Source organism: Nocardioides sp. Root1257 (genome assembly GCF_001425175.1).
Taxonomy (GTDB): Bacteria; Actinomycetota; Actinomycetes; order Propionibacteriales; family Nocardioidaceae; genus Nocardioides.
On sequence record NZ_LMDV01000008.1, the window covers coordinates 788471 to 843335 of the forward strand.

Annotated in this window: 58 protein-coding genes (2 of these 58 cut by a window edge); 35 read left to right on the forward strand and 23 right to left on the reverse strand. The window is 72.4% G+C overall.

Annotated features, from left to right (window positions below):
- A protein-coding gene (locus ASC77_RS11810; protein ID WP_056152588.1) for an alpha/beta fold hydrolase crosses the window boundary here: on the reverse strand, positions 1-366 show its beginning. Its footprint begins 372 nt before the window's first position; 366 of the gene's 738 nt are visible here — the first part of the coding sequence; it begins with the start codon at positions 364-366; its stop codon lies beyond the left edge, outside the window.
- Positions 367-404: 38 nt separating this feature from the next.
- Between ASC77_RS11810 and ASC77_RS11815 the strand changes: the two genes are divergently transcribed.
- From ASC77_RS11815 to ASC77_RS11830, 4 genes are all read left to right on the forward strand, one after another.
- The gene (locus ASC77_RS11815) at positions 405-659 is read left to right on the forward strand and encodes a hypothetical protein (RefSeq protein WP_056152594.1); all 255 of its coding nucleotides are present in this window, start codon (positions 405-407) and stop codon (positions 657-659) included.
- An 85-nt stretch (positions 660-744) separates the two neighbouring features.
- Positions 745-2073 (forward strand): MFS transporter, encoded by a 1329-nt coding sequence (locus ASC77_RS11820; protein ID WP_056152597.1) that lies wholly within the window; start codon positions 745-747, stop codon positions 2071-2073.
- Positions 2074-2088: 15 nt separating this feature from the next.
- Positions 2089-2790 carry a hypothetical protein gene (locus ASC77_RS11825; protein WP_156391043.1) on the forward strand — a complete coding sequence of 234 codons (702 nt, stop codon included), beginning with the start codon at positions 2089-2091 and terminating at the stop codon, positions 2788-2790.
- Between the two features lie 80 nt (positions 2791-2870).
- The gene (locus tag ASC77_RS11830) at positions 2871-4325 is read left to right on the forward strand and encodes a PepSY-associated TM helix domain-containing protein (protein WP_056152603.1); all 1455 of its coding nucleotides are present in this window, start codon (positions 2871-2873) and stop codon (positions 4323-4325) included.
- A 6-nt stretch (positions 4326-4331) separates the two neighbouring features.
- Here ASC77_RS11830 and ASC77_RS11835 read toward each other — a convergent pair whose 3' ends face one another.
- Both ASC77_RS11835 and ASC77_RS11840 read right to left on the reverse strand, forming a co-directional pair.
- Positions 4332-4595, reverse strand: a complete 264-nt coding sequence (locus ASC77_RS11835) for a DUF3263 domain-containing protein (RefSeq protein ID WP_056152608.1) — start codon at positions 4593-4595, stop codon at positions 4332-4334.
- Positions 4596-4606: 11 nt separating this feature from the next.
- Positions 4607-5014, reverse strand: a complete 408-nt coding sequence (locus tag ASC77_RS11840; protein ID WP_056154056.1) for a pyridoxamine 5'-phosphate oxidase family protein — start codon at positions 5012-5014, stop codon at positions 4607-4609.
- A gap of 39 nt (positions 5015-5053) precedes the next feature.
- Here ASC77_RS11840 and ASC77_RS11845 point away from each other — a divergent pair, with 39 nt between their 5' ends.
- The gene (locus tag ASC77_RS11845) at positions 5054-5998 is read left to right on the forward strand and encodes an SDR family NAD(P)-dependent oxidoreductase (protein ID WP_056152611.1); all 945 of its coding nucleotides are present in this window, start codon (positions 5054-5056) and stop codon (positions 5996-5998) included.
- Between the two features lie 54 nt (positions 5999-6052).
- On the opposite strand, the gene ASC77_RS11850 is transcribed toward ASC77_RS11845, so the two are convergent.
- Positions 6053-7732 (reverse strand): dolichyl-phosphate-mannose--protein mannosyltransferase, encoded by a 1680-nt coding sequence (locus ASC77_RS11850; RefSeq protein ID WP_235547604.1) that lies wholly within the window; start codon positions 7730-7732, stop codon positions 6053-6055.
- Positions 7733-7750: 18 nt separating this feature from the next.
- Here ASC77_RS11850 and rsmI point away from each other — a divergent pair, with 18 nt between their 5' ends.
- Genes rsmI through ASC77_RS11865 form a run of 3 tightly spaced genes read left to right on the forward strand, consistent with a single transcriptional unit; the run spans position 7751 to position 10298 of the window.
- Complete coding sequence (gene rsmI / locus ASC77_RS11855; protein WP_056152613.1) at positions 7751-8617, forward strand: 16S rRNA (cytidine(1402)-2'-O)-methyltransferase; 867 nt, start codon at positions 7751-7753, stop codon at positions 8615-8617.
- Positions 8614-9477 (forward strand): alpha/beta fold hydrolase, encoded by an 864-nt coding sequence (locus tag ASC77_RS11860; RefSeq protein WP_056152616.1) that lies wholly within the window; start codon positions 8614-8616, stop codon positions 9475-9477. The genes rsmI and ASC77_RS11860 overlap by 4 nt, the downstream gene beginning before the upstream one ends.
- Positions 9474-10298 (forward strand): TatD family hydrolase, encoded by an 825-nt coding sequence (locus ASC77_RS11865; RefSeq protein ID WP_056152620.1) that lies wholly within the window; start codon positions 9474-9476, stop codon positions 10296-10298. Before ASC77_RS11860 ends, ASC77_RS11865 begins: the two co-directional genes overlap by 4 nt.
- Positions 10299-10366: 68 nt before the next feature.
- On the opposite strand, the gene ASC77_RS11870 is transcribed toward ASC77_RS11865, so the two are convergent.
- The gene (locus ASC77_RS11870) at positions 10367-11668 is read right to left on the reverse strand and encodes an alpha/beta hydrolase domain-containing protein (protein ID WP_414813177.1); all 1302 of its coding nucleotides are present in this window, start codon (positions 11666-11668) and stop codon (positions 10367-10369) included.
- Positions 11669-11859: 191 nt separating this feature from the next.
- On the opposite strand from ASC77_RS11870, the gene ASC77_RS11875 reads away from it, so the two are divergent.
- Positions 11860-13002 carry a resuscitation-promoting factor gene (locus ASC77_RS11875; RefSeq protein WP_056152626.1) on the forward strand — a complete coding sequence of 381 codons (1143 nt, stop codon included), beginning with the start codon at positions 11860-11862 and terminating at the stop codon, positions 13000-13002.
- Positions 13003-13058: 56 nt separating this feature from the next.
- On the opposite strand, the gene ASC77_RS27205 is transcribed toward ASC77_RS11875, so the two are convergent.
- Positions 13059-16793 carry an immune inhibitor A domain-containing protein gene (locus tag ASC77_RS27205; RefSeq protein WP_200944965.1) on the reverse strand — a complete coding sequence of 1245 codons (3735 nt, stop codon included), beginning with the start codon at positions 16791-16793 and terminating at the stop codon, positions 13059-13061.
- Positions 16794-16910: 117 nt separating this feature from the next.
- Here ASC77_RS27205 and rsmA point away from each other — a divergent pair, with 117 nt between their 5' ends.
- From rsmA to ASC77_RS11895, 3 genes are read left to right on the forward strand one after another with little or no spacing between them, the layout of a single operon-like run.
- Positions 16911-17771, forward strand: a complete 861-nt coding sequence (gene rsmA, locus ASC77_RS11885) for a 16S rRNA (adenine(1518)-N(6)/adenine(1519)-N(6))-dimethyltransferase RsmA (RefSeq protein ID WP_056152629.1) — start codon at positions 16911-16913, stop codon at positions 17769-17771.
- Positions 17768-18670 carry a 4-(cytidine 5'-diphospho)-2-C-methyl-D-erythritol kinase gene (locus tag ASC77_RS11890; protein ID WP_056152632.1) on the forward strand — a complete coding sequence of 301 codons (903 nt, stop codon included), beginning with the start codon at positions 17768-17770 and terminating at the stop codon, positions 18668-18670. Before rsmA ends, ASC77_RS11890 begins: the two co-directional genes overlap by 4 nt.
- Positions 18663-20462 carry an ABC-F family ATP-binding cassette domain-containing protein gene (locus ASC77_RS11895; protein ID WP_056152633.1) on the forward strand — a complete coding sequence of 600 codons (1800 nt, stop codon included), beginning with the start codon at positions 18663-18665 and terminating at the stop codon, positions 20460-20462. The genes ASC77_RS11890 and ASC77_RS11895 overlap by 8 nt, the downstream gene beginning before the upstream one ends.
- Positions 20463-20630: 168 nt before the next feature.
- Here ASC77_RS11895 and ASC77_RS11900 read toward each other — a convergent pair whose 3' ends face one another.
- A complete protein-coding gene (locus ASC77_RS11900; protein ID WP_056152637.1) occupies positions 20631-21119 on the reverse strand; it encodes a MarR family winged helix-turn-helix transcriptional regulator in 489 nt (162 codons plus the stop codon).
- A gap of 102 nt (positions 21120-21221) precedes the next feature.
- Here ASC77_RS11900 and ASC77_RS11905 point away from each other — a divergent pair, with 102 nt between their 5' ends.
- Together ASC77_RS11905 and ASC77_RS11910 are read left to right on the forward strand one after the other, a co-directional pair.
- Entirely contained in the window at positions 21222-21989 is a 768-nt protein-coding gene (locus tag ASC77_RS11905; RefSeq protein ID WP_056152641.1) for a trans-aconitate 2-methyltransferase, read from the forward strand.
- On the forward strand, positions 21986-22348 hold the full coding sequence (locus ASC77_RS11910; protein ID WP_056152644.1) for a VOC family protein: 363 nt from the start codon (positions 21986-21988) through the stop codon (positions 22346-22348). The genes ASC77_RS11905 and ASC77_RS11910 overlap by 4 nt, the downstream gene beginning before the upstream one ends.
- A gap of 2 nt (positions 22349-22350) precedes the next feature.
- On the opposite strand, the gene ASC77_RS11915 is transcribed toward ASC77_RS11910, so the two are convergent.
- The 5 genes from ASC77_RS11915 to ASC77_RS11935 are packed head-to-tail and all read right to left on the reverse strand — an operon-like array spanning position 22351 to position 26259.
- Entirely contained in the window at positions 22351-22530 is a 180-nt protein-coding gene (locus tag ASC77_RS11915) for a hypothetical protein (RefSeq protein WP_056152647.1), read from the reverse strand.
- On the reverse strand, positions 22527-23369 hold the full coding sequence (locus tag ASC77_RS11920) for a patatin-like phospholipase family protein (protein ID WP_056152651.1): 843 nt from the start codon (positions 23367-23369) through the stop codon (positions 22527-22529). The genes ASC77_RS11915 and ASC77_RS11920 overlap by 4 nt, the downstream gene beginning before the upstream one ends.
- Positions 23370-23379: 10 nt before the next feature.
- Positions 23380-24399 (reverse strand): phosphotransferase, encoded by a 1020-nt coding sequence (locus tag ASC77_RS11925; RefSeq protein ID WP_056152654.1) that lies wholly within the window; start codon positions 24397-24399, stop codon positions 23380-23382.
- The gene (locus tag ASC77_RS11930; protein ID WP_200944966.1) at positions 24396-25508 is read right to left on the reverse strand and encodes a TIGR03857 family LLM class F420-dependent oxidoreductase; all 1113 of its coding nucleotides are present in this window, start codon (positions 25506-25508) and stop codon (positions 24396-24398) included. Before ASC77_RS11930 ends, ASC77_RS11925 begins: the two co-directional genes overlap by 4 nt.
- Positions 25509-25542: 34 nt before the next feature.
- Positions 25543-26259, reverse strand: a complete 717-nt coding sequence (locus ASC77_RS11935) for a hypothetical protein (RefSeq protein ID WP_056152657.1) — start codon at positions 26257-26259, stop codon at positions 25543-25545.
- Between the two features lie 112 nt (positions 26260-26371).
- On the opposite strand from ASC77_RS11935, the gene ASC77_RS11940 reads away from it, so the two are divergent.
- Complete coding sequence (locus tag ASC77_RS11940) at positions 26372-27451, forward strand: sensor histidine kinase (protein ID WP_056152661.1); 1080 nt, start codon at positions 26372-26374, stop codon at positions 27449-27451.
- A complete protein-coding gene (locus ASC77_RS11945; protein ID WP_200944967.1) occupies positions 27448-28086 on the forward strand; it encodes a response regulator in 639 nt (212 codons plus the stop codon). Before ASC77_RS11940 ends, ASC77_RS11945 begins: the two co-directional genes overlap by 4 nt.
- On the opposite strand, the gene ASC77_RS11950 is transcribed toward ASC77_RS11945, so the two are convergent.
- Positions 28079-29554, reverse strand: coding sequence for a CehA/McbA family metallohydrolase (locus ASC77_RS11950; RefSeq protein WP_082574650.1), 1476 nt, complete (start codon positions 29552-29554; stop codon positions 28079-28081). The genes ASC77_RS11945 and ASC77_RS11950 overlap by 8 nt on opposite strands.
- Before the next feature lie 99 nt (positions 29555-29653).
- Here ASC77_RS11950 and miaB point away from each other — a divergent pair, with 99 nt between their 5' ends.
- The 3 genes from miaB (at position 29654) to ASC77_RS11965 (ending at position 32702) form a co-directional block, all read left to right on the forward strand.
- Positions 29654-31156, forward strand: coding sequence for a tRNA (N6-isopentenyl adenosine(37)-C2)-methylthiotransferase MiaB (miaB, locus tag ASC77_RS11955; RefSeq protein ID WP_056152664.1), 1503 nt, complete (start codon positions 29654-29656; stop codon positions 31154-31156).
- Positions 31146-31877 carry a peptidase E gene (locus ASC77_RS11960; RefSeq protein WP_056152667.1) on the forward strand — a complete coding sequence of 244 codons (732 nt, stop codon included), beginning with the start codon at positions 31146-31148 and terminating at the stop codon, positions 31875-31877. The genes miaB and ASC77_RS11960 overlap by 11 nt, the downstream gene beginning before the upstream one ends.
- Positions 31878-31976: 99 nt before the next feature.
- A complete protein-coding gene (locus tag ASC77_RS11965) occupies positions 31977-32702 on the forward strand; it encodes a hypothetical protein (RefSeq protein WP_056152670.1) in 726 nt (241 codons plus the stop codon).
- On the opposite strand, the gene ASC77_RS11970 is transcribed toward ASC77_RS11965, so the two are convergent.
- Genes ASC77_RS11970 through ASC77_RS26625 form a run of 6 tightly spaced genes read right to left on the reverse strand, consistent with a single transcriptional unit; the run spans position 32689 to position 34191 of the window.
- Positions 32689-32928, reverse strand: coding sequence for a hypothetical protein (locus ASC77_RS11970; protein ID WP_056152673.1), 240 nt, complete (start codon positions 32926-32928; stop codon positions 32689-32691). The two genes, ASC77_RS11965 and ASC77_RS11970, sit on opposite strands and share 14 nt — an antisense overlap.
- On the reverse strand, positions 32925-33197 hold the full coding sequence (locus ASC77_RS11975) for a hypothetical protein (protein ID WP_056152678.1): 273 nt from the start codon (positions 33195-33197) through the stop codon (positions 32925-32927). Before ASC77_RS11975 ends, ASC77_RS11970 begins: the two co-directional genes overlap by 4 nt.
- A 10-nt stretch (positions 33198-33207) precedes the next feature.
- A complete protein-coding gene (locus ASC77_RS11980) occupies positions 33208-33681 on the reverse strand; it encodes an NUDIX hydrolase (RefSeq protein ID WP_056152681.1) in 474 nt (157 codons plus the stop codon).
- Positions 33678-33833 carry a hypothetical protein gene (locus tag ASC77_RS26620; protein ID WP_156391044.1) on the reverse strand — a complete coding sequence of 52 codons (156 nt, stop codon included), beginning with the start codon at positions 33831-33833 and terminating at the stop codon, positions 33678-33680. The genes ASC77_RS11980 and ASC77_RS26620 overlap by 4 nt, the downstream gene beginning before the upstream one ends.
- 12 nt (positions 33834-33845) lie before the next feature.
- Entirely contained in the window at positions 33846-34049 is a 204-nt protein-coding gene (locus ASC77_RS11985) for an antitoxin (protein ID WP_056152683.1), read from the reverse strand.
- 1 nt (position 34050) lies between these two features.
- Positions 34051-34191 carry a hypothetical protein gene (locus tag ASC77_RS26625; RefSeq protein ID WP_156391045.1) on the reverse strand — a complete coding sequence of 47 codons (141 nt, stop codon included), beginning with the start codon at positions 34189-34191 and terminating at the stop codon, positions 34051-34053.
- A gap of 179 nt (positions 34192-34370) precedes the next feature.
- Between ASC77_RS26625 and miaA the strand changes: the two genes are divergently transcribed.
- The 7 genes from miaA to ASC77_RS12020 are packed head-to-tail and all read left to right on the forward strand — an operon-like array spanning position 34371 to position 40922.
- The gene (gene miaA, locus ASC77_RS11990) at positions 34371-35315 is read left to right on the forward strand and encodes a tRNA (adenosine(37)-N6)-dimethylallyltransferase MiaA (protein ID WP_235547606.1); all 945 of its coding nucleotides are present in this window, start codon (positions 34371-34373) and stop codon (positions 35313-35315) included.
- Between the two features lie 4 nt (positions 35316-35319).
- Positions 35320-36228, forward strand: coding sequence for a helix-turn-helix domain-containing protein (locus ASC77_RS11995; protein WP_056152687.1), 909 nt, complete (start codon positions 35320-35322; stop codon positions 36226-36228).
- Positions 36225-36749 (forward strand): dihydrofolate reductase family protein, encoded by a 525-nt coding sequence (locus ASC77_RS12000; RefSeq protein WP_056152690.1) that lies wholly within the window; start codon positions 36225-36227, stop codon positions 36747-36749. Before ASC77_RS11995 ends, ASC77_RS12000 begins: the two co-directional genes overlap by 4 nt.
- Positions 36750-36784: 35 nt before the next feature.
- On the forward strand, positions 36785-38632 hold the full coding sequence (gene ggt / locus ASC77_RS12005; protein WP_056152694.1) for a gamma-glutamyltransferase: 1848 nt from the start codon (positions 36785-36787) through the stop codon (positions 38630-38632).
- A gap of 37 nt (positions 38633-38669) precedes the next feature.
- Positions 38670-39311, forward strand: coding sequence for a pyridoxamine 5'-phosphate oxidase family protein (locus ASC77_RS12010; RefSeq protein WP_056152697.1), 642 nt, complete (start codon positions 38670-38672; stop codon positions 39309-39311).
- Positions 39304-40125, forward strand: coding sequence for a diaminopimelate epimerase (dapF, locus tag ASC77_RS12015; protein ID WP_056152701.1), 822 nt, complete (start codon positions 39304-39306; stop codon positions 40123-40125). Before ASC77_RS12010 ends, dapF begins: the two co-directional genes overlap by 8 nt.
- A gap of 20 nt (positions 40126-40145) precedes the next feature.
- Positions 40146-40922, forward strand: coding sequence for an SDR family NAD(P)-dependent oxidoreductase (locus tag ASC77_RS12020; RefSeq protein WP_056152703.1), 777 nt, complete (start codon positions 40146-40148; stop codon positions 40920-40922).
- Between the two features lie 7 nt (positions 40923-40929).
- Here ASC77_RS12020 and ASC77_RS12025 read toward each other — a convergent pair whose 3' ends face one another.
- Positions 40930-41451 carry a maleylpyruvate isomerase family mycothiol-dependent enzyme gene (locus tag ASC77_RS12025; RefSeq protein ID WP_056152706.1) on the reverse strand — a complete coding sequence of 174 codons (522 nt, stop codon included), beginning with the start codon at positions 41449-41451 and terminating at the stop codon, positions 40930-40932.
- Between the two features lie 50 nt (positions 41452-41501).
- On the opposite strand from ASC77_RS12025, the gene ASC77_RS12030 reads away from it, so the two are divergent.
- Together ASC77_RS12030 and ASC77_RS12035 are read left to right on the forward strand one after the other, a co-directional pair.
- Positions 41502-42326 (forward strand): helix-turn-helix domain-containing protein, encoded by an 825-nt coding sequence (locus ASC77_RS12030; protein WP_056152709.1) that lies wholly within the window; start codon positions 41502-41504, stop codon positions 42324-42326.
- Between the two features lie 84 nt (positions 42327-42410).
- Positions 42411-43985 (forward strand): alkaline phosphatase D family protein, encoded by a 1575-nt coding sequence (locus ASC77_RS12035; RefSeq protein ID WP_082574652.1) that lies wholly within the window; start codon positions 42411-42413, stop codon positions 43983-43985.
- On the opposite strand, the gene ASC77_RS12040 is transcribed toward ASC77_RS12035, so the two are convergent.
- Positions 43975-44550 (reverse strand): nucleoside/nucleotide kinase family protein, encoded by a 576-nt coding sequence (locus tag ASC77_RS12040; RefSeq protein ID WP_056152713.1) that lies wholly within the window; start codon positions 44548-44550, stop codon positions 43975-43977. The genes ASC77_RS12035 and ASC77_RS12040 overlap by 11 nt on opposite strands.
- A gap of 57 nt (positions 44551-44607) precedes the next feature.
- On the opposite strand from ASC77_RS12040, the gene hflX reads away from it, so the two are divergent.
- Entirely contained in the window at positions 44608-46092 is a 1485-nt protein-coding gene (gene hflX / locus ASC77_RS12045) for a GTPase HflX (RefSeq protein ID WP_056152717.1), read from the forward strand.
- Here the strand turns inward: hflX and ASC77_RS12050 are convergent.
- Entirely contained in the window at positions 46080-46943 is an 864-nt protein-coding gene (locus tag ASC77_RS12050; RefSeq protein WP_056152719.1) for a LysR family transcriptional regulator, read from the reverse strand. The two genes, hflX and ASC77_RS12050, sit on opposite strands and share 13 nt — an antisense overlap.
- Before the next feature lie 71 nt (positions 46944-47014).
- Between ASC77_RS12050 and ASC77_RS12055 the strand changes: the two genes are divergently transcribed.
- Complete coding sequence (locus ASC77_RS12055) at positions 47015-48241, forward strand: MFS transporter (protein ID WP_235547608.1); 1227 nt, start codon at positions 47015-47017, stop codon at positions 48239-48241.
- Here ASC77_RS12055 and ASC77_RS12060 read toward each other — a convergent pair.
- Positions 48219-49103, reverse strand: a complete 885-nt coding sequence (locus ASC77_RS12060) for an alpha/beta fold hydrolase (protein WP_056154079.1) — start codon at positions 49101-49103, stop codon at positions 48219-48221. The two genes, ASC77_RS12055 and ASC77_RS12060, sit on opposite strands and share 23 nt — an antisense overlap.
- An 88-nt stretch (positions 49104-49191) precedes the next feature.
- Here ASC77_RS12060 and ASC77_RS12065 point away from each other — a divergent pair, with 88 nt between their 5' ends.
- The 5 genes from ASC77_RS12065 to ASC77_RS12085 all read left to right on the forward strand — a co-directional run.
- Positions 49192-49908: an SGNH/GDSL hydrolase family protein gene (locus ASC77_RS12065; protein ID WP_156391046.1), complete on the forward strand. Its 717-nt coding sequence runs from the start codon at positions 49192-49194 to the stop codon at positions 49906-49908.
- Between the two features lie 45 nt (positions 49909-49953).
- A complete protein-coding gene (locus tag ASC77_RS12070; RefSeq protein ID WP_235547610.1) occupies positions 49954-51144 on the forward strand; it encodes an ROK family transcriptional regulator in 1191 nt (396 codons plus the stop codon).
- Between the two features lie 181 nt (positions 51145-51325).
- On the forward strand, positions 51326-52537 hold the full coding sequence (locus tag ASC77_RS12075; RefSeq protein WP_235547612.1) for an ROK family transcriptional regulator: 1212 nt from the start codon (positions 51326-51328) through the stop codon (positions 52535-52537).
- Positions 52534-54060, forward strand: coding sequence for a sugar ABC transporter ATP-binding protein (locus ASC77_RS12080; RefSeq protein ID WP_056152734.1), 1527 nt, complete (start codon positions 52534-52536; stop codon positions 54058-54060). The genes ASC77_RS12075 and ASC77_RS12080 overlap by 4 nt, the downstream gene beginning before the upstream one ends.
- Before the next feature lie 138 nt (positions 54061-54198).
- Positions 54199-54865, forward strand: the 5' portion of a protein-coding gene (locus tag ASC77_RS12085) for an ABC transporter permease (RefSeq protein ID WP_056152736.1). 374 nt of this gene lie beyond the right edge of the window; only the first 667 of its 1041 coding nucleotides appear in the window; the start codon lies at positions 54199-54201; its stop codon lies beyond the right edge, outside the window.

Genomic DNA, 54865 nt, shown 5'->3' on the forward strand with positions numbered 1-54865 from the left:
CGGGTCGATGTTGGCGCTGATCGACACCAGCGAGCGGACCCGCGCCGGGTGCTCGAGCGCCAGCATCAGGCCCAGGATCGCGCCGTCGCTGAACCCGATCACGTGGACCGACGCGAGCCCGACGGCATCGAGGTAGGCGACCGTCTCCGTCAGTGCGGCGGCGTAGCTGAGCGGTCCGTCCCGGTCGGCGGTGCGCCCGTGCGCCACCCGCTCGGGCGCGTGCACGGCGTACTCCGTCGCCAGGAAGTCGCCCAGGTGGCGGAGGTTCTCGAGCGTGGCGTAGCCACCGTGCAGGAGCAGCAGCGGCTCCCCGGCCCCCTGGATCTCGTGGTACGTCGGGTGGCCGAGGAGGTCGAGGTAGGGCACGGCCTGAACCCTAGATGCCTCCGGGGCATGATCGACGGGTGCTCGAGCGACCCGTCGTCCCGGACCGTCCGCCGCCCGGCCCCGTCCCGGGAGCGGTGCTGGGCGTGCCGGCCGGCCTGCTGCTGACGGCCGTCTGGCGGTACGGCGCCGCCGACCTGGCCCTGGCCGTGAGCGCGGTGTTCGCCGGTCTGGTCGCCGTCCTGCTCGCCGGCGCGCCGGGCTGGCGACCGTTCGGTACGGCGCTGCTGGCCGCCGCCGGCGTCGTGGTCGGCGTGCTGGTGGTGCTGGGCTGACGGGTTTGGCGTGACCTCTGCAGGGTAGTGCCGTTGGTGTACTGAACTAGTCCACTTAAGCAGCTCCATCTCCTCGGGAGGACCCATGCCCGCCCCCACGCCCCGCAAGGTGGCGCTCGCCTCGGCGGTCGGAGCCACCATCGAGTGGTACGACTTCTTCCTCTACGGCACGGCCGCCGGCCTGGTCTTCGACAAGCTCTACTTCAACGGGCTCGACGGACCCGCCGCTCAGTTCGCGGCCTTCGGCACCTTCGCCGTCGGCTTCCTGGCCCGGCCGGTCGGTGGTCTGATCTTCGGGCACTTCGGGGACCGGATCGGGCGCAAGCAGATGCTGCTGCTGACGCTCCTGATCATGGGGCTAGGCACGGCGCTGATCGGCCTGCTCCCGTCGTACGACTCCATCGGCCTCTGGGCCCCGGTCCTGCTCGTCGTGCTGCGCATCCTGCAGGGCATCGGCGTCGGCGGTGAGTACGGCGGCGCCGTGCTGCTCGCGGTCGAGTACGCCCCGGCGGAGCGACGCGGCTTCTTCGGCAGCTTCGCCCACATCGGCGTGCCGGGCGGCCTCTTCCTCGCCGCCGGTGCGTTCACGATCGCGAGCCAGCTGCCCGACGACCAGTTCCTGGCGTGGGGCTGGCGGGCCTGCTTCCTGCTGAGCATCGTGCTGCTCGCCATCGGCGCCTACATCCGGCTGAGCGTCATGGAGACGCCGGCGTTCCGCGAGGTGCAGGAGCGCAAGGAGATCGCCGCGGTGCCGGTCAAGGAGCTGATCGCGGCCCAGCCGCGGACGCTGCTGCTCGGCATGGGCACGCGGTTCGTCGAGGGCTTCACGTTCAACCTGTTCTCGGTCTACTTCCTGGCCTACGTGGTCACCAACCTCGAGCTCCCGAAGTCGTGGGCGCTCGACGGCATCATGGTCGGCGCGCTGCTCGGCGTCGGGCTGGTGATCCTGTCGGGCGCCGTCTCCGACCGGGTCGGCCGCAAGCCCGTCTACCGCCTCGGCGCCTGGCTGGCCCTGCTGTTCGCGTTCCCGGCCGCCGCCCTGCTCCACTCGGAGAACCGGTGGGCGATCTTCGCCGTCTTCGTCGGTGGTCTCGGCGTCCTCTACGGCACCGTCTACGGTCCGCTGGCCGCGTGGTGGTCGGAGCTCTTCGACACCCGCTACCGCTACTCGGCCCTGAGCACGCTCTACCAGGTCTCCGGCGTCGTCGCCTCGGGCTTCACCCCGCTGATCGCCGCGTGGCTCGTCTCGCGGGGCGACGGCAGCCTGTGGCTGGTCGCGACGTACGCGACCGCGGTGGCGGCGCTGAGCCTCGTCTGCGCGCAGCTGCTGCCGGAGACCCGCGGCCGCGACCTGGACGAGTCGTGGGTCGAGGAGCCGGCCGCCGAGCGTCCGTACGCCGAAGCAGGCGTCTGACGCCCGCGTGGGAAGATGAGCGCCGTGGAGGCCCGGATCGACGCGTGCGTGCTCTGGCTGCGCGCGCTGCTGATGGGCTCCCTGGCGTTCTTCCTCGGCGTCGTCGGTCACGTGAGCGCCGACGGTCTCCTGCCCGGCCCGCTCCTGCTGGCGGTCATGCTGGCGATGTCGGTGCTGCTCAGCGCCCCGATGCTGAGCAGGCCGGCCTCGACCACGCGGATCGTGGCGATGCTCGTCGGCGGCCAGACCCTGCTCCACCTGGTGCTCTCGGTGACGGCCGGCCACGCCGGTGATCGCACCGCCGCAGCGGTGGCCACCCGGACGAGCGCGATGAGCAGCCTCCCGGTCGTCGACGGCCGCCGCCTCGGGTCGCTCCAGGACGCCTACACCGGCGCGAGCGACCAGCCGGGCGGTCTCGCCCCGACGCTGCCGGTCGGGCACCTCATCGGCGACCTGTCGGCACACGCGCCGATGATGGTCGCCCACCTCGTCGTCGCCGCCCTCGTCGGCCTCTGGCTCGGGTACGGCGAGCGCTGCCTCTGGACGGTCCTCGCCCTGACCGGCCGCCGCATCCTCGCCGCGACCTGGGCGCTCCGACCCGTCGTCCGCGCTCCCCGGCTGACTTTCCTGGACGCCGTGCTCGCCCCCGCCGGACCGCGCTCGGTCTGGCTGGTCCGCCCCGACTCCCGTCGCGGGCCTCCTCTGCTGGCTGCCTGACACCAGCACCCCACGCCGGACCGCCTGTGGTCGCGGCGTACTCGCGCGTTCCCGCGCGCCCACATCTTCCGAGGAGACCCATGACCGACGTCCTCGCGCCCCGGCGCGACCCCGACGACCCATCCCGACCACCACGACCGGACCGTCCGGCGCGCAAGCCCGGCTCCGGAGGCTGGTTCCGTGCCGTGTGGCGGTGGCACTTCTTCGCCAGCTTCCTGGTCGTCCCGGTGCTGCTGCTCCTGGCGACCACCGGCCTGATCTACCTCTTCCGCTTCCAGCTCGAGCCCCTGCTGCACCCCGACCTGATGAAGGTCGACCCGCCGGCCAACGCGGTCGCCCAGCCCTACCTCCAGCAGCTCGCGGTGGTGGACTCGGCGTACCCCGGCTCGACCGTGGTGTCCCTGACGGAGCCGAAGAACGACGAGAGCCCGACCGTCGTGTCGGTCGTGACCGCCGACGGCGCCAGCCGCGACGTCTACGTGAGTCCCTACGGGCCGAAGGTGCTCGGGTCGCTGAACCCGGACACCACGGTGTCCGGCACCGCGATCCGCCTGCACGCCGACCTGATGACCGGCAGCAGGTGGGGCGGCTACGTCCTCGAGCTCGGCGCCTGCTGGGCGATCGTGATGGCGCTGACCGGCTACTACCTCTTCGTGCGGGGCTTCCGGGCCCGGCGGCGCGCCCGCAAGGTCGGCCGGACGGGCGCGCGGCTGCGCTGGCGGCACGGCGCGGTCGGTGCGGTCGCCGGCGTCGGGCTGCTGACGCTCCTGGTCAGCGGCCTGCCGTGGACCGACTTCTGGGGCGCCAAGGTGCAGACCCTCGCGACCGAGCGCGGCACCTCGATGTGGAGCCTCGACCACGGCGCGGTCAGCAACCCGAGCTCGACGCTCGACGAGTCGCTGCCGCACTCCCACGCGAAGGACATCCCGTGGGCGCAGCAGGAGTCCGAGGTCCCGTCGTCGACGCCGCCCACGGACGGCGAGCGCAGCGTGGCCAACGTCGACACCGCGATCGCGGTCGCCGACCGGGCCGGGCTGCGGCACCCGATGACGGTCGCGGTCCCGGCCGCCGACGACGCCTCCGGCGTCTACTCGGTGATCGGCTACGCGTTCGACGCACCGTCGGACGAGCGGACCGTGCACGTGGACCGGTACGGCGGCGAGGTGGTCTCGACGTACGGCTTCGACGACTACCCGGCGCTGGCCAAGGTGGTCTCGCAGGGCATCGGCCTCCACGAGGGCCGCAGCCTCGGGCTGTGGTCGTTCTGGGGGAGCGCGCTGATGTGCCTGGCGATCATCTTCATGTGCCTCAGCGGCCCGCTGATGTGGTGGCGGCGCCGGCCGAGGGGAGGCGCGACGCTGGGCGCACCCCGTGGCCGGATGCCGCTCAAGGCGACGCCGCTGCTGGTGGTCGGCCTGGTCGCGCTCGGCGTCTTCCTGCCGTTCTTCGGCCTGTCGCTGCTCGTCGTGCTGCTGCTCGACCAGCTGGTGCTGCGCCGGGTGCCGGCGCTGAGCCGGTGGTTCGCGACGACCTAGGACGACTCAGCTGGTGGCGGACCGTCGGGCGCTGCGCTCCTCGTGGCGAGCGGTCCGCCGCCGGCGAAGTCGGCGGACGAGCCGCGGGGCGTGCGCCTCGGCGGCAGGCAGGTCGATCAGCCGGTTGAGCAGCTGGTGGTAGCCGGTGGGGGTCAGGTCGAACCGCGCGCGGACGGCCTCGTCCTTCGTCCCGGCGTGGGACACCCAGTCCTCCTCGAACGCCAGGATCTCCCGGTCGAGGTCGCTGAGCTGGTCTTCTGGGCCGTGCATGGGGGAGATCCTCACACGAGCCCGCTCGAGACCAGGAATCGGTCCACCTCGATCCGCAGCGCCACCCGCTGGGGGTTCGGCCTCGGGGTGCGGTAGCGCGCGGCGTACCGCTCCACTGCCCGCGCGACCGACTCCTCGTCGGACCGGACCTCGACGGTGCCCTCGATCGTCGACCAGCGGGCGCCGTCGACCTGGCACGCCGCGATGCGCCCGTCGGCGGCGGCCTGGTGCGCCTTGTGGGAGGGGCCGTTCGTGATCACCCAGGCGCAGCGCTGCTCGACGTCGAGGGCCACCCCGACCGGCACGACGTGCGGGCTGCCGTCGGCGCGCAGCGTGGTCAGCGTGCACAGGTGCCGCTCGGTCCAGAACTCCAGGAGGGCCGGGGGGAACTCCGCCCAACCGGGCTGCCATGACGTCACGCGCACATGCTGGCACGGGCTGGTGGATACGTTCAGAGCATGCCCCGCCTCGCGTCGATCATCGACACCCTGATGGACCGCACGGTCGCCCCCGGCTACACCCGGCTCGGCCCCGCCGTACGACGGCACCTGTCGACGTGGCCCGCCGACGCGCCTCCCGACGCGCTGGCAGGCAAGCGGGCGCTCGTCACCGGGGCCAGCAGCGGCCTCGGGATCGCGACGGCCGAAGGCCTCGCCGGGCTCGGCGCCGAGGTCGTCCTCGTCGTCCGTGACACCGACAAGGGCGCCGCGGTGGTGCGCGAGATCCAGGGCCGGCTGCCGCTGGCCCGCTTCGACGTGCAGCGCTGCGACCTGGCGGACCTCGACGACGTACGCCGGTTCGCCGGGTCGGCCGACGACCACGTGGACGTGCTGGTGCACAACGCCGGCGCGATGCCACCGACTCGGACCGAGTCGCCGCAGGGCCACGAGATGACGATGGCGCTGCACGTGCTCGCGCCGGTGCTGATGACCGAGCTGATGAGTGAGCGGCTCCGCGGCGGCCGGGTGATCCTGGTGACCTCGGGCGGGATGTACGGCCAGCGGCTGCGCGCCGACGACCCGGAGTACCTCGACGGCGACTACTCGCCGACCACCGCCTACGCCCGCAGCAAGCGCGCCCAGGTCGAGCTGCTGCCGGTCCTCCAGCAGCGCTGGAGCCCCTGGGGCATCGACGTCCACGCCACCCACCCCGGCTGGGCGGACACCCCCGGCGTCACCGAGTCGCTGCCGACCTTCCGCAAGCTCACCGGGCCGCTGCTGCGCGATGCCGCCGGAGGTGCCGAGACGACCGTGTGGCTCTCGGCGACGTCGCCGGCCCCCGAGGGCGGTCGCCTCTGGCACGACCGCCAGCCACGCCCGACCCACCTGCTGCGCCGTACCCGCACGGGCGACGACGAGCGGGACCGGATGTGGGCGTGGGTGGCGGGGCAGCTCGAGCTGTGAGGGTTAGGTGGTTTCGAGGCTCGCTTCGCTCGCACCTCACCCACCGACACGGCGCTAGATCCAGCGCGTGAACCAGATGCGGTCCAGCCACTCGCTGTGGGTGAGCAGCTGGTTGGTCCAGATCGGCCAGAACCAGGCGAAGTTCAGGAGCACCAGGACCAGGTAGGCGCCGACGACGACGACGCCTGCCGTACGGCGGGGGCTGGGCGCGGTGGAGCGTCCGAGGATGCGGCCGATCGCCAGGGTCAGGGCGAGCACCAGGAACGGCAGGGTGATGATCGCGTAGAAGGAGAAGATCGGCCGGTCGTCGTACTGGAGCCAGGGCAACCAGGTGGTCGCCACTCCGACGACCGCGACGCCGTACCTCCAGTCGCGGGCGCCGATCCACATCAGCAGCGCGAAGAGCACGGCCAGGCAGCCCGCCCACCAGATCGCGGGCGACCCCAGCAGCAGCACCTGGCGCAGGCAGTCGCTGCCGGCGGGGGCGTTGCAGCCCTGTGTTCCGGGCTGGATGTCGGTGTCCGCGGCGACCCCGACGGGGCGGTTGAGCAGCAGCCAGCCGCCGGGGTTGGAGGCGTAGTCGTGGGTGCTGTCGTTGAGGAAGTGCGTGTGGAAGTCGTAGACGTCCTGGTGGTAGTACCAGAGCGACCGCAGCGACTGGGTCACCTCGCCCAGGCCCGACGCGTCCGGCTCCGTGCGGGTCGGCCAGTCCTGGCCGCCGGCGTAGTGCGTGTACTGCGTCGCGGAGAGGTGCTGCTCGTAGGTGTGCGCGTTCATCAGCCAGCCGGTCCAGCTCGCGACGTACACGAGGAAGCCGACCACCACGATGTGGACGAACGCCGGGATGCCGTCGGCGAGCACGGACTTCGGCACCGACCAGCGGACGCCGAACGAGCGCCGGGCGCCGGCCGACCAGATCCAGGCCAGCAGCCCGAAGGCCGCCATGGGGTAGAGCGCCTCCCACTTGCTGCCGCACGCCAGTCCCCAGCACACGCCGGCGGCGAGCAGCCAGGGCCGGAACAGCAGGCGGCGTACGGGCCCCCAGGCCCGCGAGTCGTTGATCTGCTCCGGCACGAGGCGGGCCATCCGGGCGCGGTACCAGTCCCGGTCGGCCACGATGCAGTGCACGCCGCAGAGGATGAAGAACGCGACGAAGATGTCGAGCAGCGCGAGCCGGGAGAGCACGAAGTGCAGCCCGTCGAAGCACATCAGCAGGCCGGCGATGCAGCCCAGCAGCGTCGACCCGGTGAGGCGCCGGGCGAGTCGGCACATGACGAGGACCATCAGCGCGCCGACGACGGCCGCGGCGATCCGCCAGCCGAACGGGTCCATCCCGAAGGCCTTCTCGCCGAGAGCGATCAGCCACTTGCCGACCTCGGGGTGGACGGCCATCTCGGGCGTCGTCTTCCACTGGCCGGTCGTCTGGCCCGCGAGGATGTGGTCGTTGGCCTTCTCGACGTAGTCGCGGGCGTAGCCGTAGTGCAGCAGCGACCAGGCGTCCTTGGCGTAGTACGTCTCGTCGAACTCGAACTCGTGCGGCTTCCCGAGGTTCCACAGCCGGAGGAAGAGCGCCAGCAGGGCGACGGCGATGCTGCTCGCCCAGCCCACGAACGGGTCCTCGGCCCTCATCCGGCCCCGGGCCCGCTGCCACGCGGACGGTACGGCGCGACCTGCCGCGTTGGTGGAGAGGCCGACACGCTCCTGCGGAGGCTCAGGCGGCGCGGCGGTCGTCACGGTGGAAGACTCTAGGACGTGACTCCTGACGCCGGCGTGCTCGTCCTCGCAGCCACGCCGATCGGGCGGGTCGCCGACGCGCCGCCGAGGCTGGCCGAGGAGCTGGCGACGGCCGACGTGGTCGCGGCCGAGGACACCCGGCGCCTGCGCCGCCTGACCGGCGACCTGGGGGTCACCATCGCCGGCCGGGTCGTGTCCTACTTCGAGGGCAACGAGTCGGCGCGCACCCCGGTGCTGCTCGAGGCGCTCCTCGCCGGCGAGCGGGTGCTGCTGGTGACCGACGCCGGGATGCCGAGCGTCTCGGACCCCGGCTACCGGCTGGTGGTCGCGGCCGTCGAGCACGACGTGCAGGTCACCGCCGTGCCCGGCCCGTCGGCGGTGCTCACGGCACTGGCGGTCAGCGGGCTGCCGGTCGACCGGTTCTGCTTCGAGGGCTTCCTGCCGCGCAAGGCGGGGGAGCGGTCCCGGCGCCTCGCCGACCTCCTGCACGAGCAGCGGACGATGGTCTTCTTCGAGGCGCCGCACCGCACCGAGGCCGCCCTGGCCGCGATGGCCGAGGCCTGGGGTGGCGACCGCGCCGCTGCGGTCTGCCGCGAGCTCACCAAGACCCACGAGGAGGTGCGCCGCGGGCCGCTCGGCGACCTGGTCGCCTGGGCCGCCGAGGGCGTGCGTGGCGAGGTGACGATCGTGGTGTCGGGCGCCGAGCCGCACGCCGAGGTCGGCTCCGACCCCGCCAGCCTGCTGGCCGCGGTCGCGGAGCTCGAGGCCGACGGCGTACGCCGCAAGGAGGCCATCGTCGAGGTGGCCCGCCGCGCCGGCGTACCGAAGCGCGAGGTCTACAACCTGGTTCATGCGGGAGCCCACGGGGGAGAAGGACACTCATGAGCCAACCGACGACTCAGCGCCTCCACGCCCTGCGTCACGACGACCTCAGCTTCGACGTGTACGACGAGGGTCCGCTCGACGGCAAGCCGGTGGTGCTGCTGCACGGCTTCCCCGAGCGCAGCTCGACGTGGCGGCTGGTCGCGCCGGTGCTGCACGACGCCGGGATGCGCACCTTCGCCCTCGACCAGCGCGGCTACTCGCCGGGCGCGCGCCCGCCGCGGCGCCGCGACTACCGGATGCACCTCCTGGTCGGCGACGTCGTCGCGCTGATCGAGCGGATCGGCGGCCCGGTCCACCTCGCCGGGCACGACTGGGGCGCCGCGGTCGGCTGGGCGGTCACGATGCGCCGCCCCGACCTGGTGGCCAGCTGGACGGCGGTCTCGGTGCCGCACCCGGCGGCGTTCGCGCGGGCGATGAAGACGAAGAGCCAGCGCCGGCGCTCGCGCTACATGGCGATGTTCAACATCCCGGTGCTGCCGGAGCTGACCGCCCGCAAGCCCGGCGGCCGCTTCGACCAGAGCATGCGCAAGGCCGGTATGACCGCGGACGAGGTGACCCGGTTCCGTCAGGAGATCGTGGAGTACGGCGCGCTCCCGCACGCCCTCGGCTGGTACCGCGCGCTGCCACTGATGAAGCCTGGTGCGACGGACCACAAGACCACCGTGCCGACGACGTTCCTGTGGAGCGACCGCGACATCGCGATCACCCGCGGCGGTGCCGAGGCGACCAGGGACTGGGTGGACGCGCCGTACCAGTTCCTCGAGCTCAGCGGCGTCAGCCACTGGATCCCGACCCAGGCGCCCGACGACTGCGCCGCCGCGATCATCGAGCGGGTGCTGGCCTCCGAGGTCGGTGCATGACGCAGCCCCCGTCGCCCGAGCCGCTGCCGCACCCCGTCGTCGACAACCACTGCCACCTCGACATCGCCCGTGGCGACGACCCCGCCGTACCCGTCGTGGAGGCGCTGGCCGCGGCCGCCGCCGTCGGCGTCCCCCGGATCGTGCAGATCGGCTGCGACCTGCCGGGCGCGCGGTGGGCGGTCGAGGCGGCTGCGGCGTACGACCCCCTCGTCGCGGGCGTCGCGCTGCACCCCAACGAGGCGCCCCGTCTGCCGTCGCTCGACGAGGCGATGGCCGAGATCGAGGCGCTGGCCGGCGCCCACGACAAGGTGCGGGCGGTGGGGGAGACCGGCCTGGACTTCTTCCGCACCGGCGAGGAGGGGCGGGCCGTGCAGGAGGAGTCGTTCCGCCGGCACATCGACCTCGCGAAGCGGCTCGACAAGACCCTGGTGATCCACGACCGCGACGCCCACGACGAGGTGCTCCGGGTGCTCGACTCGGAGGGCGTGCCCGAGCGCTGGGTGATGCACTGCTTCTCCGGCGACGCCGCCTTCGCGCGGGAGTGCCTCGATCGTGGGGCGCACCTCTCCTTCGCCGGCACGGTGACCTTCAAGAACGCCTCGGACCTCCGCGACGCGCTCGCGATCGCCCCGCTCGACCGCGTCCTGGTCGAGACCGACGCGCCGTACCTCACGCCGGCACCGCACCGCGGCCAGGTCAACGGCTCCTACCTGGTGCCGCTCACGGTCCGCGCGATGGCGTCCGTCCGGGGCGACGACCTGGGTGAGCTGTGCGCCGCTCTCGAGGCCAACACGTTCGCGGCGTTCGGCGGGGGTTGGTAGGTAGTCCCAGGGATACCCGGTTGACCGGGTATCCCTGAACTTGTTGGCCTCTGCAAAGCCCGACAAGTTCACGAAGTGCCGGTTGACCGGGTATCCCTGGGAGCCGCCGACCGCGCCTCCGCCAGCACGGCGTCGCGGTCCTCGGCCAGCACGAAGCCGTCCCCGATCGCGGCGTCTGTGGCGGCGGCGTACGCCGTGAGGTAGTCCTCGTGCGAGTCCCAGATCGGGTGCGGCAGGGGCAGGGTCCGCCCGAAGAGGGCGCAGATCGGCGATGCGTCGGGGGCGGCGTACCCGGAGAGCACGTCAGCAGGAGCGTCGACCACCGGCGTCCGCACGCCGCCCACCACGTTGCCGACCTCGTCGAGCTCGAACGCGCCGTCGACGATCGACAGCCGCGGCGCCGACGGGGCGGGATCACCACCCCGCGCCCACGACTCCAGCCACCGCAGAGCCGCGCGTACGACGTACGCCTGCTGGCCGCGGTTGACGGGGTCGGGGCAGCCGAGGAACGACTCGAACCCACCGATCTGGAACGCGTCGGCGTGGGCGGCGCCGGCGACCTCCCAGAGCCGCAGGCGCTCGGAGTCGGGCTGGCGCGCGGGCAGGTAGGCGATCCGCCCGAAGAGGTCGCCCTCGGTCTGCACGACGATCACCGGCACGTCAGTGTCGTCGCGCACCGGCGTCGGCCGGGCGCCGATCCGCGCCCCGATGTCGATGCCCGAGCCGGGCTCGCCGAGCGGCATCGCCGCCCCCGGCCTGCTGTGCACCAGGAACCCGTCGAAGAGACCGGTGCGCGCGTGCACCTCGTTGACGTACGTCGTGAGCGCGAACGCCGACTGCGACTCGCCGACCGCCAGCACGCACGAGGCGTCCAGGTCGGCGGCCAGGCCCCGGGCGACCTGGGTGAAGATGTCGTAGGCGTACGCGTCGCCCGGGTGCGACAGGGCGCCGTACCGCTCGGGGTCGACGGCCTTCAGGCCCGACGGGCCGGCGCCGGCGTCCACGGCGACCGCCCCACCCTCGACGCCGATGAACTGCGCGGAGACCCCCACCCAGGCGTGGCCGCGGCGCACGAGCTCCGCCGCGAGGTAGGTCCAGTCGGGTGCGGCGTCCGAGCCGCTGCTCACGTTGAGCCACTCCACGACGAGCGTCCCGGAGAAGCCGGAGGCCGGCCGGCGCACCACCACCCGGGTCGCGTACGCCGCGGACGGGTGTGCCGGGTCGGCGTACGAGACCGCCGTCCCCGACGCGGAGGACTCGATCTCGAGCCAGCGGGCGGCGACGAGGTCCGGACCGGCGGTCGCGGACATCAGCGAGACGCCGTTTCCGCTGGTCAGAGGCGTGAAAACGGGGCGCGACGGGGCTGGCACGCGGCGACTTTACCGTCGAGATCCCGATCACGACGTACCGAAATATGACCAGTTCAGTTTGCAATCAACAGGGAAGGCTGGTGGTCTGAACCACTGACAGCCGGGATCGGGACACCATTTCCACCCTGTCGACGGATGCCTCGGGGCCCGTCTGCAGCCCGAGGCCCGGGGAGCACGGCGTTCGGAGAATCGTGCCCGACAACGGACACACCAGCAAGCTGCACCGCATCACCACCAGCCGCCCCCTGATGATCGCCCTCGCAACGGTGGTCGTCCTCGCGGTCGCTGGCAGCACGTGGGGCTACACCGCACTCAGCAAGACCGTGACCCTCACTCTCGACGGCAAGTCGGAGCAGGTGTCCGCCTTCGGCGGCACGGTCGGTGACGTCCTCGACGCCCAGGGCGTCGAGCTCACCGGCAAGGACGAGGTCCAGCCCTCGGTCGACCAGGCGATCACCGACGGCACCCGTATCTCGGTGCACTTCGCCCGGCCGTTCGAGGTCAGCGTCGACGGCAAGCCGACGACGTACTGGGTCACCTCCACCACCGTCTCCCGCGCGCTCGACGAGATCGGCCAGCGGTACGCCGGCGCCGACCTGTCGGCCAGCCGCGGCGGCGAGATCGACCGCAAGGGCATGTCCCTCGACGTGGTCACCCCCAAGGACCTGGTCATCGAGATCGGCGACCAGAAGCCGGTGCACCGCACGCTCACCGCGCTCACCGTCGAGGACGCCCTCGAGGACATGGGCGTCCAGGTCGGCAAGCACGACGAGACCAAGCCCGCCGTTGACCACGTCCTCGAGGACGGCGACAAGCTCGTCTTCACGAACGTGAAGGTCGTGCGCAAGCACGTCGACGGCGAGGTGATGGACTTCGGCACCGTCGAGCGCGACGACGACTCGATGTACGAGGGCGAGACCTCCGTCGTCCGCGACGGCCGCACCGGCCTGCGCGACGTCACCTACCGGATCGTCTACCGCAACGGCGAGATCGCGGTGAAGAAGGTCGTCCAGCAGGACGTGCAGCGCCAGCCCGTCGACGAGATCGTCAACGTCGGCACCAAGGCGGCGAGCACCAACTTCGCTGGCGGCAACACGGTCTGGGACCGGCTCGCGCAGTGCGAGTCCGGCGGCAACTGGGCCATCAACACGGGCAACGGCTACTACGGCGGCCTGCAGTTCAACCTCGGCACCTGGCAGGCGAACGGCGGCTCCGGCCTGCCGAGCAACGCCAGCCGCGAGACGCAGATCGCGATCGCGACCAAGGTCCGCGACGCCTCGGGCGGGTACGGCGCCTGGCCGGGCTGCGCCGCGTCGCTCGGCCTGCCTCGCTGACGCCGTGACATGACGAAGGGCCCCGGTGCACCGCACCGGGGCCCTTCGTCATCCTGCTACCTCACCCGGACGGTGATCACCTTGCTGGCCGTCCCGAACCCGGTGGCGGGCACGTAGGTGACGACCAGCCGGTAGTCGCCCTTCTTCTTGGCAGGCAGCCTCACCGAGGCCGCGCCGTGCTTCAGCGTCGACAGTCCCAGGCTCGTGCCGCCGTAGACGACCTTCACCTTCCCGGGCACGTCGATGCCGGGCGCCGTCGCCCGGACGACGACCCCGACCTTCTTGCCCGCCTTGGTCTTGCCGACCGCGACCTTGAGGGCCACGGGCGCCTTGGCGACGGATGCCGACTGCGCGCTCGCCATGCCGGCCTGGTAGCCGGGGCTGGTGAAGGTCTCCGTCACCGTGACCTTCTTGCCCTCGTCCGCCGCCGCCACGTCGTACGACGTGCCGGTGCCGACGGTCCTGCCGCCGATCGACCAGGCGTACGTCGAGCTGCCGGCGCGTGGCCAGGTCCCGCCGACCACCGTCAGCGTGCTGCCCACGCGCGCCGTTCCGGCGACCTTCGGCGGCGTGGTCGCCATCGGCGCCGCTCCCGCGGTCACGACCGCGCTGTCGACGGTGGTCGTGCCGGCGTCGTACCCGCTGCTCGTCCGCGTCTCCGTGACTCGCACGACCTTGCCGAGCGCGGCGATCGGGACGGTGAGGTTGGTGCCGGTGCCGACCTCGGTCCCGTCGACGGACCACGCGAACGTGGACGTGCCCGGCTGAGACCAGACGGCCCCCGTCGCGGTCAGCGTCTGGCCCACCTGTGCGGAGCCGCCGAGCTGGGCCGGCATCAGCACGCTCGGAGCGGCACCGGTCGCGACGGTCGAGCTCTCGGCGCTCGTGGTCGCGTCGGCGTGGTCGGTGCTCTGGAACGTCTCCGTCAGCCGGACCGTCTTGCCCAGGTCGCCGGGCTGGACCACGTATGTCGTGCCGGTCCCGGCCGGACTTCCGCCGACCGACCACGCGAAGGTCGAGGTGCCGGCCAGTGGCCAGGTCGCGCCATGGGCGGTGAGGGTCTGCCCGACCTGCGGGGTGCCCCCGACGGCGATCGGCGTCGTCGGTGCGGGTGCCGGCGCGACGGCCGCTGCCACCCCTGCCGACTCGGTCGTCGTCGCGGTGTGGCCGGCCAGCGTCCCGGTGTAGCGGACGGACAGCGTGTGCCCGACGTCGGCGTGGCCGATCTCGTAGGACGCCTCGTCGGCGCCCTCGATCGGCGTGCCGTCGCGAAGCCACGTCGGGTCGCTGACGTCGACACCGTCCTGGAACCAGGTCGGCGGCGTGGCGGTCAGGGTCTCGCCGTACACGGCGTCCCCGGTGATCGCCGGGGCAGTGGTGGCGGCCGCGAAGCGGGACCCGATCTTGACCCGCATCGCACCGGTGCTCTCGTCGGACGACAGCACCTGGATCATGGCGCCGGTGCCGGCGACCTTCGTCGAGAGGAACTCACCCCCGTCGACGGAGTCGTCGTAGTAGCCGTCGACGTCGGTGTCGTCGAACACGGGGACGCTGTCGTGCGCCGGGGTCTCCAGGTGGACGGTGAAGCCGGGCTCGACCTCGTAGTCGAGGTCCAGCGGGTCCGTCTCGTCCACGTCGAAGGTGCTGTCGAAGGTCTGGAGGCGCGAGTCCGTCGCCGCGACCGGGTCGCCGTCGTCCTCGGTCCACTGCTGGACGGCCGGGTTCGCGTCCACCGGCAGTGCCTGCCCGCCGCCGGGGTGGACGCTCGTGTTGTTGTCGCTGTAGCGCCCGTTGAGGTACCAGATCAGCAGGCCGTCCTGGTAGGGGAAGCGGTCCGACTTGGTGAACGGTGGTGCCGAGACGTTGTGGCCCCAGCTGTACGGGCCGGCCTCCAGGGTGCTGTCGTAGCCGCGGTACTGACGGTTCTCGGCGATGTAGGACTGCGGGTAGCTGATGGAGTACGTGTTGTCCGCCACCGGCGTGAACTTGACCAGGTTCCAGCCGCTCGGGTCGTAGAACGTGGTCGAGTAGCCGTCGGTCACCCCGATGTCGTCGACGACGAAGCCGAGCGCGCCGAGGCTCGCGCCGTCCGTGAAGTACTCCCAGCGGGCCCGGATCGTGTGCCCTGCGTACGGCGTGAAGTCGGCGGTGAGGTCCACCCAGCTGCCGTCGCCTCCCGTGATGCCGTGCCCGAGGTTCGCGCCGTTCGGGTTCGCGTCGGTCGACTCGGAGGTCTCGACGTTGTGCCAGGTCGCGCCGTCGTCGGTCGAGACCTGCAGGTAGACGTAGTCGAAGTTCTTCTCGGTCGCGTAGGCGACGTGCGCCGAGAAGCCCGGCGACGGGATGTCGGGGACCGCGATCGGTGGGCTGGTCGCCAGCGCGTCGTACGAGCTCTGGTTGCCGGAGTAGAGGTAGTAGCCGTCGCTGCCCGTGACCGGGCCGTCGAGGACGGCGTGGCCGTCCGGAAGGTCGACGAGGACGGCCTGGTCGCCTGTCGTCGTCGCATGGTTGGACGGGCCGAGCGTGACCTCCGAGGCCTCCTCGGCGAGTCCGTCCGTGATCGCCAGGTCCTTGTTGCCCGGGCCGTACCAGCCCAGGAAGAGCTTGTCGGGCGCACCCATGTGGTCGGGCGTCGTCCCGGTCGCGCCGCCGTGGCTCAGCCAGGAGCCCGCGCTCATCAGGTTCCAGAAGCCGGTGCCGTTGTCGGAGTCGGCGGTCTCGGTGTCGTAGTAGTCGGGCAGGCCGAGGTCGTGGCCGAACTCGTGGGCGAAGACGCCGAGGCCGCCGTTCTCGGGCTCGGTGGTGTAGTCGAAGATCCAGTAGCCGGTGTCGCCGATCTCGACGCCGCCGGGGTTGAAGCACTCGGTCGGCGCACACGGACCGGTCGCGTTCGTGGGGTCGTAGTTGGCGCCGCTGCGGTGCGACCAGATTGCCCACGGCGGGGCGCCGGCCTCCTCGCCCTCCCCGGCGTGGATGGCCTGGAAGTGGTCGATGTAGCCGTCGGGCTCGTCGTAGACGCCGTCGTCGTCGCTGTCGTAGCGGTCCCACTGGTCGAACTGCTGGAGGTAGGCCTTGATCTGGGCATCGCTCTTGCCGGCGGTGACCTGCGCGTCGTACCAGGCGGTCGCGCTGTCGCCGATGAAGGCAGCCATGTCGGCGGGGCCTTCCTGGCCGTCGGCGGGCGAGTAGTAGGACGCCGGGTGGTCGACCGAGATCCAGTCGGAGACGTCTCCCTCGAGGTCGAAGCGGCCGCTGGACATCTCCTGGTAGATGCCCTTGAAGGACTCGCCGTCCTGCTCCGGCATGCCGTTGAAGAACATGTCCAGGTAGTGCTGGCGGTTGAAGTGCTGCTTCCAGTACGTCGAGTTGTCCTGCGGGCCCGGCGCGGGGATCTGGTCGTGGACCGGGCCGGCAGTCTGGGTCGGGAAGGCAGGGTTGCCGGCGCCGCTGCCGAAGTCGACCAGGAAGGTGAGCAGCTGGGCCGTGTCGGTGACCGGGTAGTCGACCAGGGTCCCGTCCGCCATCTCGATGGTGCGCTGCTGGCCCTTGCCCCTCAGCCGTGCCTCGCCGCTGACGAGCTGCTCCACGGCGGTCTGGCGCAACGTGGCGCGCTGGGCCGCCGGCGGGGTGGGTCGGTCGTCGCTGAGCGTCTTGCCACGGTCGCTCGTCGCGGACCGCTCGGTCTGCGGCGAGGAGCCCGGCACCGGGCTGGCGTGGGCGGAGCCTGCGACGAGGGGCAGGGCTGCCGCGAGCGCGAGCGCGCTCACGGACGCGATGGCACGTCGGTTCATGGTTCCCTCCGAGTCGGCACGGCCCGAGACCCGCGGGTGTCCCCGGACCCTATCGATTGCGAGGCTCCGAACGTCCGGAAATCGGGTTCCACCACGCCGCTGACTACGCTGGCGACCATGTCCGAGACCCCCGCTGTGCCGCGCCTTCTCGGCCCGGCGGAGGTGCGTGCCCTCGCGGCCCGGTTGGACCTGCGTCCGACCAAGCAGCGCGGCCAGAACTTCGTGATCGACCCCAACACGGTGCGGCGCATCGTCCGGGAGTCCGCGATCACCGCCGACGACGTCGTGCTCGAGGTGGGGCCGGGGCTGGGCTCGCTGACGCTGGCGCTCCTCGAGGTCGCGGGCCGGGTGGTGGCGATCGAGCTGGACGACAAGCTCGCGAGCCTGCTGCCCGAGACGATCGCGACGTACGCCCCCGACCAGGCGGCGCACTTCGAGGTCGTCCTCGCGGACGCGCTGCGCGTCACCGCGGTGCCCGGGCCGCGGCCGACCGCGCTGGTCGCCAACCTGCCCTACAACGTGTCGGTCCCCGTGCTGCTGCACCTGATGGCCCTGCTGCCGTCGCTGCGGCACGGACTCGTCATGGTGCAGGCGGAGGTGGCCGACCGGCTCGCCGCCGACCCCGGCTCCAAGGTGTACGGCGTCCCGTCCGTGAAGGCGGCCTGGTACGCCGACGTACGACGCGCCGGCGCCGTCGGTCGCAACGTCTTCTGGCCCGCACCCAACGTCGACTCCGGGCTGGTGGCGTGGACCCACCGCGAGCCGCCGACCACCTCGGTGTCGCGGCAGCGCGTCTTCGAGGTCGTCGACGCGGCGTTCGCCCACCGGCGCAAGGCGCTGCGGGGCGCGCTCCGCAGCATCGCTCCCGGGGACGCGGTCGACGCCGCCCTGGAGCAGGCCGGCATCGAGCCGCTGACCCGCGGCGAGACCCTGACCATCCACGACTTCGTCCGCATCGCAGAAGGACTGCCCGCATGAGCCTGACGGTCCGCGCACCGGCCAAGATCAACCTGCACCTGGGCGTCGGCGCGCCGCGGGAGGACGGGTTCCACCCGCTCACCAGCGTCTACCAGGCCGTGGGGGTCTACGACGACCTGACGGTGGTCGACGCCGACGGCTGGGTCGTCGACGTCGCGGTCTCGGACTGGATGGACCGCAGCCACGTGCCGCTGGCCGGCGACAACATCGTCGACCGCGCGGCCGCGCTGCTCGCCGCCCACCACGGGCTGGCCGTCAGCGGCGACGTGCACATCGAGAAGGCGATCCCGGTCGCGGGCGGCATGGCGGGCGGCTCGGCCGACGCGGCCGCCGCGCTGGTGGCGCTGGACCGGCTCTGGGGTGCCAACACCTCCGACGACGACCTGCTCGCGCTGGCCGCCCAGCTCGGCAGCGACGTCCCGTTCGCGCTGGTCGGGGGCACGGCGCTCGGCACCGGCCGCGGCGAGCTCGTCGAGCCCGTGGCCGACGCCGGCACCTGGTGGTGGGTCCTGGTGCCCTCGCCGATCGGCCTGTCGACCCCGGAGATCTACCGGCACTTCGACCGGCTCTTCCCGGACGCCCCCGCCGTACCCCCGATGCCGGAGCCGCTGCTCGCCGCGCTGGCGGCCGGCGACCCGCACGCCCTGGCCGCTGCCCTGCACAACGACCTCCAGCCGGCCGCGCTCGACCTGCGCCCGGACCTCGAGAGGCTGATCGCGGCGGGGGAGTCGGCGGGCGCCCTCCGCGGCGTCGTCACCGGCTCGGGCCCGACCTGCGTCTTCCTGTGCGAGTCGTCCGACCAGGCCCGCGAAACCGCCGCCGAGCTCCGCGAGGCGCACGACGTCGTGCTGGTGACCAACGGCGCGGTCGCCGGCGCTCACACGGTGACCTATGTCTAACCTGCTGAACCTCGAGCGCGTCTCCAAGTCGTACGGCGTCCGCCCGCTGCTCACCGAGGTCTCGCTCGGCATCGGGGTCGGCGAGCGGATCGGCATCGTCGGCCGCAACGGCGACGGCAAGACCACCCTGCTCGAGGTGATGACCGGGCTCGAGGAGCCCGACACCGGCCGGGTCTCGCAGCAGCGAGGTCTGCTGATCGGCTACCTGCACCAGGGCGATGAGCTCGACGACACCCACACCGTCCGCGAGGCCGTGCTCGGCGGCCGGTCCGACCACGAGTGGGCCGCCGACGTCCGGATGCGCGAGATCGTGGAGGTGCTGCTCGCCGGGGTCGCCCTCGACCGCGCGGTCGACGGCCTCTCGGGTGGTGAGCGCCGACGCTGCTCGCTGGCCGCGCTGCTCCTCGGCGACCACGACCTGATCGTGCTCGACGAGCCGACCAACCACCTCGACGTCGAGGCCGTGGCCTGGCTGGCCCAGCACCTGGTGAAGCGGTCGTCGGCGCTGGTGGTCGTCACCCACGACCGCTGGTTCCTCGACGAGGTCTGCCAGTGGACCTGGGAGGTCCACGACGGCGCTGTCGATGCCTACGAGGGTGGCTACGCGGCGTACGTGCTGGCGAAGGCGGAGCGGTCCCGGCAGGCCTCGGCCTCGGAGATGCGCCGGCAGAACCTCGCCCGCAAGGAGCTCGCCTGGCTGCGGCGCGGCCCGCCGGCGCGGACGTCGAAGCCCAAGTTCCGCATCGACGCGGCCAACGCCCTGATCGAGGACGTGCCGCCGCCGCGGGACCGGCTCGAGCTGCAGAGGTTCGCGACCCAGCGGCTGGGGCGCGACGTCATCGACATCGAGGACGCGGACCTGGTCCGCGGCGACCGCACGCTGCTGTCCCACGCCACCTGGCGCCTCGGCCCGGGCGACCGGGTCGGCATCGTCGGCGTCAACGGCGCCGGCAAGAGCTCGGTGCTCAACCTGATCTCGGGTGCGCTCGCGCCGCAGGCAGGTCGCGTGAAGCACGGCCGGACGGTCGCGCTGCGGCACCTGACCCAGCAGCTCGACGACCTCGACCCGAACGGCCGGGTGCTGCCGATGGTGGAGTCGGCCCGGCGGGTCACCAAGACGGCCGATGGCGCCGAGATCACGGCCAGCGCGATGCTGGAGCGCTTCGGGTTCACCGGCGACAAGCTCACCGCCCGGATCGGCGACCTGTCCGGTGGCGAGCGGCGGCGCTTCCAGCTGCTGATGCTGCTGCTCGACGAGCCCAACGTGCTGCTGCTCGACGAGCCCACCAACGACCTCGACATCGACACGCTCAACGTGCTCGAGGACTTCCTCGACGGCTGGCCGGGGACCCTGATCGTGGTCTCCCACGACCGCTACTTCCTCGAGCGCGTCACCGACTCCGTCTGGGCGCTGCTCGGCGACGGCCAGATCTCGATGCTGCCGCGCGGCGTGGACGAGTACCTCGAGCGCCGCGCCGTTGAATCGAGACTTGTGACGGTTGAATCGGCAGATTCGACGGTCACAACTCCCGACTCAACCGTCACAAGTCCCGATTCAACCCGCGTCAAGGCCGGGAGCGCGGAGGAGCGGGCCGCCCGCAAGGTGATCGCGCGCATCGACCGGCAGCTGGAGCGGATCGCCGAGCAGGAGCAGAAGCTCAACCTCGAGATCGCCGAGCACGCCCAGGACTACGACCGCCTCGCCGAGCTCAGCGCTCAGCTCGAGGTGCTCGCCAACGAGAAGGGCGAGCTCGAGCTCGAGTGGCTCGAGGCGGCCGAGGGGCTGGAGTAGCCGGTCAGTCGGCGTGGACCTGCGCTGCTCCCGGCAGTCCCAGGAATACCCGGTGAACCGGCACTTCATGAACTTCGAGAGTTTTGCACGGGCCCACAAGTTCGAGAATCCCCGGTAGACCGGGTATCCCTGGGACCGGCCCACCCGCTGCCCACGCGAGCGAACGGCTCAGTCGGCGAACGGCGAGAGCAGGGTGCGCAGCAGCGCGGCCAGCCGGACCCGGTCCTTCTCGGGCAGCCCGGCCAGGAACGTCTGCTCGGCGTCGAGCAGCTTCTCGAACGCCCTGTCCACGGAGACCTTGCCCTCGGGCGTGAGGCGCACCAGCACCCCGCGCCGGTCCTTCGGGTCGGGCAGCCGCTCGACCAGGCCGCGGTCGACCAGGCGGTCGACGCGGTTGGTCATGGTCCCGCTGGTCACCAGCGTCTCGCGCAGCAGCCGCCCGGGGGAGAGCTCGTACGGCGCGCCCGCACGGCGCAGTGCGGCCAGCACGTCGAACTCCCAGGACTCCACCTGACCGGCCGTGAACGCCTCCCGGCGGGCCAGGTCGAGGTGGCGGCCCAGGCGGCTGATCCGGCTGAAGACCTCGACCGGGGCAAGATCGAGGTCGGGGCGTTCGCGCTCCCACGCCTCGACCAGCTCGTCGACCTCGTCCCGCATGGGGCGAGCGTAGCGGATGCGTCGAGAATCTTGACATCAAGACAAAGGCGGAGCAAAGTGTCTTGATGTGAAGACACTTCACCTGCTGGAACCGGAGGACGCATGACCCACACCTGGGACCCCGACCGCTACCTCACCTACGCCGATGAGCGCGGTCGACCGTTCGTGGACCTCGTCGCCCGCATCGCCGCGACCGACCCGCGCACCGTCGTGGACCTCGGCTGCGGCCCGGGCAACCTGACCGCGCTGCTCGGTGAGCGCTGGCCCGCTGCCGACGTCCTCGGCCTGGACTCCAGCCCCGAGATGATCGCGAAGGCGCGCGAGCTCGCCGGGCTCCGCTTCCAGGTCGCCGACCTGCGCGACTGGACCCCGGCCGCGCCGGTGGACGTGCTGGTCTCCAACGCCACGCTGCAGTGGGTGCCCGACCACCTCGCCCTGCTGCCGCGCCTGGTCGACGCGGTCGCGCCCGGCGGCTGGCTCGCGTTCCAGGTGCCCGGCAACTTCGACGAGCCGAGTCACACGATCCGCGACGAGCTCGCCGCGCAGGCGCCGTACGCCGAGCACACCGTCGGCGTCGCCGTGCCGAGCAGCCACGACCCGGCCGTCTACCTGGACGCCCTGGCCGGGCTGGGCTGCCGTGTGGACGCGTGGGAGACGACGTACCTGCACCTGCTCACCGGACCGGACCCGGTCTTCACCTGGGTGTCGGGCACCGGCGCGCGGCCCACCCTCCAGGCCCTGCCCGATGACCTGCGGCCCGGGTTCGAGGCGGAGTTCAAGCGGCGGCTGTCGGCCGCCTACCCGGAGCACGCGTACGGCGTCGTGCTGCCCTTCCGCCGCGTCTTCGTCGTCGCACGGGTCGCGGCATGAGGCTGCACCACGTCCAGGTCGCCTGCCCGCCGGGTGGGGAGGTCGTCGCTCGGCGCTTCTACGGCGAGGGTCTCGGGATGACCGAGGTCGAGAAGCCGGACGACCTCAAGGCACGCGGGGGAGCATGGTTCCGCGGCGGCGACGCCGAGATCCACGTGGGCGTCGAGGATCCGTTCGCCCCTGCCCGCAAGGCGCACCCGGCGTTCGTGCTCGCCGATGTCGCCGAGCTCGAGGCCGTCGCCGCCCGGCTCATCGGCCTCGGCTTCGACGTCGACTGGAGCCAGCGGCACACGTTCCCGGGCCACCACCGCTTCCACACCTACGACGGGCACGGCAACCGGGTCGAGGTGCTGGGCTAGGGCTACGTCCCGGTCAGCGCCTTGCGGCCCAGCACCACCGTGCCGGCGCCGAAGAAGCCGATCAGCCCCCAGCCGAGGGCCGCGCCACCGTCGTACGTCAGCAGCGCGATGCCCAGACCCACGGGCACCAGGCAGAGCGCGGCGACGACGAGGAGCGACCAGCTGACCCGGCGCTCGCTCACGCCCAGGTCTCCTGGGCCAGCGGCGCGACCACGGCGGCCTGCGCCCACCCGGCCCGGGCCGAGGCGGCCCGGCGGGCGGGGTCGAGGACGTTGCGGCCGATCGCGGCGACGGAGGCGCTGTCGGGCGAGACGACGAGGTGCGGCGTCGAGCCGAGGAGCTGGCCGGCGGTGCGCATCGGGCCGACGGCGCGGTCGACCGGCGTGAAGCCGAGGACCCGGTCGCAGTCGGCGAGCAGGTCGGCGTTGGAGCCCGAGCGGGCGCCGCCATCGATGTACTGGACGCCCTCGATCGGGACCGGCGGGTAGACGCCGGGTACGGCGCAGCTCGCGGCGACGGCATCGACCAGCGAGACGCCGTCCGAGCCGTCGAAGACCCGCAGCGCTCCGGTGCCGGCGTCGACCGCGGTCACCTGCAGCCGCTGCCCGGGACCCCACTCCTGGATCGGCAGCCGTTCGCGGATCGCGTCGAAGCGCTCCTCGAGGGTCGGCAGCTTGCCGGCCTCGGCGCGGCGGACCGACCACTGGCCGACGTTGCGGCCGAATGCCTCGAGGTCGCCCCGGGCGCGCAACATCGCCAGCGCGAAGCCGGCGAGCACGTTCGGCCCGATGGAGGCCGGGCGCGCGGGCTTCGGCGGTGAGATCTGGTAGGCGAAGAGGTCCTCGAGCGTGATCCCGGTGGTGATCTGGGCGCCGACGACCGAGCCCGCGGACGTGCCGACGACTGCGTCGGCGACCGTCACGTCGACCCCGAGCTCCTGGAGCCCGAAGAGCAGCCCGGTCTCCCAGGCGATCCCGGTGATCCCACCGCCACCGAGCACCAACCCACGTCGAAGCGTCATGCCCGGGACGTTACTGGGCGGCGGCCAGGGACAGGGTGCCGAGGTCGCGGATGGCCGCGCAGGAGCGCTCGATCATCACCGCGAACATCTGGTCCCCGCGCGCGGTCCTCGTGCCGTAGGCGCACCCGAAGATCGACACCAGCGGCCCCTGGACCATCGCCAGCCGGTAGTCGTCCCAGCAGTCTTCGAGGCTGTAGCCCTGGACGCCGTACGACGTGAGCGCCTGGTGGTAGGCGGCCACCAGCTCTCGCTCGTGGGCGCGCCGGTCGTCGACCGACAGGCTGGTGCCGAGGAAGTAGGCCAGGTCGCGCGCGGGCAGTGCGAGGCTCAGCGTCTGGAAGTCGACGGCGACGACGCCGTCGCCGCCGTCCGGAGGGAAGAGCAGGTTGTCGAGGCGGTAGTCGCCGTGCACGAGGCCGAAGCGGTGAGCGCGGGCCAGCAGCCACCGCTCGATCACGTCGCCGCAGGCCCGGATGGTGGCGGCGTCCTCGTCGGGGACCAGCTCGCCGAGACCGTCGAGGAAGAGGTCGGCGGTCGGGTCCCACATCGCCAGCAGCAGCTCGATGGACTCCGCGTCGTTGACCGACAGCGTGTCGATCTCGAGGAGGGTCGGGTCGCACCAGCGCGGGCCGTGCAGCCCGGCGAGGTTGACCACGGCGTCGCGCGCCTGGGCGGCGGTGCAGCCCGCGATCTGGTCGCCCTGCCGGGCGGGCGCCAGGTCCTCCAGGACGATCACGAAGTCGCCGGAGTCCTCGGCGATCTCGGCGAGGTGGCAGGCCGGCGTCCGGACGGCGACGGTCGAGGCGACCTGCTGGTAGAACCGCACCTCCGCGCGGTAGGCGCCCGCCATCATGTCCCGCGCGGACGTGTCCGGCGGCGGGAGCTTGACGAGCACCGTCTCGTCGGCGCCGAACCGGAGCCGGAAGCAGGTGCCGATCTGGCCGGTCCCGACCTGCTCGACCGCGAGCCCGGCGACGTCCCGACCGAGCACGCCGCTCAGCCAGTCGGCCGTGACCTCCTCGAGGATCATCGGCTCCGCCCGGGGTTGGTGGGCAGCCCGGCCAGCGCGTCGGCCGGCCGGACCTCCCGCCAGGCGTCCAGCACCGGCGCGAGCTCCGTCGGCGTCGCGCCGTGCAGGATGACGCTGTCCGCGCCGGCGTCGAGCTGGTCCTGGATCCGTGCCGCGCACTGCGCCGCCGTGCCCGTGGCCGAGGCGGCGAGCCACTCCGCCGGGAGCACGTCGTCGCGCAGGTGGCGCAGCTCCTCGACCGTGCCGATCGCGTCGAACGCACCCGGGTAGCCCTGCACCAGGTCGTCGGCGCGGAAGCGCTCGAGCGCCGCCAGGTCCCAGCCGTTGGCGCGCACCAGGACCTCGCCGTACCCCTGCAGGTACGTCGCGAGGCGGCCGACCAGCTTGCGCAGCCGGGCCTCCTCGGGGATCGACTCCTCCACGGTGGCGAGCACCGCCCAGACCCGGACGGACGCCGCGTCGCGACCCGCCTGCTCCGCCGCGCTGCGGATCGTCGCGACCGAGCGGGCGAGCGTCTCGTCGGACAGGAAGGTGTGCAGGACGACGCCGTCCGCGACCCGGCCGGCGAGCTCGAGCGACTTGGGCCCGATCGCCATCATCAGGACCGGGATGTCCTCGTCGAACGAGCTGTCCTGGGAGAGGTACGGGTAGCTGCCGGCCGGGCCCTCGTGACCCATCACCGCCTGCCCGTGCCACAGCGAGCGGTAGATCCCGATGGCGTCCTCGAGCTGGGCGCCGGTCACCCGCGGGACGCCCATGACGTCGAAGAGCAGGTCGAACCCGCGTCCGAGGCCGAACGCGTAGCGGCCCCCGGTCAGCCGGTGCATCGACGTCGCGAACGTCGCGGTGACGAGCGGGTGCCGGGTGTTGTGGTTGGTGGCCGCGGTCGCGATGCCGATCGTCTCGCTGACCGCCCCGGCGGCCCCGGCCAGGACGGCGGCGTCCTTGACGTTGAAGCGCTCGGACAGGAAGACCGAGCCGATGCCCAGTCGTTCGGCGAGACGGACCTCGGCCAGCAGGTCGCGAGGGTTCGCCGAGTGGCCGGCGAGCCCGTAGCAGCCGATCTCCGGCAGCTCCTGACCGTCCAACGGCGGGGTGGTGTCGATCACAGACGCGGACGCTAGCAGGAGGAATTGACGCGCGTCAGGAGTCCGTCGCAATTGCGCGGGTGTCGTCGCGCAGCCACCGCCAGGCGAGGGCGCCCACCCAGAGCTCGTAGCCCAGCGAGCCGATCGCGAGCGCGGGGAACGCCGCGCCGGTCAGCGTGGTCGCGGTCCCGATCGCGCTGATCGCCACGATGGCGACGCCGGTGCGCTGCAGCCACGGGGAGCTCTCGGTGAGTCGCAGGGCGAGCACGATCGCGAGCATGAAGAAGATGCGCGGCAGCGCCGAGAACGCGAGGGAGTACGGCGCGACCGTGTCCCAGCCGGCCAGCAGGCGCAGGTCGGTGCCCTTGCCGGCGGTGTCGATGGCGACGTCGTGCAGCACCGCGGCGTACGGCCAGACGAAGGCGAGCAGGGTGCCCGCCGCGACGGCGACCGTGGCGAGCGTGCCGGTGTCGTCGGCCCGGCGCAGCCGCACGTTGACGGCGCCGAGGAAGCCGAGCAGCAGGACGCCGGCGACCATGAAGACGTAGTTGCCGATCCGGAAGGCGTCCTCGTGGGCGAGGACCTTCTGTCCCCAGGTGAGCGGGTCCATCCCGGGCCGGCCGCCGTGCGGCAGCACGAAGATCGACATGCAGACCATGACGGTGAGCTGGCTGATGGTGAACGCCAGGCCGCACCAGGCGCTGAGTCGGGTGACGTCGAGGCCCGTCGTACGGGTGCTCGACCTGTCGGTGGAGGTGTCGGTGAGAGTCATGCCGAGGACCGTACGAACGCGGCGGGGCGCCCCACATCGACCGCAGGGCGGCTCCTCGGATCAGCCCCAGGGCTGAGGCGCGGCCGGGCGTCCGAGCCCTACGCTGCGTCGCGTGAGCGTGCCGAACCGCACCGATGCCGTCCTGGCGACGGCCTTCACGGTGCTCGGGCTGGTGCAGGTCACGATCTGGCCGATCGCCGACGGGGTCGTCGGCCATGTCTACGTGCTGGGTACGACGCTGCCGCTGGCCTGGCGGCGTACCCGCCCGGTGGCCTCGGCACTGGTGTCGACGGCGTTCTGGTTCGTGCCCACGGACGGCTACCCGATCCTCGGGTTCGTCAGCGTCGTGCTCCAGTTCTTCGCGCTCGGCAGCCGGGGTCGGCCGCGAGCGGTCGTCGCGGCCACGGCCGCGTGGGCGTGCCTCGCGACGGTCGTCGGGACGCTGCTCGGGCCCGAGTCGCCGGTCGCGGCGATCGGTGCCGCCATCGCGGTCGTCGCGCCGGTGCTGGCCGGTCAGCTGGTCGCCCACCTCGCTCGGCAGAACGCCGAGCTCGAGAGGCTCGCGACCCGGCTGCGCGAGGAGCAGCGACGTGCGGAGGAGTCGGCCGTCGAGGCGGAACGCGCGCGGATCGCCCAGGAGCTGCACGACGTGGTCGGCCATGAGGTCACCCTGATCGCCGTCCAGGCGGAGGCTGCGGCCTCCGCGCTGCGGGTGGCCCCCGATCGGGCGGTCGAGCCGGTCGAGGCGATCCGGACCACCGCCCACCGCACCCTCGCCGAGATGCGCGGCGTGCTCGACCTGCTCGCCTCCGACGACGGCGTCCACGGCGCCACCGAGGACGTCCGCGAGGTCGCCCGACGGGCCGCCGCGGCCGGGATCGCGAACGAGCTCACCGTCACCGGCGCGCCGGACGAGCGTCAGGAGCGCGCCCGGCTCGCGGTCAACCGCGTCGTGCGCGAGTGCCTCACCAACGCGGGCCGGCACGCGCCGGGTGCGCCGGTCACGATCGAGGTGGCGTGGACCCCGGGCGCCGTACGGCTCGTCGCTGCCAACGCGACCGACCTGGTGGCGGTGCCCGCGGCGGGTCGCGGCCTGACCGGCATGCGCAACCGGGCCGAGCTGCTCGACGGCGAGTTCGCCGCCGACGTGCGGGACGGGCGGTTCACGGTGCGGGTGGAGCTGCCGCTGTGATCCGGGTGCTGGTGGTCGACGACCAGGACCTGGTGCGCCAGGGCCTGCGGCTGATCCTCGAGCTCGCCGGCCTGGAGGTGGTCGGCGAGGCGCGGGACGGGGCCGCCGCTGTCGCGGCCACCGGCGAGCTGGCCCCGGACGTCGTGCTGATGGACCTGCGGATGCCCGGCATGGACGGCATCGAGGCGACCCGGCGCATCTGCGCCGAGCACCCGACGCCCGTCGTGGCCCTGACGACGTTCGACGCCGACGAGCACGTGGTGGACGCCCTGCGCGCCGGCGCCGTCGGCTACCTGCTCAAGGACGTGACCGGCGAGGCGCTGGTCGACGCCGTACGGCGTGCCGCTGCGGGGGAGCCGGTCGTCGCACCGGCCGTGCTCGCCCGGCTGATGGCCAACTTCGCGACCCGCCCTCCGGTCGCGGCCACCCCGCCGCCGGGCTACGACGAGCTGAGCGAGCGGGAGCGTGAGGTGCTCGCGATGATCGGTGCCGGTCGCTCGAACGCCGAGATCGCGGCCGAGCTGGTGATCAGCATGGCCACCGTGAAGACGCACGTGCGCCACGTCTTCGCCAAGCTCGGGCTGCGCGACCGGGCCCAGGCCGTGGTGGCGGCCCGGGACGCCGGCCTCAGCTGAGGAAGATCGGGTTCGTGAGGGCGAGCATCGTCGAGCCGCGCTTGACCTCGGCCCGCACGAACGACGTGCCGCCCGGCACCGTGGTGTCGAGGGTGAGCGTGCCGTCGGTGGCGACGGCGGTGCCGAGGGGAGGACCGCTCGGGCCGACCAGGGTCGCGGTGTCGCCCGCAGCGATGCCCGTCACCCCGAGGTGGACGGCGACGGTGTCGCCGGACCCGCTGGGCACGCGGTCCCCACACTGACCGCTGACACCGCCGAGCGTCGCGGTGAAGTCGAGGTCGATGCCCGACGAGGCCGTCACCCACGCGTGGCCGGCCCGGTACCCGGCGATGATCGCCTCGACCGAGAGGGTCTCGGCGCGCACGACCGTGTGCGCCGCGCCGATCTGCTGACCGGAGTTGTGGGAGTCGGAGTTGCCCACGGCCGGCAGGAACGTGCCCGCCACCAGGAGCTGGTGCCAGGTACGGAGAGCGTTCGCGTTGGTGAGCGCGTTCGTCCCGGACCACGGTCCGTTCCAGACCTCGATCGCGTCCATGTCGTCGTAGCCGAAGTCCCAGCGGATCGAGTCGACCGGGGTCGCCGGGTGCGCCGTGATCGCCAGGCCGCCGAGGTCGCGGACCTGCCGGGTGAACCGGCCGAGCTTGCCGTCCGCCGGCCGGTAGCGCCAGTCGATCCAGGTGCCGTGCGGACCCCGTGCGGGCAGACCTGTCGCGAGCCAGTGGCCGGCGCGCGTGGTGACCTCCTCGCCGGGGATGACCAGGAAGTCCGGGGGCACGTACTTGCCCCACGTGAGCTGCGCCGAGCTCGTGTTGTGCTCCGAGCTGCCGAGGAAGTCGAGCCCGGCCGCCCTGGCTGCGACGTACGCCTGGCGCTGCGTCTGCGAGCCGTCGGAGTGGACGGTGTGGACGTGCAGGTCACCGCGGTACCAGCCCGGACCCGTGCCCGGCACGGAGGTCGGTGCGGGCATCCGCTGGAACTTGTGGATCGGCCTGCCGTGGTGCAGCGTCACCCGGACCTCGTACGGCGTGCCCGGGCCGGTGATCTGGTAGGGCCCCAGCGCGATCCGCCAGCGACCCTTGCTGATGGGGCCCGGCAGATAGCCCGGCGTCGCGGACGTCCGGCTGAGCCGGAAGGACCGGCGGGCGCCGCCCGACCAGCCGCGGAAGCCCGCCGCGTTGCCGAGCCCGGCGCCGGACGGGTCGAAGATGCCGATGTCGACCACGTTCGCCGTGACCAGGCCACCGTCGGTCGGGGTGTAGCTGTAGCTCACCTCGATCGCGCGGACGCCGGCCGGCACGTGGAAGGGCAGGTAGACCCAGTCCGGGACCTTCGAGCCCCGGAAGCGCCCTCGGAACACCTTGGTCGTCGTCGTGCCGGCCACGGCCGGCTCGAAGGTCATCAGGGCGGCGGTGGTCACGGTGCCCGCTCCCGCGAGGAGCAGGGCGCGACGGTCGAGGTCGGTGCTCATGGTGCGCGCAGCGTAGCCCGGTCCGCCCGCCCCGCCACCCCTGCCGAGGACGCACTGGATTCCAGCCCGGGCGAGCGCCCGCCGTACGCTTGGCCGGTCATGACTGCCACGCCTGAGACCGCTCCGCCCGCGACGGGTCGCACGTACGAGGTCCGCACCTACGGGTGCCAGATGAACGTCCACGACTCCGAGCGCCTGACCGGGCTGCTGGAGGGCGCCGGGTACGTCGCCGCGCCCGCGGACGAGCAGGCCGACGTCGTCGTCTTCAACACGTGCGCGGTGCGCGAGAACGCCGACAACAAGCTCTACGGCAACCTTTCCCACCTGGCGCCGGTGAAGGCCGCCAACCCGGGCATGCAGATCGCGGTCGGCGGCTGCCTGGCCCAGAAGGACCGCTCGACGATCACCGCGAAGGCGCCGTACGTCGACGTCGTCTTCGGCACCCACAACATCGGCTCGCTACCGGCGCTCCTCGAGCGCGCGCGGGTGATGGAGGAGGCGCAGGTCGAGATCCTCGAGTCGCTCGAGGTCTTCCCGTCGACGCTGCCGACCAAGCGGGACTCGGCGTACGCCGCCTGGGTGTCGGTGTCGGTGGGCTGCAACAACACCTGCACGTTCTGCATCGTCCCGGCGCTGCGCGGCAAGGAGAAGGACCGTCGGCCCGGCGAGATCCTGGCCGAGGTCGAGGCGCTGGTCGCCGAGGGCGTCTCCGAGATCACCCTGCTGGGCCAGAACGTCAACGCGTACGGCGTGGAGTTCGGCGACCGTCAGGCGTTCTCCAAGCTGCTGCGCGCGTGCGGCGACATCGAGGGGCTGGAGCGGGTGCGCTTCACCAGCCCGCACCCGGCGGAGTTCACCGACGACGTCATCGAGGCGATGGCCGAGACCCCGAACGTGATGCCGCAGCTGCACATGCCGCTGCAGTCCGGCTCCGACAAGGTGCTCAAGGACATGCGCCGGTCCTACCGGCAGGCGAAGTACCTCGGCATCATCGAGCGGGTCCGCGCGGCCATGCCGGATGCGGCGATCACCACCGACATCATCGTGGGCTTCCCCGGCGAGACCGAGGAGGACTTCCAGGCGACGCTCGACGTCGTCCGGGCGGCGCGCTTCTCGGGTGCGTTCACCTTCCAGTACTCCAAGCGCCCCGGCACCCCCGCGGCGACGCTCGACGACCAGGTCCCGCCCGAGGTGGTCAAGGACCGCTACGAGCGGCTGGCCGCACTGGTCAACGAGATCGCGTGGGAGGAGAACAAGCGCCTCGTCGGCCGTCGCGTCGAGCTGATGGTCTCCGAGGGAGAGGGCCGCAAGGACAAGGCCACGCACCGGCTCTCCGGCCGCGGACCCGACAACCGCCTCGTGCACTTCGCGCCGCCCGAGGGCGTCGACGTCCGGCCGGGCGACATGGTCACCGTCGAGATCACGTACGCCGCCCCGCACCACCTCGTGGCGGACGGTCCCGCCACCGACGTACGCCGCACCCGGTCGGGCGATGCCTGGCAGGCGCGCACCTCCTCCCCGGCGCCCGCCGGGGTGTCCCTGGGCATGCCGGCGATCGGCGTACCCGCCCCGCTGCCGGAGGCCGACGCCTGTGCCCGCTGACGCACCGACCATCCTCGCCACCTCGGGTGGCTGGGCGACCGCCGACCGGATCCGCTGGGGCGTCGGCCCGCTGACCGACCTCGCGATCGAGCTCTCCGGGGTCACCGGCCGCGCGCCGAAGGTGACCTTCCTCGGCACCGCCTGCGGCGACGACCCGAAGCTCTACCACGAGTTCTACTCCGCGGCGCAGCGCCGCGGCCTGCACGCCTCGCACCTCCAGCTGTTCACGATGCCGAACGTCGACGACGTCACCGCGCACCTGCTCGAGCAGGACGTCGTGTGGGTCTGGGGCGGCAGCGTCGCCGGCCTGCTGGCGATGTGGCGGCTGCACGGCGTCGACGAGGCGATGCGCACCGCCTGGGAGGCCGGTGTCGTGCTGACCGGGGTCTCGGCCGGCTCGATCTGCTGGCACCTCGGCGGCACCACGGACTCGTTCGGTCCGCAGCTGCGCCCGATCACCAACGGCCTGGGCCTGCTGCCGTGGTCCAACGGCGTGCACTACGACAGCGAGGAGCAGCGCCGCCCGCTCTTCCAGTCGCTCATCGCCGACGGCACGCTGCCGGCGGGCTACGCGACCGACGACGGCGCAGGCCTGCTCTATCGCGGCACCGAGATGGTCGAGGCGTACGCCGAGCGCGACGGCGCCGGTGTCTACTTCGTCGAGCGCGGAGCCGACGGCGAGGCGGTCGAGACCGAGCTCGACGTCACCCGACTGTCCTAGTCGGGGTTGTCCACAGGTCGCGAAAGCGTCCTTGATCGGCGTACCCGCGAGGCGGAGGCTGTCGCCCTCATCGGTCTCACCTCGGGAAGGACACCCTCCATGCGCACGATCACGATCGGGACGACAGCCGTCCTCGGCGCCGTCGCCACCATGCTCACCGCAACGTTGGCCGCTACGTTGACCGCGACGGCGACCGCCGCGTCGCCCGCCTCCGCCGCGGGCACTGCGGTACCCGTCTACGACGCCCGCGCGGCGCTGTCGCGCCACGACACGTGCGTCAAGGACGCCTCGACGGGCATCACCCGCCGCGCCCTCGTCCTCGACAACCGTCGGTCCTCGCGCCGGGTGCAGTTCAAGGTCGTCCGCGCCGGCGACCGGGTCGCCGGTCCGGTCGTCTACCAGTGGGTCGGCGCGCACCGGAAGCGGACGGTCGTCGTGTCGGTGGCGCAGCGGACGACGGCCTCGGTGCGGGTCCGGGTCCCGGAGATGGGTCGCAAGAGGCTGGTGCTCTCGGCGCTCGTCCCGGCTCGCCCGTCGTGCTACGTCGCGACCGTCCACCCGGTGGCTGCACTCGGCGGCGTGTCGTGCCAGGGCCCGGACTCGGTCGCCCAGGTCGTGCTCGACAACCGGGGCACCACCGACTCGACGATCGGCTACACGATCGCGTCGTCGTACGGCGATTCCTCCGCGTCCGTGGCGGTCCGGCCCGCGTCGACCGTCAACTACTACCTCCCCGTCCCCGCGGGGGGATCGACGCACGTCGAGGTGTCCGCGCGCGGCAGCAGGGTGCTGTCGACCGACGTCGCCGCCGTCAGCTGTCCGTAGGCCCCTCGGGGTTGTCCTCGGGGTTGCCCGTCGACTGCTCGGGCAGCGTCTCCTCGTCGGGGTCGCGCTCGTGCTCGGAGACGTCGCGCAGCCCGTCGGTCGCCTCCTGGCCGGGGCCGGTCGGCCCGACGCGCTCGCTGCTGACGCCCATCTCGCCGGACGCGCGAGCAGGACCGCTGGAGCCGGGCGTGGAGGACTGGAGCTCCTCGTCGCCGTCGCCGCTCATGCCGGCGACTCCTTCTCGGCCTCCTGGCCCGTGTTGCCGTCGGCGCCGTCGTCGTCCTCGGTCGCCTCGGTGGAGGTGTCCTCGCTGTCCGACACCTCCTCCTTGACGGTCTCCGGCGCCTTGTCGTCGAGCGCGGGGTTCTCGTCGGGCGTGAGGTCGGGGATCGCGATCGGGCCGCTGTCGTCCACGAGGGCGTCGACGCCCCCGGGGTTGGGCTCGCCGGGCTCGATGACGGGATCGGGCATGGGACCCAGGTCGTCGGACGTCACAGGTGCCTCCTCAGAATCCGAAGGTGGAGTACGCGGTGGTGGTACCCGTTCGCAGCCCCTCCAACACGGAGCGCTCGTGCGGCACCACGGGCTCCGGCAGCGCGTCGAGCGGGCACCAGCGCAGGTCGGCGGCCTTCTCGGGCTCGATGATGCGTGGTTCGCCCGACCACGACCGGGCCGTGAAGAAGAAGTCGATCCGCTGGTCGATCGGCAGCTCGCTGCCGTGACGCTGCATCGACGTCACGAACTCCAGGTCCAGGTCCGTGACCCCGAGCTCCTCGTGCGCCTCGCGGTGCGCGGCGTCGTACGCCGTCTCGCCCTGCTCGACGTGGCCGGCCGCGGCAGCGGCCCAGTGGTCGTCCATGTAGCCGGTGTGCTGCCGCAGTTGGAGGAGCACCTCGGTGCCCGAGGTGCGATCCCGCAGCAGGAAGACGTACGACGCCGGCACGACCACGAAGCGGCCGTGCGTGGGGCTCTGCGTCACTCCTCGTCCTCGTCGTCCTCGACGTCGTGCGGGGTCAGCTCCGCCTCGCCCTCGCTGCCGTAGACGGTGCCGGTGTCGTCCGAGACCGGAGCCCCGTCGTCGGCCGGCTCGTCCTCGGGCAGCGGGTCCTCGTGGAGATCGAACTCACTCATGGCGCCACCACCTCAGCGGATGTCGTCGTTCTTGCCGTCCAGCTTGTCCAGGGCGTCCTTGGCCTTGTCGGCCCCGCCCTTGATCTTGTCGCCGTGCTTGCCGCCGGTCTTGTCGTCCACGAAGTCGGCGGCCTTGTCGATGCCGTCGGCGATCTGGTCGCCGTGCTTGTCCACGGCGTCCGAGACCGTGTCCTTGGCCTTGTCGAAGAAGCTCATCTCACTCACCTCCCGAGCCGTCGGACGGTTCGTCCAACGACGTCTCTGCATTCTCCTCCTGCTCGCCGGAGGGCCGCGGCGCGTCGTGCTCGTCGGGCAGCTCGCTGTCGTGCTCTCCGGGCGGCTTCGAGGTCTCAGTCATGTTTGCCAGACTAGGGTGTGGATGCCAACTGTGGCCGTCGCGAGCGTCGTCCAGCGCGTGCGATGGCGAGGCGCCGGAGCGAAGGCGTGCCAGCGGCACGTCGAGCGAACGGCAACGAAGCCAGCGTGCGTGATGGGCGGCGCGTAGCAGGCCACAGGCGGCATCCATACCCTTGTCATGTGAAGCCAAGCCGGACGGTCCCGATCGTGGCCGTCGTCGGTGCCACGGCGTCCGGCAAGACCAACCTGTCGCTCGACCTGGCCGAGCGCCTCGACGGCGAGATCGTGAACACGGACGCGATGCAGGTCTACCGCGGCATGGACATCGGTACGGCGAAGCTGCCGGTCGGCGAGCGCCGCGGCATCCCGCACCACCTGCTCGACACCCGCGACGTGCGCGAGCCCGCCACTGTCGCCGAGTTCCAGGACTGGGCGCGCGAGGTCGTGGCCGACCTGCGGGCCGGCGGGCGCACCCCCGTCCTGGTCGGCGGCTCGGCGCTCTACACCCGGGCGATCGTGGACCGCTTCGAGTTCCCCGCGACCGACCACGCGGTCCGGACCCGGCTCGAGGCCGAGCTGGCCGAGGTCGGCCCCGCCGCGATGTACGACCGGCTGCGTACGCTCGACCCCGACGCCGCCTCGCGGATGCTGGTCGAGAACGGCCGCCGCACGGTCCGGGCCCTCGAGGTCATCGAGCTCACCGGACGGCCCTACAGCGCCTCGCTCCCGACGCTCGATTACGCCGACCCGCACACCGTCCAGATCGGCGTCGACATCGACCGGCCGACCCTCGACGAGCGGATCGCGCGGCGGGTGGACCTGATGTTCGAGGCCGGCTTCGTCGCCGAGGTCGAGCGCCTGCTGACCGAGGGGCTCGCGGAGGGACGGACGGCCTCGGTCGCGATCGGCTACCGCGAGGTGATGGCGCACCTTCGTGGCGAGATCAGCCTCGACGAGGCCCGCGACCGCACCGTCTTCGCGACCCGACGGTTCGCTCGTCGCCAGGACGGCTGGTTCCGCAAGGACCCGCGGATCGTGTGGCTCCGGCACGACGACCCGGAGCTCGTCGACCACGCCCTGAGCAAGATCGGTCGGGCGATCGAGGGCGATTCGCCGCCAGACTGATCGCATGACCGCACGCGACCGTCTCCGCGAGCTCCTCGACGCGGTGCTCGACGAGGAGCACCGGAGCCTGGACGACATGGCACAGGGGGCGTTCTCGTCGCCGTACCACTTCGCGCGCCAGCTCTCGGCCGGCGCGGGGGAGCCGCCCGTGGCGATGCGTCGCCGGGTGATGCTCGAGCGCGCCGCGTGGCAGCTGCGGCGCGGGTCGTCGGTCACCGACGTGGCCTTCGGCGCCGGCTACGACTCCGTCGAGGGGTTCAGCCGTGCGTTCGCGAAGGCGTACGGGCACCCGCCCAGCCAGCTCGCCGAGCAGGACGCGGGCAGCCACTGGCTGCCGGCACCGAACGGCATCCACTTCCACCCGCCCATGTCCCTGTGGGTGCACACCGGGGAGCAGACCATGACCCAGCCGCTGGACCTGCTGGTCCACCACGACCTCGACGACACCCGCGACCTCCTCGTGCTGGCCAAGCAGCTGAGCGACGACGCCTACCGGCGCGAGCTGCCCGGCGGGAGCCGGGTGCACAGCTGGGAGGGGGAGGAGGCGTCGGTCGCGGCGGTGCTGACCAGCCTGGTGTTCACGAAGGAGGTCTGGCTCGCGGCGGTGCTGGGCGAGGAGTTCCCGGCCGCGCGCTCGGACGACGTGGGCTCCCTGCTCGACCGCCACGACGACGCCGCCGCGCGGTGGCTGGAGATGGTGCGCGACATCGAGCGCCGGCGGGCCTGGGACGACCGGATCGTCGACGCGCTCTGCGAGCCCCCCGAGAGCTTCGTGCTCGGCAGCATCGTCGCCCACGTCCTGACCTACGACGCGCACCGGCGCCTCGGCGTCCGCGCGATGCTGCGCGAGCACGGCGTCGAGGTCGACGAGGGCGACCCCATCAACTGGCTGCGACGGACGGAGACGGCATGAGGACGATCTACTACACGGCCAGCTCGCTCGACGGCTTCATCGCCGATCCGGACAACTCGCTGTCCTGGCTGCTCAGCCGCGACATCGACCAGGACGGCTTCATGAGCTTCGGAGGCTTCCGGGCCGAGATGGGCGCGGCCGCGGTCGGCGCCACGACGTACCAGTGGGTGCTCGACCAGGAGGGCGACGCCTGGGACTCCACGTTGCCGACGTGGGTGTTCACGCACCGCGAGTTCGCGCCGCGCGCAGGCGTCACGCTCACGACCGACGACGTGCGCGACGTGCACGCCGCGATGACCGAGGCGGCCGGTGGCAAGGACATCTGGCTGATGGGCGGTGGCGGCCTCGTCGGCCAGTTCGCGGAGGCCGGCCTGCTCGACGAGCTCTGGGTGCAGTACGCGCCGCTGACCCTCGGCGGCGGCGCGCCGCTGCTGCCGGACCGGATCGAGATGCGGCTCGAGGAGCACGGCCAGAACCGCGAGTTCCTCTGCGCCCGCTACTCCGTGGTGCGCGACGGCTGACGTTTCAGCCCGTCGAGACCGGGCACGGGAGTTCTATGCGCCGCCTCGGGATCGCCCTGTCGTCTGCCCTGCCTCTCGCCCTGCTCGCCACCCTGGTGGCCGCCCCGCCGGGCCAGGCCGCACCAGTCCAGGCCGCACCGGCCCGAGCGGGCTCTGAGCCGCCCAAGCGGGCAACCGCCCACGGGTCCGGCGGCGCGGTGACCTCGGTCGACCCCTACGCGACGCGGGTCGGGCTGCAGGTCCTGCGGGAGGGCGGCAACGCCACGGACGCCGCCGTGGCCACTGCCGCGGCGCTGGGCGTGACCGAGCCCTTCAGTGCGGGCATCGGTGGCGGTGGCTACTTCGTGCACTACTCCGCGAAGACGGGCAAGGTGCAGACGATCGACGGCCGCGAGACCGCGCCCGCGAAGATGCCGCACGACGCGTTCATCGACCCGGTGACGGCCGAGCCCTACAACTTCTCGCCGGAGCTGGTGACCAGCGGCGTCTCGGTCGGTGTGCCCGGCACGCTCGCCACCTGGCAGCGCGCGCTCGATCGCTGGGGCACCCGCTCGCTGGCGTCGTCGCTGCGGCCCGCCGCCGACCTGGCCGAGGACGGCTTCACCGTCGACCCGACCTTCCGCGGCCAGGTGGTGCAGAACGAGGAGCGGTTCAAGGCGTTCGTGCCGACCCGCAAGCTGTACTGGCGGGGTGGCCACGCGCCGCGCGTGGGCAGCACGTTCCGCAACCCGGACCTCGCCGCGACGTACCGGCTGCTCGCCCGCAAGGGCCCCGACGCCTTCTACCGCGGCGTGCTCTCCGGCGAGATCGTCCGCGCCGTGCGCAAGCCCCCGAAGACGAAGGGCACCACGCTGCCGGTCCCGAAGGGCTTCATGGTCAGGCGCGACCTGGCGCGCTACCGCGCGCTCGACCGCAAGCCGACGAAGATCGGCTACCGTGGGCTCGACGTCTACGGCATGGCCGGGTCGTCCTCGGGCGGCTCGACGGTCGGCGAGGCGCTCAACATCCTCGAGCGCTCGAAGCTGGGCCGGCTGCCGCGCGCACAGGCCCTGCACCGCTACCTCGAGGCGAGCGCGCTCGCCTTCGCGGACCGCGGCAAGTACGTCGGGGACCCCGCCCAGGTGAAGGTGCCGCTGAAGCGACTGCTGTCCGACAAGTACGCCGCCGAGCGCGCCTGCCAGATCGCTCCGCGCAGCACGCTGGCCAAGCCGCTCGAGGCCGGCGACGTCACGTCGTACGACGGCAAGTGCGGCACCGGGTCGACCAGCGCGACCCGCACCGACGACACCGAGAACACCCAGACGACCAACCTCACCGTCTCCGACAAGTGGGGCAACGTCGTCGAGTACACGCTCACCATCGAGCAGACCGGCGGCTCCGGCATCGTGGTGCCCGGGCGCGGCTTCCTGCTCAACAACGAGCTCACCGACTTCTCGGCCGTCTACGACCCCGCCGACCCCAACCGGATCGAGCCGCTCAAGCGCCCGCGGTCCTCGATGTCACCGACGATCGTGCTGAAGAAGGGCGAGCCGATGCTCGCCGTGGGCTCGCCTGGCGGGTCGACGATCATCACGACCGTGCTGCAGGTGCTGGTGGACCGCCTCGACCTCGGCATGACCCTGCCCCAGGCCATCGCCGCGCCGCGGGCCACGCAGCGCAACACCGCGACTGACCAGGCGGAGCCCGCCTTCGTGCGGCGCTACGGCGCCGCGCTGAAGGCCCTCGGCCACGACGTCGAAACCTACGAGGACATCTTCACCGGCACCCACGAGATCGGTGCCGCCACCGGCATCGAGTTCGGCCCCGGCAACCGGCTGACCGCGGTCGCCGAGCCGAAGCGCCGCGGTGGGGGTGCGGCGGCGGTGGTCCGCCCTCGGAATTGATGTCGGGGCGCGGTGACCGCGCCGGTACCGTGGTGGGGTGACCAGCACCCCGACCTGGACCGAGATCACGACCGTCGACGACCTCGTCGACCTGCTCGGTGAGCCGAACGCCCGTGCCCGCGACAAGGGGCGTACGGCGCTGCTCGACGTGGACCGGGACTGGCTGGCCGCGACGCCGTTCTGCGTGCTGGCGACGTCGTCGGCCCTCGGGGAGTGCGACGTGTCGCCGAAGGGGGACCCGTCCGGCCGGCTCGTCCACGTCCTCGACGACCGCACCATCGCGATCGCGGAGCGGCCGGGCAACAAGCGCGCCGACGGCTACAAGAACATGCTGCAGAACCCGCACGTCGGGCTGAACTTCTTCATCCCCGGTCGTGGCGACACGCTGCGCATCAACGGCCGCGCCCGGCTCGTCAGCGATGCGCCGTTCTTCGACGAGATGGTCGTCAAGGGACACCGGCCGATCCTGGCCGTCGTCGTCGAGATCGAGGAGATCTTCTTCCACTGCGCGAAGGCGTTCCTGCGCTCCGGCCTGTGGGACCCGGAGACCTGGGACCCGAACGGCACCGTCCCGCGGCGGGCGGTGATCGCACGCGACGTCGAGCCGAGCGACCTGAGCCTCGAGCAGCTCGACGAGTACTACAAGCCGGAGAACTACGCGAAGGGGATGTATGCCTGAGACACCCTCGTCCCAGTACCCCTTCCTCAAGGGCCACGGCACGGAGAACGACTTCGTGCTGCTGCCCGACCACGACGGCTCGCTGCACGGCGACCTGTCCGAGCAGCAGATGGCGGAGCGGGTGCGTGCGCTCTGCGACCGCCGGGCCGGCATCGGTGGCGATGGCGTGCTGCGCGTGGTCCGCGAGGGCGACCGGTGGTTCATGGACTACCGCAACGCCGACGGCTCGCTCTCCGAGATGTGCGGCAACGGCATCCGCGTCTTCGCCCGGCACCTGGTCGAGGAGGGTCTGGCCGACCCGTCCCGGCCGATCCCGATCGGCACCCGCGACGGCGTGAAGACGCTGACCGTCGAGGGCGACCTGATCACCGCCGACATGGGCTCGCCGCGCGTCCTCGGCGAGTCGAAGGTCGCCGTCCCCGGCCACGCCTGGGTGGCGCGGCACGTCGACATGGGCAACCCGCACGCGGTCGCGTTCGTCGACTCGCTCGACGACGCCGGGACGCTCCTCGAGGCCCCGGAGCACGACGCGGCGACCTACCCCGACGGCGTGAACGTCGAGTTCGTCGTACGCCGGGGCGAGCGGCACGTCGCGATGCGCGTCCACGAGCGCGGCTCCGGGGAGACCCGCTCCTGCGGCACCGGGGCCTGTGCCGTCATGGTCGCGGCCGCGGTCGCAGACGGGCTCGGCCCCGGCTCGGCGTACCGGGTCGACGTCCCCGGCGGCACGCTCACCGTGACCTGGACCGAGGACGACCGGGTGCTGCTGACGGGCCCGGCGGTGGTCGTGGCCCGGGGGACCACCTCGCTGTAACCCGTTCTATGCTCCGGGCCATGGACATCAACGGAGCAAGTGCCATCGTCACGGGCGGCGCGTCGGGCATCGGTGCCGCGGCCGCGCGCCAGCTCGCCGCCAAGGGCGCGATCGTCGTGGTCGCCGACCTCCAGGCGGACAAGGGTGAAGCCCTCGCCGAGGAGATCGGCGGCGTCTTCGCTCAGGTCGACGTGACCGACACCGACCAGATCAAGGCCGCGGTCGACGCCGCCGCCGCGATCGCGCCGCTGCGCGCGGTCGTCAACTCGGCCGGCATCGGCTGGGCCCAGCGGACCATCGGCCGCGACGGCGAGTACGACTCGGCGCACGACCTCGACGCGTTCCGCAAGGTGATCGCGATCAACCTGATCGGCACTTTCGACATGACCCGCCTCGCGGCGACGGCGATGAGCCGCAACGAGCCCGACGCCGACGGCTGCCGCGGCGCCATCGTCAACCTGGCCTCGGTCGCCGCGTTCGACGGCCAGATCGGGCAGGCGTCCTACTCCGCCTCCAAGGGCGGCGTCGTGGGCATGACCCTCCCGGTCGCGCGCGACCTGTCCGCCTCCGGCATCCGCCTCAACACGGTCGCCCCCGGCCTGATCGACACCCCGATCTACGGCGAGGGCCCGGACTCCGACGCGTTCAAGGCCAACCTCGGCTCCAACGTGCTCTTCCCGAAGCGCCTCGGCGTCCCGGACGAGCTCGCCAGCATGGTCGTCGAGTGCATCACCAACAGCTACATGAACGCCGAGGTGATCCGCGTCGACGGCGGCATCCGGATGCCCCCGAAGTAGACCCGGCTCAGACCCGCCGGCCCATCCGGGCCAGCAGCTTCGTCTGCCGGTCGGCGTCCTCGGGTACGTCGACCGGCCGATGGAAGACACCGTCGTCGTACGCGTGGTCGCCGAAGCCCACGAACGCGGCGTCCATCGCGTCCAGGTCGGCGTCGGTGAACGTGGTCGGCCGTCCGTTGGACGACCCGAGGTCCCAGCCGTGCACGACCAGGTCGAAGCCGTAGAACGCGTCGAGCGTCGCGCCGATCGTCGTACGACCGAAGAAGCCGTCGTACTCACGGGACCGGAGGTCGTCGGTCACCGCCGGTCGTACGGCGGCCAGGTGCGCCGCCCACACGTCTGCCGGCGATCCCGTCGGCCGCTCGCCCAGGTCGACGTCGTGGCCCTCGAGGAACTGGCGCTCGGTGTCGACGACGTGGTCGACGACGTCCGCCGCCGTCCAGTCCTCGCACGGGCTGGCGGCGGACCAGTCGGTGGTCGCGGAGACGGTGTCGGTTAAGCGGTCGGCGGCTTCGTCGAAGAAGGTCATACGCCCACGATCGCGTTTCGCGGTCGGTGGTTCTTGAAAGAATCCGACACATGGAGACGCCGCGCGAGATCGACCCGACGGAGCGCGCGCACCTGCTCGACGAGGCGGGCTACACGCCGCCGATCCACCGCTACGCACCGAGCCCGGAGCTCACGGACGTCGTGCGCCGCTACTGGATGCCGGTCTGGTCGCTGCCCGACGGGACGTCCTCGGTGCAGCGGGTGCTGCAGTACCCCGTCTGCCTGGTCGTCGTGTCGGACGACTACGCCCTGCTCGTCGGGCCCACCAGCGGCCTGTCGACCCAGCAGCTCTCGGGGTCGGGCTGGGCGCTCGGCACGATGCTGCAGCCGGCGGCCGGGATCGCGATCCTCGGCGAGCCGGTGGGCAACCTGACCGACCGAGCCGTCCCGCTGAGTGGTTCGGGTCTGGGCGACACCGCGCTCGAGGAGCGGATCCGCGAGGCCGTCGACGACCGGCCCGACGACCCGGACCGTCGCGCGCTCGCGGTGACCGCCGTCGAGGAGAGCCTCGCCCGGCTGCTGCCGGTCGACGAGGAGGGCCTGCTCGTCAACGCCGTCGTCGAGTACGTCGAGGGCGACCCGGAGGTGCACCGGGTCGGTCAGGTCTGCGACAAGTTCGCGATCACCGAGCGCACCCTGCAACGCCTGACCGCGCGCCGCATCGGCCTGTCCCCGAAGTGGCTGATCCAGCGCCGCCGCCTGCACGAGGCCGCCGAACGGCTCGCCGGCACGGAGCGGCCCGACCTGGCGCGCGTCGCCGCCGACCTCGGGTACGCCGACCAGGCGCACTTCGGCCGCGACTTCCGCTCGGTCACCGGGCTGACGCCGGGGGAGTTCGCGGCCCAACCACACTGATCCACCCTGCTGATCACTGAGCGTTGACCGACACGTCACGTCGCCGTACCTGTCCCGTCGGACGGCCTCGCCAGCGTCGTGGCCATGGTCCTCCTCGGGAGACGAACCGCCCTGCTGGCCGGGGTGGCCATCGGGGGAACGCCGGGGCTGATCGCCGCCGGCCTGCGTGGCGCACCACCCAGCCTGGCGCGGGACCGGGTCGAGCTGACCTCCGGTGCCAGGTCCGGCGAGGTGACGACCGGCTCGGCCGTGCTGTGGGGGCGCGCCTCGGGCGACGGCCGGCTCTCGGTGCGCCTGTCCAGCAACGGCCGCGTGCTCCGCGAGGTCACCGGCGCCTGGGCCGACGAGCGCACCGACCACACCGCGCGCCTGATCCTCGAAGGCCTCGCGCCGGGCCGGCAGTACGACGCCGACCTGTCCTTCACCTCGCCCGACGGCGCGTCCGGCCGGACGGAGCGGGTCACGTTCGCCACCGCCGCGATCCAGCCCGCGGCCCAGACGTTCGTCTGGTCGGGGGACACGTGCGGCCAGGGCTGGGGGATCAACCCGGACGTCGGCGGCCTGACGACGTACCGCGCGATCCTCGACACCCGCCCCGACTTCCTCATCCACTCGGGCGACACCATCTACGCCGACTGCGAGATCTACGAGACGCAGACCGAGGAGGACACCGGCGGCACCTGGCGCAACGTCGTCGAGTACGGCGTCGACAAGGTCGCCGAGACGCTGACGGAGTTCCGCGGGCGGCACCGCTACCCGCTGCTCGACGCGCACGTGCGGGCGCTGTACGCCGAGGTGCCGACCATCAGCCAGTGGGACGACCACGAGACCTGCAACAACTGGTACCCGGGCGAGGTCATCGACGACGACCGCTACACCGAGCGCCGGTGCGACGTGCTGTCCGCGCGCGGGCGCCGGGCGTGGCAGGAGTACCAGCCGGTGCCGGTGCGCCAGCTCGTCGACCGCGGCGGCGACGGGTTCGCGTCCGGGAGGATCTACCGCAGGGTCCCGAGGGGCCCGCACCTCGACGTCTTCTGCCTCGACATGCGCTCCTACCGCGGGCCCAACCCGACCTCGGCCGAGGCGGACCAGCCCGGCCTGCTCGGGCTTGAGCAGGAGCGCTGGCTGGTCGAGCAGGTCACGGCGTCGACGGCGACCTGGAAGGTGATCTCCGCGGACCTGCCGCTCTCGGCGCCGTCCAACCACACCGACGACCTGGACAGCTACCCCAACTACGACCCCGGCCAGCCGAGCGGCCGCGAGCCCGAGCTGGCGCGGGTCCTGGCCGCCTTCAAGCGCAACGGGGTCCGCAACGTCGTCTGGGTCACCGCGGACGTCCACTACACGGCGGCGCACCACTACAGCCCCGAGCGGGCGGCGTTCACCGACTTCGACCCCTTCTGGGAGTTCGTCTCGGGACCGATGGCGGCGGGCACGTTCGCCACCAAGGACGGCGTCCTCGACGGCACCTTCGGCCCGGAGATCCACTACTCCCGGGGCAACGAGACCGACGCGTGGAGCCAGTCACCGCGCGCCGGCAACCAGTTCTTCGGCCACGTTGCGATCGCCGTCGACGGCCTGCTCACCGTGACCCTGTACGACGGGTCAGGGACGGCGCTCTGGACCCAGGACCTGGAGCCGGAGCCGCTCAGGTCGTGAGCTCGACGACGACGTCGGCCCGATCGGCGGCGGCCTCGACGAGCCGCGCGTTCGCCTCGTCGACCCGGGTCACCCAGGCCCGTGCCTCGTCCGGCGTCTTGCCGAACTCGACGTGCCGGGCGACCAGCCGCTCGCGGCGTACGTCGTCGTCGACGTGCAGGTGCCACACCACGTCGAGCTGCGCGCGTACGCCGCGCCAGCGTGCCGCGTCGAGCAGCAGGTAGTTGCCCTCGGTCACGACGGTCCCCGTCGCTGGGACCGCGATCGCGCCGGCGATGGGCTGCTCCAGGTCGCGCTCGAACATCGGCGCCACCACGTCGGCCTCCTCGGCCCGCACCCGCGCCAGGAGCGCCGCGTAGCCCTCGGCGTCGAAGGTCTCCGGGGCACCCTTGCGGTCGCGCAGGCCGCGCCGTACGAGCTCCACGTCGGCGTAGTGGAAGCCGTCCATCGGCACCACCGGGCTCCCCAGATCAAGGGCGAGGGACGCCGCGACCGTCGTCTTCCCCACCCCTGGCGCGCCCGTGATGCCGAGCAGACGGACGCCGGGCGGCACCTCGGGAATCATGTGCCGAAGGTTAAGCGTTGGTACGGACAGATGACTGAAACGTACGCTGAACCAGTAATGACCAACGCACACGAGATCGATCCCGCCTTCAACCTCGACACCGAGCTCGAGGACACCGACGACTGGGACGACGACGACTTCGAATCGGGCTACTCCGGGGCGGACCCGGAGGAGGACCCGACGACGGGCGCCATGGAGCTCGCCGAGCGGCACCAGCTCCGGCGGGTCGCCGGCCTGCGCACCGAGCTCGAGGACATCACCGAGGTCGAGTACCGCCAGCTCCGTCTGGAGCGGGTCGTGCTCGTCGGCGTCTGGACCGAGGGCACCACCGAGGACGCCGAGAACTCGATGGCCGAGCTCGCGCTGCTCGCCGAGACCGCCGGCTCGGAGGTGCTCGAGGCGATCTACCAGCGTCGCCAGAGCCCCGACCCGGCCACGTACGTCGGCCGCGGCAAGGTCGAGGGGATCGCGGAGATCGTCCAGGCGACCGGCGCCGACACGGTCATCTGCGACGGCGAGCTCGCGCCGAGCCAGCTCAGGAACCTCGAGGACAAGCTGAAGGTCAAGGTCGTCGACCGGACCGCCCTGATCCTCGACATCTTCGCCCAGCACGCCAAGTCCGGCGAGGCCCAGGCGCAGACCGAGCTGGCCCAGCTCAACTACATGAAGCAGCGTCTGCGCGGCTGGGGTGGCAACCTCTCCCGCCAGGCCGGTGGCCGGGTCGCCGGCGGTGCCGGCATCGGCAGCCGTGGTCCCGGTGAGACCAAGATCGAGAACGACCGGCGCCGCATCAACACCAAGATCGCCAAGCTCCGTCGCGACCTGCGCGAGATGAAGGGCACCCGCGACACCAAGCGCCAGGAGCGCCAGCGCAACCACATCCCGAGCGTGACGATCGCCGGCTACACCAACGCCGGCAAGTCGACGCTGCTCAACCGGCTGACCGGCGCCGGCGTGCTGGTCGAGGACGCGCTGTTCGCGACGCTCGACCCGACCACCCGGCGTACGACGACCGCCGACGGCCGGGTCTACACGATGAGCGACACCGTGGGCTTCGTGCGGCACCTGCCGCACCAGCTCGTCGAGGCGTTCCGCAGCACCCTGGAGGAGGTCGCCGAGTCCGACCTCGTCCTGCACGTCGTCGACGGCTCGCACCCCGACCCCGAGGGCCAGATCGCCGCCGTGCGGGAGGTCTTCGCCGAGATCGGTGCCACGAAGGTGCCCGAGCTCATCGTCATCAACAAGGGTGACCTCGCCGATCCGATGGTGCTGGCGCGGCTCCAGCGCAACGAGCCGCACTCGGTCGTCGTGTCCGCCAAGACCGGCGAGGGCATCGCCGACGCGCTGGCGCAGATCGAGGGCGAGCTGCCCCGGCCGGGCGTGGAGTTCAAGGCGCTGCTGCCCTACGAACGCGGCGACCTGATCAACCGCCTGCACCAGCAGGGCGAGATCGCCTCGATGGAGCACACCGGCGACGGCACCATCGTGGTCGGCCGCGCGAACGCCGACCTGGCGGGCGAGCTCGCGGCCTACGCCGTCTGACCCACGACGAAGTCGCGGAATCGGACGGCCGCGGGGGAGAGCTCGCGGTCGGTCCGCCAGACCAGGCCGATCGAGCGCCGCACGCTCGCCCCGGCGATCGTGATGCCGACGGTTCCGGATGCGCCGGCGAAGTGCTCGGGCACGATCGCCACGCCGAGGCCCGCGGCCACCAGGCCCTCGATCGTCGCGAGGTCCTGGCTCTCGAACGAGATCGTCGGAGCGATGCCGGCCGTGCGCAGGAGGTCGTCCACGAGCTGGCGGTAGCCGAAGCCGGGCGGGATGCTCACCAGCTCCTCGTCGGCGAGGTCGCTGAGCGCGACGCGCTTGCGGCCGGCGAGCCGGTGACCGGCGGGCACCACGAGCACCTCCCGCTCGTCGAGGAGCGGTGCCCAGCCGCGGCCGTCCTGCCGGGTGGTGATCGCGAGGTCGGCGGCACCGGAGGCCAGGTCGTCGACGATCTCGCGGGACGGCTCCTGTCGCAGCACCAGGCGCACCCGCGGAGCGACCCGGTGGAAGTCGCGCAGCAGCCTCGGCACGAGCAGGCCGGCCATCGAGTCGAGGAAGGCCAGCCGCACGACCCCGGTGTCGGGGTCGAGCATGGTCGCGAGGTCGTCCACCAGCTGGGTGTGCCGAGCGTCGAGGTCGCGGGCCGCGGCGACGACGAGCTCGCCTGCCGGGGTGACCCGCACGCCGTCGGGCACCCGTTCGAACACGCGAGCCCCGAGCTCCGACTCGACGCGCGCGATCGCCCGGGACAGCGTCGGTTGGGGGATGCCGATCACCGCCGCCGCGTCGGTCACGTGCTCGAGGTCGGCGACGGTGACGAGCCAACCGAGGTCACGAAGCATCATGCATGAATCGTATGACGATTCTGCTCTGATGACATTGGAAGTATGACGACGAGCGCGGCAGAGTCGACGGCGTGGAGATCGAGGGACACCGGCCGGGGAGTGCCGACTACCGCCGCGTCGTCGCCGCGCTCTTCGTCGCCGGGCTGGCGACGTTCGCGCTGCTCTACAGCACCCAGGCCCTGCTGCCGCAGCTCTCCGCGGACTTCGGCGTCTCCACGTCGGCCAGCACGCTGACCCTCTCGCTCACGACCCTCGGGCTCGGCTTCGCCCTGCTGGTGGCGGGCCCGACCTCGGAGCTGGTCGGCCGGACCCGGCTCATCCACGGCTCGCTGATCGCCTCCGCGCTGGTCGCCGTCGCCTCGTCCGTCGCACCGACCTGGTCGAGCATGCTCGTGCTGCGGTGCCTGGAGGGGGTGGCGCTGGCAGGACTCCCGGCCGTGGCCACGGCGTACCTCCGCGAGGAGCTGCACGTCTCGGCGCACGCCCGCGCGGCCGGCCTCTACATCGGCGGAACGGCGCTGGGCGGGATGTCCGGGCGGCTGCTGACCGGCGCGGTCGGCGAGCTGGCCGGCTGGCGCTGGGCGCTGGCGGCATCCGGGCTGCTCGCGCTGGCGTGCGCGGCCATGGTGCGCCTCCTGCTGCCGCCGTCAGCACACTTCGTGCCGTCGCCGCCCGGTCTCCGGCAGGTGCTGCACCGCGCCGCGCGGGCGGTCGCCGACCCGGCCCTGCTGGCGCTCTACGGCATCGGCGGCTGCTCGATGGGCATGCTGGTCGCTGTCTTCAACACGCTCGGCTTCCGGCTCGAGGCCGCGCCGTTCCACCTCGGCCTGGGGGCCGCGAGCCTGGTCTTCCTCGTGTACCCGCTCGGCACCGTCAGCTCCGCGGTCTCCGGGCGGATGGCCGACCGGCTCGGACGTCGCGCAGTGCTGCCGTTCGGCTGCGTCCTGGCGCTCGCCGGGCTGCTGCTCACGCTCTCCCACTCGCTGACCGCGATCGTGGTCGGCCTCGGGCTGCTGGTGGCCGGCTTCTTCGTCGTGCACGGCATCGCGAGCGGCTGGGTGCCGGCGCGCGCCCACGCCGGGGGCGTCTCGGCGGCGCAGGCGGCGTCGCTCTACCTCTTCGCCTACTACCTGGGCTCCTCGGTCTTCGGCAGCATCGCCGGACCCGCGTGGACCGGCGCCGGGTGGTCGGGCGTCGTCGCGCTCGCGACCGTCCTGCTCGCCGTCACCGCCCTGCTGGCCGCCGTGCTTCGTCGTACGCCGGTGCTGGTGCCCGCTAGAGACCCGCGAGCCGCTTGAGGTCGGCCAGGATCTCGTCCAGCCTCGCGACCAGCGACAGGTGGCCCTCGTCCTCGAAGAGGTGCGCCTGCGTGCCGGGCACGTGCGCCGCGAGCCACTCGCCGTGCTCGAACGGCACCATCGCGTCCTGGCGGCCCTGCCAGATCGCGGTGGGCACCCGGATGTCGCCGAGCTCGAAGCCCCACGGGTGCACGGCCGCGATGCCGTCGTCGCGGACGCCGATCGCACCCTGGGCGGCGGCGCGGTTGAAGGTCCGGCTCATCCAGTCGGCGAACTCGTCGGTCACCACGGCCTTGTCGACCGGGGTGACCAGGCCGCCCAGCGCGCCGGCCATGTCCTCGGGCGACGCGTTCATCATCGGCAGCAGGTGCTCCTCGACGAAGGGACCGTAGACCTCCGGGCCCTGCTCCGCCGCGTGGTACTCGGCGTGGTTCTCCTCGGCCATGCCGGCGAACCAGTCCAGGTCGTCGGCGGTGTACGGCGCGACGCCGGCCAACGACGCCGCGGCCCGGCACCGGTCCGGCAGCAGGGCCGCGCACGCCAGCGCCCGGGGGCCGCCGCCCGACCAGCCGAGGGTGACGAACTCGCCGATGCCCAGGTGGTCCAGCACCGCGACCGACTCGACCACGTCGTCGGCGTACCGACCCGGCGCGGGTCGCGGCGTCGAGGCGCCGTACCCGGGCCGGGAGAAGGTCACGTGCCGGAGACCGGCGCCGGCGATCTGGGCATCGAGGGTCGCGGACGGGGCCACCGCCGAGGGCGAGCCGTTGTGGAAGAGGAGCGGGAAGCCGTCCGGGTCGCCGCCGGTGAGCACCTCGAGGGTGCGGCCGTCGGGTCCGGGGATCTCGAAGACGTCGGGCACGAACCCCACAAGATCACGATTCGGTAGACGGAGCGGGTTTTCTGCGTCATTCCGGAACATCTGGCGCGTCTTTTCGCTGAGTCTTGTGGTGGAGCACTCGGGGAGCGGGAAGAAGCGCATGATCTGGTCGGTACGACGTCCGTGGGTGACGGGCGCGCTCGTGGTCGTGGTGCTGGCGACGGCACTGACCATCGCCGTCGGCGTGCGCGCCCAGAGTGCCGACGTGACCCGCTGCGAGCGGTTCGCCGCCGACTCCCGGGAGCGCGCGGCCACGGTGACCGGCTCGGGCCAGCGCGTCGTCGTCATCGGGGACTCGTGGTCCGCCGGCCTCGGGCTGGACCGGTCGGCCGGCTCCTGGCCGTCCCGTCTCGGCGGTGCCGTCCACGTCGCCGGCTTCTCCGGCTCCGGCTTCAGCGCCGGCGCCAGCCCCTGCGGCCGCGTCTCGTTCGCCGACCGGGCTCCCCGCGCGCTGCGCGGCGGGGCCGACCTGGTCGTCGTCGAGGGCGGACTCAACGACTACGACCAGCCCGACGCCGACATCCGGGCCGGCTTCGCCCGCCTGGTGCGCGAGCTGCGCGGCCAGCGCGTCGTCGTCGTCGGCCCCGCGACCGCGCCGTCCCGCGCCGCCGCAGTGCCGCACATCGACGCGCTCCTCGCCTCGCTCGCGGCCCGCTACGACCTCGCGTACGTCAGCACGACCGGCCTCGACCTGCCCTACCTCCCCGACCGCCTGCACCTCACCCCGGCCGGCCACGTCGAGTTCGGCGACTACGTCGCCGGTCGGATCGGCGACCTCCTCGGCTGACGGCGTCCGCCGCCGGGCTGTGGACACGCGTGGGAGACTCCCCGCGTGCGTCATTCCCTGGCGGGCCGTGCCGAGAACGCGATGCAGGCCCGGATCCTCGCCCAGCTCCGTGACGAGGGGCCGCTGTCCAAGGCCCAGCTCGCGGATCGTCTGCTCGTGTCGCGTACGACGGTGTCGGCCGAGGTCGTGCGCCTCGCCGAGCTCGGGCTCGCCCAGGAGGCGGGGCCGGCGGCCTCGCGCGGCGGGCGGCGCTCCACGCTCGTCGACCTCTCGCCCGACATCCGGTTCGTCGGCATCTCGATCGGGGCCACGGGCATGTCCGTCGGGGTCACCGACGGTCGGCTCACGGTGCTGGCGACCCGGGACAGTGCGAGCGACATCCGCCAGGGACCCGAGGTCGTCCTCGCCGCGGCCCTCAGGCTGGTGCGCGAGGTGCTGGACGAGGTCGGAGTTGAGCAGGTGATGGGCGCCGGCATCGGCGTGCCCGGCCCGGTCGACTTCAACCGGGGCGTCTCGGTGTCGCCGCCGATCATGCCGGGCTGGGACGGCTACCCGGTCCGCGACGCCGTCTCCCGCGAGCTCGGCTGCCCGGTGGTCCTCGACAACGACGTGAACGTGCTCGCCGTGGGGGAGCAGCACGCGGGCGTCGCCAAGGGCGCCCAGGACTTCCTCTTCGTGAAGATCGGCACCGGCATCGGCTGCGGCATCGTCATCGACGGCGAGCTCTACCGCGGGGTCAACGGCTGCGCCGGCGACATCGGCCACATCCGGGTCGAGGACTTCGGTCCGACCTGTGCCTGCGGCAACACCGGCTGCCTCGAGGCCTTCTCCGGAGGGGCGGCGCTGGCCCGGGACGCCGTGACGGCCGCCCGCAGCGGCCGGTCCCCGGCGCTCGCGACCCTCCTGGCCGAGAAGGGCGAGCTCACCGCCGCCGACGTCGGCCTCGCCGTCTCCCAGGGTGATGCCCAGGCGGTCCAGCTGATCCGCGAGAGCGGGCGGCACATCGGCCAGGTGCTCGCCGGGCTCGTGTCGTTCTTCAACCCGGGCCTGATCGTCATCGGCGGCCGCGTCACCGGGCTGGGGCACGCGCTGCTCGCCGAGATCCGCGGCGTCACCTACCGGCGGAGCCTGCCGCTGGCCACCGGCAACCTGCCCATCGTGCTCAGCGAGCTCGGCGACGAGGGCGGCGTGATCGGCGCGGCCCGGATGATCAGCGCGTCGGTGTACGCCCCTTAGAGCGTCATCTCAGCACGGACTTTCGAAGGTTACTTTGCAAAGTTTGTGCAGCACTTTGAGATCTTTCGCCTGAAACGCTTGCATCGACCCGTCTGCGCCCCCTACTTTGTGCGGCATCTCAACAAATGAGTGACCGCTGTCACAAGGGCTGCGGCGCTCGTCGAGGGTGGGGAGGTCGCCGGTGCGTAGCGACAAGCTCTCCCTCGTCCTGCGCCAGCTGCGCGACCACGGCCCGCGGTCCCGCGCCCGGCTCGCGACCGAGCTCGGCCTGACCCGCTCGGCCGCCTCGGCACTGGTCGCCGAGCTCGCCGACCTGGGCCTCGTCCGAGCGGCCGGCGTCGAGCGTGGCGGCATGGGCCGCCCGGGCACCTCGGTCGAGCTCGACGGTGCCGCGGTCTGCGGCATCGGGGCCGAGATCAACGTCAACCACGTCTCCGCCATCGCCCTCGACCTGGCCGGCCACGTCGTCGCCGAGCACCGGCTCGCCCTCGACGCCCACCGGCTGGCCGTCGACGAGGTGCTCGACCGCCTGGTCGAGCTGATCCGGCTCGCCGAGGCCGACGTCGTCGCCCACGGCGCCGTGCCCGTCGGCGTCACCGTCGGGGTGGCCGGGCTCCTCGACCGCTCGCGCGAGCTGCTGACCGTCGGGCCCAACCTGGGGTGGCGCGACGTCCCCGTGGGCTCAGAGCTGCGCGCCCGCCTCGGCGCGGCGTACCCGGTCTCCATCGAGAACGAGGGCAACCTCGCCGCGATCGCGGAGGCCGTGCCCGGCGACCCCAACCGCCAGGACATCCTGGTGATCTTCGGTGAGGTCGGCGTCGGCGGCGGCATCGTCGCGGGCGGCCGGCTGCTGCGCGGCCACCAGGGGTACGCCGGGGAGTTCGGCCACATGATCGTCGAGCCGGGCGGCCGTCGCTGCGGCTGCGGGCGGATCGGCTGCTGGGAGACCGTGAGCGGCCTGCGCGCCCTCCTCGACGCGGCCGCCGACCCCGACGACCCCGTGCGCGACCCCGCGCTCTCGCTCGACGACCGGCTCGCCGAGCTCAACCGTCGCGCCGACCTCGGCGACACCCGCACGATCGCCGCGCTGGACCGGGTCGGCAACTGGATCGGCATCGGCGCCGCGATGCTCACCAACGCGCTCAACCCGTCGGCGATCGTGCTCAGCGGCTACTTCGCCGAGATCGGTCACCACCTGCGGCCCTCGATCGAGGAGCACCTGGTCGCCGGGGTCCTCGCGCCGCAGGCCGGCGGCACCCGCGTCGAGTTCTCGACGCTCGGCTTCACCGCCGCCGTCCGAGGCGGCGCGGCCGTGGCCCTCGAGACCGTCTTCGACGACCCCACCGTCGTCGCGTCGCCGCACGCCGCCGTACACCTGGGAGGAGCCCGATGACCACGACCCCGACGCCGCAGCCGTTGCTGCAGATGACCGGGATCATCAAGGAGTTCCCGGGGGTCCGGGCGCTCGATGGCGTCGACCTCGACGTACGCGCCGGTGAGGTGCACTGCCTCCTCGGCCAGAACGGCGCCGGCAAGTCGACGCTGATCAAGGTGCTCTCCGGCTTCCACCAGCCGGACGAGGGCACGATCACCTGGGACGGGCAGGAGACCGCCTTCTCGACGCCCGCCAAGGCCATCGAGCACGGCGTCGCCACGATCTACCAGGAGCTCGACCTGGTGCCGCACCTCGACGTCACCGAGAACGTCTTCCTCGGCCACGAGATCTCGCGCGCCGGCTTCACCCAGCGCGGACGGGCCCACCAGCGCGTCCGGGGGCTGCTCCAGCGGCTCGGGCACCCCGAGATCTCCCCGACCCGCATCGTGGGCGAGCTCTCCCCGGCCAGCCAGCAGATCGTGAGCATGGCCAGAGCGCTCTCGCACGACACCCGCCTGCTGGTCCTCGACGAGCCGTCCGCGGTGCTGGACCAGGAGGGCGTCAAGAACCTCTTCAGGGTCATCCGCGACCTCACCGAGGAGGGCGTCGCGGTCGTCTACATCTCCCACCGGCTCGAGGAGATCCGCGAGATCGGTCACCGCATCACCGTCCTCAAGGACGGCCGCACCGTGTCGACCGGCCTCGCCGTGGCGGACACCCCCACCGCCGAGCTGATCAAGCTGATGACCGGTCGCTCGATCGAGTACGTCTTCCCGCCCCGCACCGAGACGCCGCGCGACAGTCGCGAGCCGGTGCTGGAGGTCCGGGACCTCAGCCTCGCCGGCGTGTTCACGGGAGTCGACCTCACCGTGCGCGCCGGCGAGATCGTCGGGCTCGCCGGGCTCGTGGGAGCGGGCCGCTCCGAGATCATCGAGACGGTGTACGGCGCCCGGCGCGCCTCGTCCGGCGAGGTCCACATCGACGGCAAGCGCGTCCGGCGCGGCTCGGTCACCGCCTCGGTGCGCGCCGGCATGGGTCTCGCGCCCGAGGAGCGCAAGAGCCAGGGCCTGCTGCTCGACGAGGCCGTGTTCAAGAACATCACGGTCTCGTCCATGAGCCGCTTCGCCCGGCTCGGCTTCCTCGACCGGGGCGAGGAGCGCCGGCGCTCCGCCGAGCTCACGGCCAGCCTCGACGTGCGCCCCGACGGCGTGACCCGCGCGGTCCGGACCCTGTCAGGTGGCAACCAGCAGAAGATCGTGCTCGCGCGCTGGCTGCTGCGCGACTGCCGGGTGCTGCTGCTCGACGAGCCCACCCGGGGTGTCGACGTCGGCGCCCGCTCCGAGATCTACCAGCTCATCCGCTCGCTGGCCGACCGCGGCGTCGCCGTCGTCGTCGTCTCCAGCGAGATCGAGGAGGTGCTCGGTCTCGCCGACCGGGTCCTCGTCGTCCGCGAGGGCGAGGTCGTCCACGAGTCGGCAGCCGCCGAGATCGACGAAGCGAAGGTCCTCGACCTCGTCATGGAAGGAAAGGTGCCGGCATGAACACCCCAGGAAGTTCTGCGCTTCCCCCGCTTCGCTCCTCCAGCCCACAACTCCCCGGGGACCCCGCATGAACACCCCAGGAAGTTCTGCGCTTCCCCCGCTTCGCTCCTCCAGCCCACAACTCCCCGGGGACCCCGCATGAGCCAGGACACTGCCCGCGTCGAGCAGGCGGCGCTCGAGACGGACCGGGAGAGCAACCCGGTCGTCGCCCTGATGCGCACCAGCGTCGGCCGCAACGCGGGGCTCGTCGTCGCGCTGCTGCTGATCTGCGTCGTCGGTGCGATCACCGCGGGGGACCGGTTCAGCTCGACCGACAACGCCCTGACGATCCTGCGGCTCGCGGCGACCATCGGTGTCGTCAGCATCGGCATGACCTTCGTGATCATCGGCGGCGGCATCGACCTCTCGGTCGGCGCGATCGTCGCGCTGTCGTCGGTGTGGTGCACCACGGTGTCCACCCAGACCATGGCGGCGGACACCCACTGGTCGGTCATGGTGCTGGTCGCCCTCGGCGTGGGGGCCGGGTGCGGACTGATCAACGGGCTCCTCATCGCCTACGGCAACATCGTGCCGTTCATCATGACGCTCGCGATGCTGGCCAGCGCCCGCGGCCTGGCCGAGATCATCAGCGACAAGAAGACCCAGATCCTCGGCGCGGGCGGCGCCGACGTCAGCGGCTTCAAGGAGTTCTTCAACCGCGAGATCCTGGGCGTCGACGTGCAGATCTGGGTGTTCGTGCTGGTCGCGGCCCTCGGCTGGGTCCTCCTGAACCGCACCACCTTCGGCCGGCGTACGGTCGCCGTCG

What these genes read in the sequence shown, in the direction of transcription:
- ASC77_RS26620 (WP_156391044.1), bottom strand. Translation starts at nt 33,833, where the DNA reads ATGAGTGAGTTCGATCTCCACGAGGACCCGCTGCCCGAGGACGAGCCG.
- ASC77_RS11970 (WP_056152673.1), bottom strand. Translation starts at nt 32,928, where the DNA reads ATGAGCGGCGACGGCGACGAGGAGCTCCAGTCCTCCACGCCCGGCTCC.
- ASC77_RS11995 (WP_056152687.1), top strand. Translation starts at nt 35,320, where the DNA reads ATGACCGCACGCGACCGTCTCCGCGAGCTCCTCGACGCGGTGCTCGAC.
- ASC77_RS11820 (WP_056152597.1), top strand. Translation starts at nt 745, where the DNA reads ATGCCCGCCCCCACGCCCCGCAAGGTGGCGCTCGCCTCGGCGGTCGGA.
- ASC77_RS26625 (WP_156391045.1), bottom strand. Translation starts at nt 34,191, where the DNA reads ATGACTGAGACCTCGAAGCCGCCCGGAGAGCACGACAGCGAGCTGCCC.
- ASC77_RS27205 (WP_200944965.1), bottom strand. Translation starts at nt 16,793, where the DNA reads ATGAACCGACGTGCCATCGCGTCCGTGAGCGCGCTCGCGCTCGCGGCA.
- ASC77_RS11865 (WP_056152620.1), top strand. Translation starts at nt 9,474, where the DNA reads ATGACGCAGCCCCCGTCGCCCGAGCCGCTGCCGCACCCCGTCGTCGAC.
- miaB (WP_056152664.1), top strand. Translation starts at nt 29,654, where the DNA reads ATGACTGCCACGCCTGAGACCGCTCCGCCCGCGACGGGTCGCACGTAC.
- ASC77_RS11890 (WP_056152632.1), top strand. Translation starts at nt 17,768, where the DNA reads ATGAGCCTGACGGTCCGCGCACCGGCCAAGATCAACCTGCACCTGGGC.
- ASC77_RS11925 (WP_056152654.1), bottom strand. Translation starts at nt 24,399, where the DNA reads ATGATCCTCGAGGAGGTCACGGCCGACTGGCTGAGCGGCGTGCTCGGT.
- ASC77_RS12020 (WP_056152703.1), top strand. Translation starts at nt 40,146, where the DNA reads ATGGACATCAACGGAGCAAGTGCCATCGTCACGGGCGGCGCGTCGGGC.
- ASC77_RS11985 (WP_056152683.1), bottom strand. Translation starts at nt 34,049, where the DNA reads ATGAGCTTCTTCGACAAGGCCAAGGACACGGTCTCGGACGCCGTGGAC.
- ASC77_RS12035 (WP_082574652.1), top strand. Translation starts at nt 42,411, where the DNA reads ATGGTCCTCCTCGGGAGACGAACCGCCCTGCTGGCCGGGGTGGCCATC.
- ASC77_RS11965 (WP_056152670.1), top strand. Translation starts at nt 31,977, where the DNA reads ATGCGCACGATCACGATCGGGACGACAGCCGTCCTCGGCGCCGTCGCC.
- ASC77_RS11835 (WP_056152608.1), bottom strand. Translation starts at nt 4,595, where the DNA reads ATGCACGGCCCAGAAGACCAGCTCAGCGACCTCGACCGGGAGATCCTG.
- ASC77_RS12025 (WP_056152706.1), bottom strand. Translation starts at nt 41,451, where the DNA reads ATGACCTTCTTCGACGAAGCCGCCGACCGCTTAACCGACACCGTCTCC.
- ASC77_RS11905 (WP_056152641.1), top strand. Translation starts at nt 21,222, where the DNA reads ATGACCCACACCTGGGACCCCGACCGCTACCTCACCTACGCCGATGAG.
- ASC77_RS11950 (WP_082574650.1), bottom strand. Translation starts at nt 29,554, where the DNA reads ATGAGCACCGACCTCGACCGTCGCGCCCTGCTCCTCGCGGGAGCGGGC.
- dapF (WP_056152701.1), top strand. Translation starts at nt 39,304, where the DNA reads ATGCCTGAGACACCCTCGTCCCAGTACCCCTTCCTCAAGGGCCACGGC.
- rsmA (WP_056152629.1), top strand. Translation starts at nt 16,911, where the DNA reads ATGTCCGAGACCCCCGCTGTGCCGCGCCTTCTCGGCCCGGCGGAGGTG.
- ASC77_RS11935 (WP_056152657.1), bottom strand. Translation starts at nt 26,259, where the DNA reads ATGACTCTCACCGACACCTCCACCGACAGGTCGAGCACCCGTACGACG.
- ASC77_RS11920 (WP_056152651.1), bottom strand. Translation starts at nt 23,369, where the DNA reads ATGACGCTTCGACGTGGGTTGGTGCTCGGTGGCGGTGGGATCACCGGG.
- ASC77_RS11845 (WP_056152611.1), top strand. Translation starts at nt 5,054, where the DNA reads ATGCCCCGCCTCGCGTCGATCATCGACACCCTGATGGACCGCACGGTC.
- ggt (WP_056152694.1), top strand. Translation starts at nt 36,785, where the DNA reads ATGCGCCGCCTCGGGATCGCCCTGTCGTCTGCCCTGCCTCTCGCCCTG.
- ASC77_RS11830 (WP_056152603.1), top strand. Translation starts at nt 2,871, where the DNA reads ATGACCGACGTCCTCGCGCCCCGGCGCGACCCCGACGACCCATCCCGA.
- ASC77_RS12050 (WP_056152719.1), bottom strand. Translation starts at nt 46,943, where the DNA reads ATGATGCTTCGTGACCTCGGTTGGCTCGTCACCGTCGCCGACCTCGAG.
- ASC77_RS12030 (WP_056152709.1), top strand. Translation starts at nt 41,502, where the DNA reads ATGGAGACGCCGCGCGAGATCGACCCGACGGAGCGCGCGCACCTGCTC.
- ASC77_RS11900 (WP_056152637.1), bottom strand. Translation starts at nt 21,119, where the DNA reads ATGCGGGACGAGGTCGACGAGCTGGTCGAGGCGTGGGAGCGCGAACGC.
- ASC77_RS12080 (WP_056152734.1), top strand. Translation starts at nt 52,534, where the DNA reads ATGACCACGACCCCGACGCCGCAGCCGTTGCTGCAGATGACCGGGATC.
- hflX (WP_056152717.1), top strand. Translation starts at nt 44,608, where the DNA reads ATGACCAACGCACACGAGATCGATCCCGCCTTCAACCTCGACACCGAG.
- ASC77_RS11895 (WP_056152633.1), top strand. Translation starts at nt 18,663, where the DNA reads ATGTCTAACCTGCTGAACCTCGAGCGCGTCTCCAAGTCGTACGGCGTC.
- ASC77_RS11910 (WP_056152644.1), top strand. Translation starts at nt 21,986, where the DNA reads ATGAGGCTGCACCACGTCCAGGTCGCCTGCCCGCCGGGTGGGGAGGTC.
- ASC77_RS12000 (WP_056152690.1), top strand. Translation starts at nt 36,225, where the DNA reads ATGAGGACGATCTACTACACGGCCAGCTCGCTCGACGGCTTCATCGCC.
- ASC77_RS11860 (WP_056152616.1), top strand. Translation starts at nt 8,614, where the DNA reads ATGAGCCAACCGACGACTCAGCGCCTCCACGCCCTGCGTCACGACGAC.
- ASC77_RS11825 (WP_156391043.1), top strand. Translation starts at nt 2,089, where the DNA reads ATGAGCGCCGTGGAGGCCCGGATCGACGCGTGCGTGCTCTGGCTGCGC.
- ASC77_RS12040 (WP_056152713.1), bottom strand. Translation starts at nt 44,550, where the DNA reads ATGATTCCCGAGGTGCCGCCCGGCGTCCGTCTGCTCGGCATCACGGGC.